General features: G+C 71.7%; 52 protein-coding genes and 1 pseudogene (1 of these 53 running past the window's edge). 19 read left to right on the plus strand and 34 right to left on the minus strand.

The features are described 5' to 3' along the window. Positions 1-270, plus strand: a pseudogene (locus ACFU5F_RS02565) (ATP-dependent helicase); the annotation flags it as partial. A 284-nt stretch (positions 271-554) separates the two neighbouring features. Then, complete coding sequence (locus tag ACFU5F_RS02570) at positions 555-1424, plus strand: alpha/beta fold hydrolase (RefSeq protein WP_383880811.1); 870 nt, start codon at positions 555-557, stop codon at positions 1422-1424. 20 nt (positions 1425-1444) lie between these two features. Here the strand turns inward: ACFU5F_RS02570 and ACFU5F_RS02575 are convergent, their stop codons facing one another. Beyond that, a complete protein-coding gene (locus ACFU5F_RS02575) occupies positions 1445-2350 on the minus strand; it encodes an NYN domain-containing protein (protein ID WP_383881046.1) in 906 nt (301 codons plus the stop codon). 236 nt (positions 2351-2586) lie between these two features. Here ACFU5F_RS02575 and ACFU5F_RS02580 point away from each other — a divergent pair, with 236 nt between their 5' ends. Then, a complete protein-coding gene (locus ACFU5F_RS02580) occupies positions 2587-2739 on the plus strand; it encodes a hypothetical protein (RefSeq protein ID WP_020113966.1) in 153 nt (50 codons plus the stop codon). A gap of 85 nt (positions 2740-2824) precedes the next feature. On the opposite strand, the gene ACFU5F_RS02585 is transcribed toward ACFU5F_RS02580, so the two are convergent. From ACFU5F_RS02585 to ACFU5F_RS02600, 4 genes are all read right to left on the minus strand, one after another. Further along, complete coding sequence (locus tag ACFU5F_RS02585) at positions 2825-3430, minus strand: MarC family protein (RefSeq protein ID WP_383880814.1); 606 nt, start codon at positions 3428-3430, stop codon at positions 2825-2827. Positions 3431-3641: 211 nt separating this feature from the next. Beyond that, positions 3642-4502 (minus strand): PHP domain-containing protein, encoded by an 861-nt coding sequence (locus ACFU5F_RS02590; protein WP_383880815.1) that lies wholly within the window; start codon positions 4500-4502, stop codon positions 3642-3644. Between the two features lie 181 nt (positions 4503-4683). Next, the gene (locus ACFU5F_RS02595) at positions 4684-5325 is read right to left on the minus strand and encodes a DUF6758 family protein (RefSeq protein WP_033525501.1); all 642 of its coding nucleotides are present in this window, start codon (positions 5323-5325) and stop codon (positions 4684-4686) included. Positions 5326-5567: 242 nt separating this feature from the next. After that, positions 5568-6152, minus strand: a complete 585-nt coding sequence (locus ACFU5F_RS02600) for a suppressor of fused domain protein (RefSeq protein WP_383880819.1) — start codon at positions 6150-6152, stop codon at positions 5568-5570. A gap of 588 nt (positions 6153-6740) precedes the next feature. On the opposite strand from ACFU5F_RS02600, the gene ACFU5F_RS02605 reads away from it, so the two are divergent. Both ACFU5F_RS02605 and ACFU5F_RS02610 read left to right on the plus strand, forming a co-directional pair. Continuing rightward, positions 6741-7865, plus strand: coding sequence for a magnesium and cobalt transport protein CorA (locus ACFU5F_RS02605; protein ID WP_059079208.1), 1125 nt, complete (start codon positions 6741-6743; stop codon positions 7863-7865). 46 nt (positions 7866-7911) lie between these two features. After that, positions 7912-8490, plus strand: a complete 579-nt coding sequence (locus tag ACFU5F_RS02610) for a hypothetical protein (RefSeq protein WP_383880823.1) — start codon at positions 7912-7914, stop codon at positions 8488-8490. A 517-nt stretch (positions 8491-9007) separates the two neighbouring features. Here ACFU5F_RS02610 and ACFU5F_RS02615 read toward each other — a convergent pair. Beyond that, the gene (locus ACFU5F_RS02615; protein ID WP_383880825.1) at positions 9008-9766 is read right to left on the minus strand and encodes a hypothetical protein; all 759 of its coding nucleotides are present in this window, start codon (positions 9764-9766) and stop codon (positions 9008-9010) included. Between the two features lie 176 nt (positions 9767-9942). Between ACFU5F_RS02615 and ACFU5F_RS02620 the strand changes: the two genes are divergently transcribed. Genes ACFU5F_RS02620 through ACFU5F_RS02630 form a run of 3 tightly spaced genes read left to right on the plus strand, consistent with a single transcriptional unit; the run spans position 9943 to position 13109 of the window. Beyond that, a complete protein-coding gene (locus ACFU5F_RS02620; protein WP_383880828.1) occupies positions 9943-11247 on the plus strand; it encodes a magnesium transporter MgtE N-terminal domain-containing protein in 1305 nt (434 codons plus the stop codon). Continuing rightward, positions 11237-11932, plus strand: coding sequence for a DUF1003 domain-containing protein (locus tag ACFU5F_RS02625; protein ID WP_383880830.1), 696 nt, complete (start codon positions 11237-11239; stop codon positions 11930-11932). The genes ACFU5F_RS02620 and ACFU5F_RS02625 overlap by 11 nt, the downstream gene beginning before the upstream one ends. Before the next feature lie 43 nt (positions 11933-11975). Further along, a complete protein-coding gene (locus ACFU5F_RS02630) occupies positions 11976-13109 on the plus strand; it encodes an Mrp/NBP35 family ATP-binding protein (protein WP_383880832.1) in 1134 nt (377 codons plus the stop codon). Between the two features lie 165 nt (positions 13110-13274). Here the strand turns inward: ACFU5F_RS02630 and ACFU5F_RS02635 are convergent, their stop codons facing one another. The 5 genes from ACFU5F_RS02635 to sigE form a co-directional block, all read right to left on the minus strand. Beyond that, on the minus strand, positions 13275-13946 hold the full coding sequence (locus tag ACFU5F_RS02635; protein WP_383880834.1) for a hypothetical protein: 672 nt from the start codon (positions 13944-13946) through the stop codon (positions 13275-13277). A gap of 309 nt (positions 13947-14255) precedes the next feature. Continuing rightward, entirely contained in the window at positions 14256-14732 is a 477-nt protein-coding gene (locus tag ACFU5F_RS02640; protein WP_383880836.1) for a sec-independent translocase, read from the minus strand. 234 nt (positions 14733-14966) lie between these two features. Continuing rightward, positions 14967-16643 (minus strand): S1C family serine protease, encoded by a 1677-nt coding sequence (locus ACFU5F_RS02645; RefSeq protein WP_383881049.1) that lies wholly within the window; start codon positions 16641-16643, stop codon positions 14967-14969. A gap of 820 nt (positions 16644-17463) precedes the next feature. Then, on the minus strand, positions 17464-18681 hold the full coding sequence (locus ACFU5F_RS02650; protein WP_383880839.1) for an anti-sigma factor family protein: 1218 nt from the start codon (positions 18679-18681) through the stop codon (positions 17464-17466). Continuing rightward, complete coding sequence (gene sigE, locus ACFU5F_RS02655; protein ID WP_046706113.1) at positions 18678-19379, minus strand: RNA polymerase sigma factor SigE; 702 nt, start codon at positions 19377-19379, stop codon at positions 18678-18680. Before sigE ends, ACFU5F_RS02650 begins: the two co-directional genes overlap by 4 nt. Positions 19380-19649: 270 nt before the next feature. On the opposite strand from sigE, the gene ACFU5F_RS02660 reads away from it, so the two are divergent. Further along, positions 19650-20351 (plus strand): O-methyltransferase, encoded by a 702-nt coding sequence (locus ACFU5F_RS02660; RefSeq protein WP_383881051.1) that lies wholly within the window; start codon positions 19650-19652, stop codon positions 20349-20351. Positions 20352-20465: 114 nt separating this feature from the next. Here the strand turns inward: ACFU5F_RS02660 and ACFU5F_RS02665 are convergent, their stop codons facing one another. Beyond that, positions 20466-20633, minus strand: coding sequence for a DUF3117 domain-containing protein (locus ACFU5F_RS02665; protein WP_003966491.1), 168 nt, complete (start codon positions 20631-20633; stop codon positions 20466-20468). A gap of 376 nt (positions 20634-21009) precedes the next feature. Between ACFU5F_RS02665 and ACFU5F_RS02670 the strand changes: the two genes are divergently transcribed. Further along, complete coding sequence (locus ACFU5F_RS02670) at positions 21010-21801, plus strand: enoyl-CoA hydratase/isomerase family protein (protein ID WP_383880841.1); 792 nt, start codon at positions 21010-21012, stop codon at positions 21799-21801. Between the two features lie 79 nt (positions 21802-21880). Here ACFU5F_RS02670 and ACFU5F_RS02675 read toward each other — a convergent pair whose 3' ends face one another. After that, entirely contained in the window at positions 21881-22471 is a 591-nt protein-coding gene (locus ACFU5F_RS02675) for a DNA-3-methyladenine glycosylase I (RefSeq protein WP_383880843.1), read from the minus strand. Beyond that, a complete protein-coding gene (locus tag ACFU5F_RS02680) occupies positions 22468-22818 on the minus strand; it encodes a DivIVA domain-containing protein (protein ID WP_383880846.1) in 351 nt (116 codons plus the stop codon). Before ACFU5F_RS02680 ends, ACFU5F_RS02675 begins: the two co-directional genes overlap by 4 nt. A 119-nt stretch (positions 22819-22937) precedes the next feature. On the opposite strand from ACFU5F_RS02680, the gene folP reads away from it, so the two are divergent. Further along, positions 22938-23798, plus strand: coding sequence for a dihydropteroate synthase (gene folP, locus ACFU5F_RS02685; protein ID WP_383880849.1), 861 nt, complete (start codon positions 22938-22940; stop codon positions 23796-23798). Between the two features lie 154 nt (positions 23799-23952). Here the strand turns inward: folP and ACFU5F_RS02690 are convergent, their stop codons facing one another. Together ACFU5F_RS02690 and dapE are read right to left on the minus strand one after the other, a co-directional pair. Continuing rightward, positions 23953-24711 (minus strand): TIGR00730 family Rossman fold protein, encoded by a 759-nt coding sequence (locus tag ACFU5F_RS02690; RefSeq protein ID WP_383880851.1) that lies wholly within the window; start codon positions 24709-24711, stop codon positions 23953-23955. Positions 24712-24816: 105 nt separating this feature from the next. Further along, complete coding sequence (gene dapE, locus ACFU5F_RS02695) at positions 24817-25896, minus strand: succinyl-diaminopimelate desuccinylase (RefSeq protein WP_383880854.1); 1080 nt, start codon at positions 25894-25896, stop codon at positions 24817-24819. Between the two features lie 199 nt (positions 25897-26095). Here dapE and ACFU5F_RS02700 point away from each other — a divergent pair, with 199 nt between their 5' ends. Then, positions 26096-27043: a heavy metal transporter gene (locus tag ACFU5F_RS02700; RefSeq protein WP_383880856.1), complete on the plus strand. Its 948-nt coding sequence runs from the start codon at positions 26096-26098 to the stop codon at positions 27041-27043. A gap of 311 nt (positions 27044-27354) precedes the next feature. Further along, complete coding sequence (locus tag ACFU5F_RS02705; RefSeq protein WP_383880859.1) at positions 27355-27768, plus strand: ATP-binding protein; 414 nt, start codon at positions 27355-27357, stop codon at positions 27766-27768. A 93-nt stretch (positions 27769-27861) separates the two neighbouring features. On the opposite strand, the gene ACFU5F_RS02710 is transcribed toward ACFU5F_RS02705, so the two are convergent. Both ACFU5F_RS02710 and fdxA read right to left on the minus strand, forming a co-directional pair. Next, the gene (locus tag ACFU5F_RS02710; RefSeq protein WP_383880861.1) at positions 27862-28962 is read right to left on the minus strand and encodes a bifunctional succinyldiaminopimelate transaminase/glutamate-prephenate aminotransferase; all 1101 of its coding nucleotides are present in this window, start codon (positions 28960-28962) and stop codon (positions 27862-27864) included. A gap of 217 nt (positions 28963-29179) precedes the next feature. Next, positions 29180-29497 carry a ferredoxin gene (gene fdxA, locus ACFU5F_RS02715; protein WP_005480604.1) on the minus strand — a complete coding sequence of 106 codons (318 nt, stop codon included), beginning with the start codon at positions 29495-29497 and terminating at the stop codon, positions 29180-29182. 140 nt (positions 29498-29637) lie between these two features. Here fdxA and ACFU5F_RS02720 point away from each other — a divergent pair, with 140 nt between their 5' ends. Next, the gene (locus ACFU5F_RS02720) at positions 29638-30708 is read left to right on the plus strand and encodes a GNAT family N-acetyltransferase (protein ID WP_383880864.1); all 1071 of its coding nucleotides are present in this window, start codon (positions 29638-29640) and stop codon (positions 30706-30708) included. Continuing rightward, a complete protein-coding gene (locus tag ACFU5F_RS02725) occupies positions 30705-31571 on the plus strand; it encodes a transglutaminase-like domain-containing protein (protein ID WP_383880867.1) in 867 nt (288 codons plus the stop codon). The genes ACFU5F_RS02720 and ACFU5F_RS02725 overlap by 4 nt, the downstream gene beginning before the upstream one ends. 57 nt (positions 31572-31628) lie before the next feature. On the opposite strand, the gene ACFU5F_RS02730 is transcribed toward ACFU5F_RS02725, so the two are convergent. The 8 genes from ACFU5F_RS02730 to ACFU5F_RS02765 all read right to left on the minus strand — a co-directional run bounded on the left by ACFU5F_RS02730 (position 31629) and on the right by ACFU5F_RS02765 (position 39440). Next, entirely contained in the window at positions 31629-32243 is a 615-nt protein-coding gene (locus tag ACFU5F_RS02730) for a response regulator (protein ID WP_383880870.1), read from the minus strand. After that, positions 32240-33430, minus strand: coding sequence for a sensor histidine kinase (locus tag ACFU5F_RS02735; RefSeq protein ID WP_383880872.1), 1191 nt, complete (start codon positions 33428-33430; stop codon positions 32240-32242). The genes ACFU5F_RS02730 and ACFU5F_RS02735 overlap by 4 nt, the downstream gene beginning before the upstream one ends. Further along, positions 33427-34167: an ABC transporter permease gene (locus ACFU5F_RS02740; protein ID WP_383880875.1), complete on the minus strand. Its 741-nt coding sequence runs from the start codon at positions 34165-34167 to the stop codon at positions 33427-33429. Before ACFU5F_RS02740 ends, ACFU5F_RS02735 begins: the two co-directional genes overlap by 4 nt. Then, entirely contained in the window at positions 34164-35117 is a 954-nt protein-coding gene (locus ACFU5F_RS02745) for an ABC transporter ATP-binding protein (RefSeq protein ID WP_383880878.1), read from the minus strand. The genes ACFU5F_RS02740 and ACFU5F_RS02745 overlap by 4 nt, the downstream gene beginning before the upstream one ends. A 163-nt stretch (positions 35118-35280) precedes the next feature. Next, the gene (locus ACFU5F_RS02750; RefSeq protein ID WP_383880881.1) at positions 35281-37365 is read right to left on the minus strand and encodes a hypothetical protein; all 2085 of its coding nucleotides are present in this window, start codon (positions 37363-37365) and stop codon (positions 35281-35283) included. A 249-nt stretch (positions 37366-37614) separates the two neighbouring features. Continuing rightward, positions 37615-38046, minus strand: coding sequence for a DUF6113 family protein (locus ACFU5F_RS02755; protein ID WP_383880884.1), 432 nt, complete (start codon positions 38044-38046; stop codon positions 37615-37617). 64 nt (positions 38047-38110) lie between these two features. Continuing rightward, positions 38111-39082, minus strand: coding sequence for an N-acetyl-1-D-myo-inositol-2-amino-2-deoxy-alpha-D-glucopyranoside deacetylase (mshB, locus tag ACFU5F_RS02760; protein WP_383880886.1), 972 nt, complete (start codon positions 39080-39082; stop codon positions 38111-38113). A 163-nt stretch (positions 39083-39245) separates the two neighbouring features. Beyond that, positions 39246-39440 (minus strand): hypothetical protein, encoded by a 195-nt coding sequence (locus tag ACFU5F_RS02765; RefSeq protein WP_005480627.1) that lies wholly within the window; start codon positions 39438-39440, stop codon positions 39246-39248. Positions 39441-39664: 224 nt separating this feature from the next. Between ACFU5F_RS02765 and ACFU5F_RS02770 the strand changes: the two genes are divergently transcribed. Beyond that, positions 39665-41821, plus strand: a complete 2157-nt coding sequence (locus tag ACFU5F_RS02770; protein WP_383880889.1) for a prolyl oligopeptidase family serine peptidase — start codon at positions 39665-39667, stop codon at positions 41819-41821. Between the two features lie 177 nt (positions 41822-41998). Here the strand turns inward: ACFU5F_RS02770 and ACFU5F_RS02775 are convergent, their stop codons facing one another. Genes ACFU5F_RS02775 through ACFU5F_RS02795 form a run of 5 tightly spaced genes read right to left on the minus strand, consistent with a single transcriptional unit; the run spans position 41999 to position 47685 of the window. Beyond that, positions 41999-43114, minus strand: coding sequence for an ABC transporter ATP-binding protein (locus ACFU5F_RS02775; RefSeq protein ID WP_383880892.1), 1116 nt, complete (start codon positions 43112-43114; stop codon positions 41999-42001). Beyond that, positions 43095-44090 carry an ABC transporter ATP-binding protein gene (locus tag ACFU5F_RS02780; RefSeq protein ID WP_013000908.1) on the minus strand — a complete coding sequence of 332 codons (996 nt, stop codon included), beginning with the start codon at positions 44088-44090 and terminating at the stop codon, positions 43095-43097. The genes ACFU5F_RS02775 and ACFU5F_RS02780 overlap by 20 nt, the downstream gene beginning before the upstream one ends. Positions 44091-44099: 9 nt before the next feature. Then, a complete protein-coding gene (locus ACFU5F_RS02785) occupies positions 44100-45116 on the minus strand; it encodes an ABC transporter permease (RefSeq protein WP_383880895.1) in 1017 nt (338 codons plus the stop codon). After that, a complete protein-coding gene (locus ACFU5F_RS02790) occupies positions 45109-46032 on the minus strand; it encodes an ABC transporter permease (RefSeq protein ID WP_383880897.1) in 924 nt (307 codons plus the stop codon). Before ACFU5F_RS02790 ends, ACFU5F_RS02785 begins: the two co-directional genes overlap by 8 nt. A gap of 6 nt (positions 46033-46038) precedes the next feature. Next, a complete protein-coding gene (locus ACFU5F_RS02795; RefSeq protein WP_383880899.1) occupies positions 46039-47685 on the minus strand; it encodes an ABC transporter substrate-binding protein in 1647 nt (548 codons plus the stop codon). A gap of 436 nt (positions 47686-48121) precedes the next feature. Here ACFU5F_RS02795 and ACFU5F_RS02800 point away from each other — a divergent pair, with 436 nt between their 5' ends. The 3 genes from ACFU5F_RS02800 (at position 48122) to ACFU5F_RS02810 (ending at position 52012) form a co-directional block, all read left to right on the plus strand. Further along, positions 48122-49138: an ABC transporter permease gene (locus ACFU5F_RS02800; RefSeq protein WP_383880902.1), complete on the plus strand. Its 1017-nt coding sequence runs from the start codon at positions 48122-48124 to the stop codon at positions 49136-49138. A 76-nt stretch (positions 49139-49214) separates the two neighbouring features. Further along, positions 49215-51005, plus strand: a complete 1791-nt coding sequence (locus ACFU5F_RS02805; protein ID WP_383880905.1) for an ABC transporter substrate-binding protein — start codon at positions 49215-49217, stop codon at positions 51003-51005. A 23-nt stretch (positions 51006-51028) separates the two neighbouring features. Further along, a complete protein-coding gene (locus ACFU5F_RS02810; RefSeq protein ID WP_383880908.1) occupies positions 51029-52012 on the plus strand; it encodes an ABC transporter permease in 984 nt (327 codons plus the stop codon). A gap of 353 nt (positions 52013-52365) precedes the next feature. Here the strand turns inward: ACFU5F_RS02810 and ACFU5F_RS02815 are convergent, their stop codons facing one another. The 3 genes in view from ACFU5F_RS02815 to ACFU5F_RS02825 are tightly spaced (at most 15 nt apart) and all read right to left on the minus strand, a layout consistent with a single transcriptional unit that may run on beyond the window. After that, entirely contained in the window at positions 52366-53496 is a 1131-nt protein-coding gene (locus tag ACFU5F_RS02815; RefSeq protein WP_383880911.1) for an ABC transporter ATP-binding protein, read from the minus strand. A 14-nt stretch (positions 53497-53510) separates the two neighbouring features. After that, entirely contained in the window at positions 53511-54572 is a 1062-nt protein-coding gene (locus tag ACFU5F_RS02820; protein ID WP_383880913.1) for an ABC transporter ATP-binding protein, read from the minus strand. A 15-nt stretch (positions 54573-54587) separates the two neighbouring features. Continuing rightward, on the minus strand, positions 54588-55408 hold the 3' portion of the coding sequence (locus tag ACFU5F_RS02825) for an ABC transporter permease (protein WP_383880916.1). 157 nt of this gene lie beyond the right edge of the window; the window shows 821 of its 978 coding nt (coding positions 158-978); its start codon lies off the right edge, out of view — the gene reads right to left on this strand; it ends in the stop codon at positions 54588-54590.

The following is a 55408-nucleotide window of genomic DNA, read 5'->3' on the forward strand; positions in this document are numbered from 1 at the left end:
GCCGAGGCCACGGACAGCGCCGCCGAGGCCGCCGTCGACACCGTCGAGGAGCCCAAGCCCCGCCGCCGTACCCGCAAGGCCGCAGCCACCGCCGAGGGGGCGGTTCCGGCCCAGCCGACGGAGGAGCAGGCCACGAAGCCGCGTCGTACGCGTAAGGCCGCGGCTTCGGCTGTCGCCGAGGACGCGGGAGTGGCGGCCGAGGCTCCGGCTCCGCGTCGGCGTACGCGTAAGGCCGCGGCCGCCGCCACTATGGAGGCTGCGGAGGGCTGAGCCGTCCGTTCCGGCGAAGGTCCGGTTCCCTTGCGGGGGCCGGGCCTTCGGCGTTTGCGGAGGTCTCGCCCCCGCCTCCCCTAACGTCCCATCCTTCACAGGGGCTGCGCCCCTTCGACCCCCGGACGTCCGCCCGGTGGGGGCTGGTCCCGCAGGTCCCCGCGCCCCTGGAAAGCAGGGCTGCGCCCACTGCTTTCCAGGGGCGCAACCGTCCGCCGAACCACCCCCTCCGGAACGCCGGGGCAGCGCGAGCTGCTCGGCTCCCGGGCGGTTACGCTCCCCCCATGAGCCGTCCGCCCACCTTCACCCCGCCCGCCGGTGCGCGGGCGTACCGTCTGCGTACTTCTCGTGGGGAGTTCGCCGTGATCGACGCGGGGGCCGCGGTGAAAGGCACCGCGCTGCTCGTGCCGGGGTTCACGGGGAGCAAGGAGGACTTCATCGCGCTGCACGAGCCGTTGGCGGAGGCCGGGTACCGGTCCGTGGCCGTGGACGGGCGCGGGCAGTACGAGAGCCCGGGGGCCGAGGACGACGAAGCCCCGTACGCGCAGGTGGAGTTGGCCATGGATCTGCTCGCCCAGGCGGAGGCCGTGAGCGACGGCACCCCGCTGCACCTCGTCGGCCACTCCCTCGGCGGCCAGATCTCCCGCGCCGCCCTGCTGCTGGACGCCTCCCCCTTCGCCTCGCTCACCCTGATGGCCTCGGGCCCCGCGCAGATCTCGGTCGGGCAGCAGGAGCGCGTGAAGCTGTTGCGGGACGCTCTGGCGGTGATGGACATGGAGCAGGTGTGGGACGCCATCCAGGCGATGGACGCGCCGGAGCCGGAGGAGACCGAGACCGGCGCCCTGGACGAAGGGCTGGACGACCGCGCCGACCTGCGGCGCCGCTGGCTCGCCACCAGCCCCGCCCAACTCGTCGCGACGGGGCGCCAGCTCTGTGTGGAGCCCGACCGCGTCGCCGAACTCGCCGCCGTGGACCTGCCCAAGCACGTCCTGTCCGGCGAACGGGACGACACCTGGCCGATCCCCGTCCTCGACGACATGGCCGTGCGGCTGAACGCCCACCGCACCGTCGTCCGCGACGCCGAGCACTCCCCGAACACCGATCAGCCACGGGCGACGGCGGACGCTCTCATCGGCTTCTGGGACCGCTTCTGAGACCGCGTCGCCCGCTCCTCCTAGTACTGCGCCCGGAGATGCTCCCAGAAGCCGTCCCGCAGCGCGCGGCGCAGGTCGGCCTGGCCCCGCAGCGAGTACTGGAGCAGCCCCTCCGCCTCGACGAGCAGGTCCTGGTCGACGGAGCCGGGGAGGTACGGGTGGCTGTGGAGCAGCTCCTGGAGGGTCTCCCGGCCCCGGGAGGCGAGCCACTTCGCGGCGATCTGGGCGCCGACGAAGCGGACGTCCTCGCGGCTCGGGCGGGCGCCGGTGGGCGCGTCGTACGAGGCGGCGGCCCGGCGTGACACGTACGGCTTGAAGAAGTCGAGGTCGAAGGTGCGCTGACTGTCGACCTCCCAGAGCAACGGCTCGGCCTGGTTGCGGCCCTCCGGCGCCTCGATGCCCCACAGGTGGACCCGCGCCCCGTACCCCTGCGCGGCCTCGACCGCCGAGACCAGGTCCTCGTCACCACCGATCAGGGCCGCGTCGCTGATCGCGCGGTGCCGGGCCAGTGACTCCAGGTCGGTGCGGATGAGGGAGTCGACGCCCTTCTGCTGGTTGTTGGCGTTGAGGTTGCCCAGCCGCACCTTCACGTCCGGCAGCTCGGCGATCGACTGCTGTTCGGCCGTATGGATGCGTCGGCGCGCCCCGTCGTACCAGTAGACCCGCAGCAGCCGGCTGTCCGCGAAGATCGTGCGTGCCTTGTCGATCAGCGCGTCGATGAGCCCCTCCGCGTCGAGGTCGAAGGACCGCCGGTCCTCCGTCCCCGCCGCGAGCCGCCCCACGGCCGCGTACAGGTACCCGGCATCGACGAAGATCGCGTGCGTCGAGGGTGTCTTCGCCACCTCGGCGAGCATGCGGTGCAACAGCTCGTTCGTCCGGTCGATGCGGGCGGCCAGCGCCGTGAGGTCGTCGTTCATCACGTCCATTGTCCCGGCGGTCACGCTGCGAACACAACCGGTCCCAATCAGTCTTCCTGCCTGCCGGTAGACAGGGACCCACACCACTTACCCGCTAGTAATTAGCTTCTCGAAAAATTTCCTTAGCGTAAGGAATGTTTGTAACATGCATACCGTTGAATCCTCATGGAACACGGGCACCGATGACCCGCGAACCACCACCAGTAGTTCTCCTCAGGAGGATGACCGGACGAAGGGAGAAGCCCTTGCGCTTCGAAATCCTGCGACTCGACGATGTCAGCGGTACGCCCGTCGACAGCACTGTCGTGGAAGCCGCCTCCGTCAACCGGATCGTGCAGCAGGCCGCCGCCATCGGGCAGCGCCTCTGGATCCGCCCGGCCGACGTGACCGCCTCGTAACAGGCGGGTCCGTACACACTTCGGAGCCCCGTACGGCATGGATGCCGTACGGGGCTCCGCTGCGCCCGGGGCCGAAAGCGGCGGGCTAGGAGGCCCGGATGACCTGGGTGACCCCGTTGATGATCTGCTGCACGGCGATCGCGGAGAGCATCATGCCCGCGAGCCGGGTCACCAGCACCACACCGCCGTCCTTGATGACCCGGATGATCAGCAGCGAGTACCGCATCGTCAGCCACAGCACGACGTGGATCGCCAGGATCGCCATCCACACCGACACCTGGCCGGCCACGCCGTCCGCCTTCTGCACCGCCAGGATCACCGACACGATCGCGCCGGGACCGGCCAGCAGCGGCATCCCCAGCGGGACGAGGGCGACGTTCACGTCCTTCGTCTGCGTCGGCTCGTCCGTCTTGCCGGTCAGCAGATCGAGCGCGATCAGCAGGAGCAGCAGCCCGCCCGCGATCATCAGCGCCGGCACGGACACATGCAGATAGTCCAGGATCTGGTGGCCGAGCAGCCCGAAGACGGTGATCACGCCTCCGGCCACGCAGACGGCCTGGAACGCCATGCGCTTCTGCGTCCGAGCGGGCCGCCCGGCCGTGAGCCCGAGGAAGATCGGGGTGATCCCGGGGGGATCCATGATCACGAAGAGGGTGAGGAAGAGGGAACCGAAAACGGCGAGATCGAACACAGGGTGCCTTGAGGGAGTGAAGAACGGAGGGGGAGGACGGCGGAGGAAGGACGGCGCGAAGAGGGCAGCCCAGTGTGGTGGCCGACAACCACCGTGGGCAATCGTTTCCGCAGAGGAATCCGCAGGGGACCTCGGGGAGGATTCCGAGGGGGCGCCGATGGGATCCGCGGCGCAGGGCGACAGGACTCGGCAGCGGGGAAGCGGAAGGGCCCTAGCGGGCTCCGCCGGTCCCCGGGACGGGGAACGCACCGGTGGCCCGGCGGGTGATCTCGCCGTACACCTCGGGGTCGGTCGTGTACTCGCCGAGCACGCAGGTCTTGCGGCTGCCGTGGTAGTCCGAGGACCCGGTGGTGAGCAGCCCCAACTCCTTCGCCAGCCCCCGCAGCCGCGCCCGGGTCGCCGGGTCGTGCTCCATGTGGTCGACCTCGATGCCGTCCAGTCCGGCGGCGGCGAGCTCGGCGACGGCGGATTCCGGTACGGTCCGGCCGCGCTTTGCGGCGGCCGGGTGGGCGAAGACCGCGACACCGCCGGCGCCCTTGATCAGCCGGAGCGCCTCGAAGGGATCCGTCTCGTGCTTCTCGACGTGGGCGCGGCCGCCGTCGGCGAGCCACTGCCCGGTGAAGGCGTCGTTCACGGTCGGTACGACGCCGAGTTCCACCAGGGCCGTGGCCACGTGCGGGCGGCCCACGGAACCGCCGGCGGCGATCCTCGCGACCTGCTCCCAGGTCACCGGCACACCCAGCTCGTTCAGCTTGACGATCATCGCGCGGGCCCGCGGTACGCGGTCGTCCCGGACCAGCTCGCGCTCGGCGAGCAGCTCGGGCTCCTCGGGGTCGAACAGGTAGGCCAGCATGTGCATGCTGACGCCGTCGAGGCGGCACGACAGCTCGGCGCCGGTGACCAGCGTGAGCCCCTCCGGCAGCGCGGCGATCGCCTCGGCGTGCCCGCGCGTCGTGTCGTGGTCGGTGAGCGCGACGACGTCGAGCCCGGCCGCGCGCGCCTTCCCCACCAGCTCCGCGGGGCTGTCCGTACCGTCGGAGGCCGTGGAGTGACTGTGCAGATCGATACGCACGACTCGGACTCCAGGCGTGGGGAAACGGAAGCGGACGCTCAAGGATAGCGTTCTTCCGGACCACTCCTGTCATACCCCAACCCGGGAGTCACCCCCTACACGGGCGGACCGGAGGACCGGCCGGAGGTCGGCTCCGGAGGCCGGCCGGAGGAGGGCTCCGGAGCCGGCCGGTCAGGCACCCCTACGGCTCCAGGATGCGCGGCGAGAGCGCTCCGCACGGGAGCAGTTCCACTTCCGCCCCCGCGTCCCGCAGGTCCGTCAGCACCAGCTCGTCGTACATCAGGAGCCCGGTCTGTTCGGGCCATACGATCGCCCACAGCCACAGTCCGAGCGCCTCTCCCGCGAAGACGGCGCGATCGTCCGGCGTACCGGTGACATGCCACAGCGGGGTAGGACGCCCGGCGGCGAGCACCTTCGCCTGGGGTGGTTTCTCGACGCTCAGATACGGCCCGGGGTCGGGGCCGTCGATGCCCGCGTACCGCGCGCCGAGGCCGACGCCCAGCTCCTCCGCGATGAGGACGAGCTCTCCGACGCCGCCGAGCGGGCCGGGACCCGAACAGGCCACGGCGGTGGCACGGCCGCCGCTGCGGTCGTCCCCGGCGAACGCGGCGCCCGTGAACAGCCAGCCCACGGGCAGCGGCCACGGCATCCAGACGGGCACCTTGGCGCGGTGCACCACGACGCTGAGGGCCTCGACGCTGGGCGGGATCACGGGCTGCAGCGGGTGCACCGTGCCGTGCGCGGCGCACTGCCAGGAGTCGGCAAAGAGGCCGGGAGCCCTGACCCGGCCACCACACTTCGGGCAACTGGGTTCGCCCCTCATAGGGCCCAACGGTCCTCCCCGTGCTTCCCCGCGTCAAGGACGATCACCCGACCGGCGTGTGCGCGTCACATTCCGCACACGACCACCGGCCTCCCGGCGGCCGCCGGACCGTCGGGCCGGCCTACGGGATCAACTGCCCACGCACGCAAGGGAAGCGGCGGTTTTCAGCCACCTCCCGAGCCGCGTCCGGTCACATATGGCGTGCCGTCCGTCACACGGGGAAATCGCGCGGGGCGGTTCGGTCAGTCGAGGGGCACGGACCCGCGGACCGGGGCACGGAGATCCGTCCCGCGGGCGAGCCAGCGCTCCTGGAGCGCCTGGGCACCGTGCACCCGCTTCCAGGCCGCCTCGTTGGCGGTCATCGGCAGCAGGGGCAGGAACCGTACGGGGTCGGCGGGCGCGTCGAGTTCGAGGTCCTCGACCAGGCCTCCGGACTCGGCGACGAGCACGGAGGTGAAAGGGGCACCCGGCCAGAGCGGACCGCCCACGTCGAGAGAGGCGCCGGGAGCCACGACCACCCCTTCGACCTGCGGTGACGCGGCGAGCACGGCGAGCGGGCGAAGCACCTTGTCGGTGTCAGCGACGCCGCTGCGCACGGACAGCACGAGTTCGGCACGGGGGCCCTTCACCGGGTCGGCGACGACCGCGGTGGGGTCGGCCATGGGCTGGGCGGACATGCCGAGCGTGGCGTACCGGACGACGTCGCCGTCGGCGAAACGGAGCACCTCGATACGGTCCGTGCCGAGGAAGGTGACCGCGGCGCGCGCGTCCGGTTCGCCCAGCGCGGTGCGCAAACGGGCCTCCACCAACGGAAGAACATCAGCCATGATCCGAGCATAGAACTCGTCAGGAACCGGCAAACGGGCGCCTTGACACCGCAGCCGACTGTTAGTCTGGGCCGCCGGTCGGGACAGCATGCGGGCAGCACGCAGCAGCCTCGCGCTCAGGGCTTCTCACGCCTTCGCGTCCCGAGCCGAAAAGACTGACTCCCCTACGGGGAACCCCGAACGGGGTATGGAACGTCCCTTACGGGGGACCGGCCGGAGGAGGTGGGGCTGCGATGGACCGAAGTCGACCTGGCAGTACCACCCGCTCTTCCGCTCGCCGAGTTCCGTAGCTCCCGCCGTAGCCGTACTTCTCGCTCCGTCGGCTACCACCCTCGTTCCGCGTCGTGCCGCTCGTCGGTCGTCGCGCATCGGAAGAGCACTTCTTTCCCGTCTTGATCCGAATCGCCGATCGGACGTCCCCCGCTCTCACCGGCCGGGCGCCGCCCGATCTGAATCAAGCGAAGCTGTCACCGCGACGGTGCGGTGCTCCCCGCTTTGTGGACGTGCGAAACATCCGAAGTCACAACGTCCCCATTCCGGGTAGTTCCAACCGTCGTCGGCGGCCTTTCGTTGCGAAGGAGCCTGCTCATGTCGATGATCCACAACCTGCGTGCCGCGGTCCGCCCGTCCCGTCCCTCGCGCCTGTCGCTGCGCAAGGACGGCGGCGTGTACGACGCCACGCGTCCGGCGGAGGCGGCGACGGCCGTCGTGGACTGCGCCGTCTACCGCGACGGGGCGCGCGTCGCCTTCGAGCGCAACCTGACCCCGCACGAGGCGATCCGTCAGGTGCGCCGCGACGGCGGCTTCGTCTGGATCGGCCTGCACGAGCCGTCCGAAGCCGAATTCTCCGGTATCGCCGCCGAGTTCGGGCTGCACCCGCTGGCCGTGGAGGACGCGGTGCACGCGCACCAGCGGCCGAAGCTGGAGCGCTACGACGACACCCTGTTCACCGTCTTCAAGACCATTCACTACGTCGAGCACGACGAACTCACCGCCACCAGCGAGGTCGTGGAGTCCGGCGAGGTCATGTGCTTCACCGGGCGGGACTTCTTCATCACCGTGCGGCACGGCGGGCAGGGCTCGCTCAGGGCGCTGCGTCATCGGCTGCAGGACGACCCGGAGTTGCTCGGCAAGGGCCCCTCGGCCGTGCTGCACGCCATCGCCGACCATGTCGTCGACGGATACGTGGCCGTCGCGGACGCCGTGCAGGACGACATCGACGAGGTGGAGACGGAGGTCTTCTCCCCCGGGCGCAAGGGCACGCCCCGGGGCACCGACGCCGGCCGGATCTACCAACTCAAGCGCGAGGTCATGGAGTTCAAGCGCGCGGTGCTGCCGCTGGTGCGGCCCATGCAGCTGCTGAGCGAGCGGCCGATGCGGCTGATCGACCCGGACATCCAGAAGTACTTCCGTGACGTGGCCGACCACCTCGCCCGCGTCCAGGAGCAGGTCGTCGGCTTCGACGAGCTGCTCAACTCGATCCTCCAGGCGAACCTGGCGCAGGCCTCCGTCGCCCAGAACGAGGACATGCGCAAGATCACGTCATGGGCGGCCATCATCGCGGTCCCGACGATGGTGTGCGGCGTCTACGGCATGAACTTCGACTACATGCCGGAGACGCACTGGAAGTTCGGCTATCCGGTGGTCCTCGGCGTGACGGTCGCGCTCTGTCTCGGCATCCACCGCACGCTGAAGCGCAACGGCTGGCTGTAGGCGGCGGGGCCGGTGCATGCGGGGAGGGCCCGGTTAGGCTGCCCCCATGACCTCCGACTCCCCGGCCCCCGGTGCGCCGACCGTCGCCTCACCGACCGGCGACGCGCTGTTCGATCAGGCCCTCGTCGAAGAGGCCACCAAGAAGTCCGGGCTCGTCTGGGTGCGCGCCGGCGGTGCGCAATCCGGCCGGGAGGCGCCGTCGCGCGCGCTGTGGCACGTCTGGCACGAGGGGGCGGCGTGTCTGGTCGGTGACGGGCCCGGTGAGCAGCCGTTCCCGGATCTGGTCGACGGGGGTACGGCCGTGGTGACCGTCCGCAGCAAGGACAAGGGCGGTCGGCTGGTCGCCTGGGCCGCCCGCGTCGTCGAGGCGGCCCCCGGCTCCCCCGCGTGGGAGGCGGCCGTCGCCGAGCTCAAGGGCAAGCGCCTCAACGCCCCCGACGGTGAGGCGATGCCGGCCCGCTGGGCCCGGGAGTGCCGGGTGCTCCGCCTGGAGCCGACGGGAACGACCCTGCCGGCGCCCGGCGGCGACCACGCGCAGCCCCCGGTACCGACCTCCGCGACGACCCGCCGGCCGATCCCGGCGTCGGTACCCCGCCTGCTCCTCGGCCGCCGCGGACGGGGCTGAGACGACGGGCGTGGGCGGCGTCGCGCCGAAGCGCGGTGCGGCCTGAGGTGCGGTGCGGCCTGAGGTGCGGGCCTACGGCCGGAGGCGCGGGTCTGCCGCCGGGGGTTCGGTCTCACGGCCGCCGGTGCGGTCCCATGGCCGGCGGTGCGGGCTCACGGCCGGGCACCTTGGCCGGCCCGGCGGCCCGGGTGGTCCGGCCCCCGGCAGGAGGCAACGGGCTGTCCAGTCGCACGGTGGGACCCGGCCACGGAGCGGTCCGGGTCGTCCGGGCAGAGTCCCCGGAGCACGGAGCACGGAGCACGGCGGGAGGGCGTCCGCCCCGTTGCGGCCTGACGGCTGACCGGGCCGGGCCGGGTCGGGCCGACAGCGGCACCACGTGCTCGACTCCGTGACCTCACCCTCGAGTCGGCAGGTCCGGCCGGCATCGGTGTGCCCAGGGTGCTCTGCTTGCGACCTCAGGAGCCCGGGCCCGCCGTCGGACACCCCCGCCGGCAACCGGAGGCACCCGGCCCCGGACCTACGACGTGGGCAGTTGTCGGCCGTAGTCCACGACCGACTTCTCGTCCGGCTCCTTCAGGGTGAAGTCCTTGCCCCAGTCCGTGAGGAGGATCGTGCCGGCGTCGCCCGCGCGAACGAGGCGCAGGGGGTAGGGGGTGCCCTCCAGGGAGACGTCGAGGGTGCCGCCGGAGCCCTTGTCGCCGGTGATGCGGATCGTGCGGGTGCCGGACTGTTCGTGGTGACCGTCCTTGGACAGCGAGCCGTGCAGGGTGAGCAGGCTGCCGAGGAGGACGTTCTTGTCGGTGAAGCCGCTGAAGCGCTTGTAGGCGGGGTCTCCGGTCGGCACCTTCACGTACATGCCGTCCAGCTTGTCCGCCGCGTCCGTCTCCGACCCGTCGTTCCCGCCGCCGTTCTTCCCCGGGTCCTGGTGGTCCCAGAAGTCCTTGTCGGCCTTGAGGAAGAGGTGTTCGCCGACCTTCAGCAGCCGGAACGTGGACCCCTCTGACGTCACCGAACCCGTGCCGCCGTCCTCCTTCAGGCGCATGTCCAGCTTGTAGGTCTTGCCGCTGGTCACCACCGCACCGGACAGCCGGACCGTGTCCGCCGCCGCGGCCGCCGCCCGGGTCGTGCTCTGGATCTTCGCCGGCTCCAGCCTGCCGACGCCGTTCGTGCCCTCGTCGGGGTCCTCGCCACATCCGGTGAGCCCCAGCCCGCAGGCCACGAGGGTGCAGACGGCGCTCACCAGTGCGGCCCTTCGGGTACGGGGAATCACAGTCACAGGCGATGCACCTCTTCGTGGGGAGTCCAGGCGTACCGCAGAGTACCGGGGCTCCGGGCGCACCCAGGAGCCAGTCCGTCCGCACCGCTCACCAGGGCATATCCGATCGGGACGGGCTAGCCTGAAGCCCTCCTCGGCGGACAATCCCCTCGCGACGGGAAGGAAAGGGGCGGCTCATGGCGGCGGTGGCGCCCCGGATCTTCGTCTCCCACCTCTCCGGCGTCGCCGTGTTCGATCCGAACGGCGATCAGGTGGGCCGCGTCCGCGACCTCGTCGCCATCCTGCGGGTGGGCCGGAAGCCGCCACGGCTGCTCGGTCTGGTCGTCGAACTGTCCACCCGCCGCCGGATCTTCCTGCCCATGACCCGGGTCACCGGCATCGAGTCCGGCCAGGTCATCACCACCGGTGTGCTGAACGTGCGCCGGTTCGAACAGCGCCCCACCGAGCGCCTGGTCGTCGGGGAACTGCTGGACCGCCGGGTGCGGCTCGTGGACACGGGCGAGGAGGTGACGGTGCTCGACATCTCGGTGCAGCAGCTGCCGGCCCGCCGGGACTGGGAGATCGACCGGGTGTTCGTACGGAAGGGCAAGGGCGGAGCCTTCCGGCGGCACAGGGGCGAGACGCTGACCGTGGAGTGGTCGGCGGTCACCGGGTTCTCGCTGGAGGAGCACGGGCAGGGCGCCGAGAACCTGCTCGCGACCTTCGAACAGCTCCGCCCGGCCGACCTCGCGAACGTCCTGCACCACCTCTCCCCCAAACGCCGGGCCGAGGTCGCCGCCGCCCTCGACGACGACCGGCTCGCCGACGTCCTGGAGGAGCTGCCCGAGGACGACCAGATCGAGATCCTCGGCAAGCTCAAGGAGGAGCGCGCCGCCGACGTCCTGGAGGCCATGGACCCGGACGACGCCGCCGACCTCCTGGCCGAACTCCCGGAAGAGGAGCAGGAGCGGCTGCTGACCCTGATGCAGCCGGAGGACGCGGCGGACGTGCGGCGGCTCATGGCGTACGAGGAGAAGACCGCCGGCGGTCTGATGACCACCGAGCCGATCGTGCTGCGCCCGGACGCCACCGTCGCCGACGCGCTCGCGCGGGTCCGCAACGCCGACCTGTCCCCCGCGCTGGCCGCCCAGGTGTACGTGTGCCGACCGCCGGACGAGACCCCGACCGGCAAGTACCTGGGCACGGTCCACTTCCAGCGGCTGCTGCGGGACCCGCCGTACACCCTGGTCAGTTCGATCCTCGACGACGGTCTGCAGCCGCTGGACCCGGAGGCAGCGCTGCGGGCCGTCGCCGGGTTCTTCGCGACGTACGACATGGTCGCGGCGCCCGTGGTGGACGAGAGCGGCTCGCTGCTGGGCGCGGTGACCGTGGACGACGTGCTGGACCACATGCTGCCCGAGGACTGGCGGGAGACGGAGTTCCATCTGCACGAGGACGACTCCATCGGCGTCCCGGAGGAGGGAGCTTCCGATGGCTCCTGAACGGGACGGGCGCGAGGGGCGGCAGGGAGCCCGTGAGGGCCGGCACGCGGGGCGTGAGCGGGCGCACTCGGGCGTGGGCGGACGGGAGCGCACGCCTCCCTCCGGAGGGCTTCAGCGGGAGCGCACGCTCTCCGGGGCCACCGCCCGCCCCCGGACACGTCTCGACCTGCCGCTGCCACGCCGGGCCAAACTGCTGCCCGAGTGGGATCCGGAGGCGTTCGGACGGCTCTCGGAGCGGATCGCGCGCTTCCTGGGCACGGGCACGTTCCTCGTCTGGATGACCGTCGTCATCATCCTGTGGGTGGTGTGGAACGTCTCGGCCCCGCGCGAGCTGCGCTTCGACAACTACCCGTTCATCTTCCTGACGCTGATGCTCTCGCTGCAGGCCTCCTACGCCGCCCCGCTGATCCTGCTCGCGCAGAACCGCCAGGACGACCGCGACCGGGTCAACCTGGAACAGGACCGCAAGCAGAACGAGCGTTCGATTGCCGACACCGAGTACCTGACCAGGGAGATCGCCGCGCTGCGCATCGGTCTCGGCGAGGTCGCCACCCGCGACTGGCTGCGTTCGGAGCTGCACGACCTGGTCAGGGAGCTGCACGAGCACGACGCGGACGGGCCGCGCGGGACCCGGACGGTATTCCCGCCGGAGCACCCGCGCGGACGTGACAAGGGCGACCGCTGACGGGGCTCCCGGGGGCCGCGCGCGTCGCCGTACCATCGTCACTATGGCTACGGAAGACGCGGTGCGCGAGGCACTGTCGACGGTGAACGACCCCGAGATCAACCGTCCCATCACCGAACTGGGGATGGTCAAGTCGGTGGAGATCGGCGCGGACGGAGCGGTCGCGGTCGCCGTGTACCTGACGGTCTCCGGCTGCCCCATGCGCGACACGATCACCCAGCGGGTGACGGACGCGGTCGCGGCGGTCGAGGGCGTCACCGGCGTCACCGTCGAGCTGGACGTCATGAGCGACGAGCAGCGCAAGGAACTGGCGGGTGCCCTGCGCGGCGGCCAGGCGGAGCGGGAGGTCCCGTTCGCCAAGCCGGGCTCCCTCACGCGCGTGTACGCCGTCGCCTCCGGCAAGGGCGGCGTCGGCAAGTCCTCGGTGACGGTGAACCTGGCGGCGGCCATGGCCGCCGACGGCCTCAAGGTCGGTGTCGTCGACGCCGACATCTACGGCCACTCGGTGCCCCGCATGCTGGGTGCCGACGGCAGTCCCACGCAGGTCGAGAACATGATCATGCCGCCGTCCGCGCACGGCGTGAAGGTCATCTCGATCGGTATGTTCACCCCGGGCAACACCCCGGTCGTCTGGCGCGGCCCGATGCTGCACAGGGCGTTGCAGCAGTTCCTCGCGGACGTCTACTGGGGCGACCTGGACGTGCTGCTCCTGGACCTCCCGCCGGGCACGGGCGACATCGCCATCTCGGTGGCCCAGCTGGTCCCCAACGCCGAGATCCTCGTCGTCACCACGCCCCAGCAGGCGGCGGCCGAGGTGGCCGAGCGCGCCGGTTCCATCGCCGTGCAGACCCACCAGAAGATCGTCGGCGTCGTCGAGAACATGGCCGGCCTGCCCTGCCCGCACTGCGACGAGATGGTCGACGTCTTCGGCACCGGCGGCGGTCAGAGCGTCGCCGACGGTCTGACCCGCACCACCGGCGCCACCGTCCCGGTCCTGGGCAGCATCCCGATCGACGTCCGCCTCCGCGAGGGTGGCGACGACGGCCGCCCGGTCGTCCTCTCCGACCCCGACTCCCCCGCGGGCGCGGCCCTGCGGGCCATCGCGGGCAAGCTGGGCGGCCGCCAGAGGGGCCTGTCGGGCATGAGCCTGGGAATCACCCCGAGGAACAAGTTCTAGGCCGGTCCGGGGGCACCGGGCGCCTGTCGAAGCCAGGGGCCGTGTGCTGCTCCCGGGCGCGGGGAGCTGCGCGACAAGCCACAACGCCCCCGCAGCCCCGGACCGCCGAAGCCCCGACGGCGATGAAGGGCACCCCCGCACAACCCGGCGGTGCCCTTCAAAGCCCTACGCGTACTCTTCGATGTCCTTGATCGCGGCGAAGCCGAGCCCGTACGCGCTCATCCCTCTCCCGTACGCCCCCACGTGCACTCCCTGCGAGGTCGACCCGGCGAGCACCCAGCCGAACTCGGACTCGCGGTAGTGGAACGGGGTCGGCACCCCGTCCACGGGCAGGGACAGCGTCGACCAGTCCGGCCCGGCCAGGTCGTCCGCGAGGACCCATGCCGTCTCGGTCTGCTGGTCCAGCCAGTCGTCCCGCCGGGTGTGGTCCAGCTGTCCCGGCCACGTGAAGGACAGCAGCCCGACGCCCGCCAGCCACGCCGCCGAGGAGACCGACGTGGCCTCCAGCACGCCCGTGCCGTCCGCGCTGCGCCGCACGTCGTTCGCGGCGACGGTCACCACGACCGCGAACCGCTCCTTGACCTCGTCGTCCGCCGCGGCGGTGTACTCGTTGCGCACCGAGGGCTCGTCGCCGTGTCCGATCGAACCGTGCTCGACGGCTCCCTCCGCCGACGTACCCACCTGCATCAGCCAACGCGGTCCCGTGAAGGCCTCGTCGAGGCCGTACCAGGGGAAGGGCGCCGGCAGGTAACCATCGACCGTGCGGCGGGCGGAGGGAGCCTGTTGTCCGCCCTCCGCGGCCGACGCCTGCGCGCCTACCCGACTCGTCGTCTCCATGCCGGACGCCTCCTAGCTCTCGACGGACCGGAGCGGCCCGCCCCCCACGGGCGTCGTCGCTCGCTCTCCTTACGGTCCGCACAACAACTGGGCAGCATAGCCACAGCTCTCCGAGCAGCAGGGAAAGCGCCCGGCGCGTAGGACGGCGTACGGGCGGCTTCGGCCCGTCCCGGGGGTGCGCGGCGGTATGAATCGCGTCACGTCGGGGGCGCGCCGGCCACCGGGCGTACGGCGCGGAAGGGCAGGCCGGAGGCGTGCGGGCGCCGGCGGGCAGGTGTTACGGGCGAACGGGGTGGTGGCCCGTACGGCTCAGGTGGCGTCCAGGTCGTACGGAGGGCGCTCGGCCGCCTCGGGCTTCTTCGTCATGTCGATGGTTCCGCCGGACGAGGAGGACGAGGACGACGAGGAGCCGTCCGAGCCGGAGCCGATGGCGGCGGCCGACGAGGTGGACGACGACTCGGACTCGCGGCCGTGCACCGCGTCCGTCAGCTCGGCCATCTCCTTCTTCAGGTCGAAGCCGTTGCGGATCTCCTTCAGCCCCAGCTCGTCGTTGTCCAGCTGCTTGCGGAGGAACGTCTTGGGGTTGAGGTCCTCGAACTCGAAGTCCTTGAACTCCGGTCCGAGTTCGTTGCGGATGTCCGCCTTGGCGCTGTCCGAGAACTCGCGGATCTTGCGGATCGTCCGCGTGACGTCCTGGATCACCTTCGGGAGCTTGTCCGGACCGAAGACGAGCACGGCGAGGACGACGAGCGTCACCACCTCGAGCGCACCTATGTCATTGAACACCTGAAGCTCCTTGCGATGTCCTCGGTCCCGATCCGCGGGCCTCGGCAGGTCTTCCGTGGTCCGGGCCGGATCCACGGTACCCGGCCGCCCCGGGAATCCGGTACCGTCGCACGGCTTCGGACCACGCCCGGGCGACGGGTTTTCCCAGCTGTTTGCCTGGCGGGAGGCCGTACGGCGCTCCCGCCTGTGAGGTTGCTGTCAGGGCGGCCGTCGTCGGGGCCCGCCGGCTGACGGTCAGTCGTCGCCGGACGAGCCGAGAGTGAGCGTCACCTTCCGCTCGTCGCCGTCCCTCAGCAGGGTCAGCTCCAGCCGGTCGCCGGGCCGGTGGGCGCGGACCTTGACGATCAGCTCGTCGCCGGAGTGGACGCGCTGGCCGTCGACCTCGGTGATGACGTCACCCGAGCGGATGCCCGCCCGGTCGGCGGGGCCGCCCGCGGTGACCCCGGCCGCGCCTCCGTCACCCTTGTCGCCGATACGGGCGCCGTCGCCGGAGTAGTCCATGTCGAGGGTGACGCCGATCACCGGGTGGCTCGCCCTGCCCGTGTTGATCAGCTCCTCGGCGACACGCTTGCCCTGGTTGATGGGTATCGCGAAGCCGAGCCCGATGGAACCGGCCTGGCCGCCGTCGGACTCGGAGCCGCCGCCCGCGGACCGGATGGCGCTGTTGATGCCGATCACCCGGCCCTTGCCGTCGAGGAGCGGTCCCCCGGAGTTGCCGGGGTTGATCGGCGCGTCCGTCTGCAGGGCGTCCACGTACGAGACGTCGCTCACGTCGCCGCTCTCGCCGCCGGCCGTGATGGGCCGTTCCTTGGCGCTGATGATGCCGGAGGTGACGGTGTTGGCCAGGTCGAAGGGGGCGCCGATGGCGACCACCGGGTCGCCGACCCGGACCTCCTCGGAGTTGCCGAGGGGCAGCGGCTTGAGGCCGCTGACGCCGGACACCTTGACGACGGCCAGGTCGTAGCCGGTGTCCCGGCCGACGACGGTGGCCTTGGCGGTCTCGCCGCCGCTGAAGGTCACCGATATGTCGCCGTCCGCACCGGCGGGGTCGACGACGTGGTTGTTGGTGAGGATGTGGCCCCGCCTGTCGAGCACGAAGCCGGTGCCGGTGCCCTGCGCGCTCGACCCGCTCACATGCAGGGTCACGACGCTGGGCAGGGCGTCGGCTGCGATACCGGCGACGCTGCCGGGTGCCCGCCCGGTCACGCCGTCGCTGCTCTGCGGCAGTTCGACCGCCCCGACTCCGCCGTTGCGCTCCAGATAGGCGCCCACGGCTCCGCCGACGCCCCCGGCCACGACGGCGATCAGCACGGCCCCGACGAGCAGGCCCCGCCCCCTGCGCCGACGCCGCGTCACGTCGCCCACCGCGGCCCCGTTCTGCTGCAACGACCCCGAGCCCGCCCACGGGTCGTAGTTCCGCCAGGGCCCCTGCGGTTCGGCCGGGAGCGGCCGGGCGGGATCGGCGTAGGCGGCCGGCGCGGGCCGCGCCCCTCCCGCGTACGGCGGCGGCACGGCCTGCGCCGAGTCCACGAAGGCCGGCGGCCCCGGCTGGGAGGGATACGCGTAGGAGGCGCCCGGGGGCGGGGAGGAGCCGGGGTAGGGCGCCGCGGGCGGGGGCGCCTGCGCGTACGAAGCCGTGGACGGGGCCGCCTCGGGTTGCGTGGCCGTACCGGGCCCGGGTGCGTCCGCGTGCGGTGCCGCCGGCGCGGGCGGGGGTGTCGGCGAGGGGGCCGCCTCGTCGGGCGTCGGCACGGGGGCGGGGTGCGCCGGTGGCACCGTCTCGGCGGTCGTCCCGTGTGCCGGGGTCGCCGCGGGGTGCTGGACCGGCGGAGCGGGCGCCCAGGGGCCGGGCTCGCCGTACGGAGGCGTGCTGTAGGGATCGGGGGCGTGCAGCGGCTCGGGGCGCGCCATGGACGTTCCAGGGGCGTTCACGGCCCCGGCTCCGCCCGGCTCGTCCGGCACCCGGGCGGCGGCCACAGCGGCGGCGACCGGGCTGCCGGCGCGGGGGGCCGAGGCGCTGTCGGCAGCGGCGGACCCGGAGTCGGGGGACGGACCGCGCGGCTCGCCCGCCGGGCCGCTTCCGCTCACGGCAGCCGGTCGCTCCAACTCGAAGTCGCCGTCCGGGTCGTGCCCCTGGCCGGAGGTCGAGGAGGAGCGGGACCGGAACGCGGCCCCGGCCGCCGGGCGGGCCAGTTCGAAGTCGGAGCCGGAGCGGGAGTCCGTCCGGGTGCCGTCCGCGCCGGGATCGGTCACCGTCACCGGCCGCTCCAGTGCGAAGTCACCGTCGGTGTTCTGCTCACGGACCGCGTCCGCGGACACCCCGCCGGACGCCGGATGTCCGGACGGCGCGGCCGCTTCGGCGGCCTCGGCCGGCCCGTCGGACCGCACGGTCCTGCCGGTCCCCGCGGTTCCGTCAGCCCCCACCGATCCACCGGCCCCCACCACTTGGGTGGTCCCCGTGGCGCCGGCCGGACCCGGGAGCCCGTCGTGCCCCTCGGTTCCGATGTGGTCCCCCGCCGTGTCGGCCCCAGGGCCGTGCGCTCGGGGGCGGCTCCACCACTTCGCCTTCGTGGGCTTCCCCTCGTTCATGTTCTCCCCACACCTAGGGCCCGTCCCAAGGACCGGCCCGCCGCCCACCGTTCACCGAGCGCCGCGGGCCGGGAACGGCCCGAGCGGACACGGCCCACTCCGGATTCAATCAGGTTCGGGGGCCGGTGCGCAGAACTCGGGGTCAGCGAAGGACAGGAGAGATGGGTGTGGGAGACGAGACGGTGTCGGGGGCCGTCAGCAGGCCCGGTGCCCTCAGCTCGGGCGCCTGGGACCAGTCGGTCAGCTGCAGCTCCAGCGGCGGTACGGCGGTGAGCGTGCCTATGAGTGGGGACACGGCGGCCGCGTCGACCGGCCCGGGCGCCGTCAGCGGGTGTACGGCTCCACGGTCCTGGATGACCGGAGCGGGCACTCCGGGCAGCAGGGGTGCGGAGATCTCCGTCGGAGCGACGGGTGCCTCGCCCAGGGAGGGCCGGCCCTGCCCGAGCAGCGGCACGACGGTTCCCCGGCGGCGCTGCGACTCGGAGGTGGGAGTCGTGCCCGCGGTCTGCGTCCGCAGCGGGGTGACATTGCTGCCCGAGCCGGGACCGCTGCGGGCGTCGGCCGTCTCGACGGGCGTCACGTTGGTCACACCGCCGAGTGCGATCGCGGCCAGCGACACCGCGCCGGCGGCCACGAAGGCGAACCGCATGCCGCGTGAGGCCGAACGCTCGGACTCCGGCCGGCCCACGGAGTGGATCCGAAAACCGCGCTCGCCCGTGCCCCGGGGGTCGTCGGCGGCCGTGTCCTCGCGGTCCGCCCGGCCGTCCGTGCCCCCGACCCCTCCGTCGGAGAGGCCGCGTCCGCCGCCCGGGAAGCCACGGTCGCCCGGCATCCCGCGGTCGCCGCCGAGGAAGCCCCGCCCGCTCAGGAAGCCGCGGTCACCGAGGAACCCACGACTGCCGGTCAGGCCCCGGCCACCCAGCACTCCACGACCCTCCGACGGCGTCAGCGCGCCGCCGTGCGGTCCCGACGGGACATACCCGAAGGACTCGCCGCCGGTTCCGAAGACGCCGAAGCCGGCGAAGTCACGGGAGTCGGACGGGTCGGGCAGCCCCGGCCGGCCGGCCGCGCCGCCGAGTCTTCCTCCGAAGCCACCGGACAGCGGCGAGCCGCTGTCACCGTCGCCCGCCGGGAGCATCTGGAGCCGGGCCAGAAAACTCTCGGAAGGAGGTGGCGGGGCGGCCTCCGCGAAGACGTTCTTCAGGCGGCGCTGCTCGTCCGCCTCCGTCTTGCACTTCCCGCAGGTGGCGAGATGTGCCAGGACGCGGTCACGCGCCTCATGACCGAGCTCTCCGTCGACGAGTGCGGAGAGACGGTCTCCCAGGTGCTGCTCGGCAGGCGTAGGACGGGATCCACTCACGCGGTCGCGCCCCCTCCTCCCAGCACGGGCACCCGCGGCACCGTGAAGCCGCGGCGCTGCTCGGCCCGGGCCTCCGGGGAGCGGTGCGCCAGGGCCTTGCGGAGCTGGGAGCGGCCGCGGTGGATGCGCGAGCGGACCGTGCCGAGCTTGACGCCCAGGGTCGCGGCGATCTCCTCGTACGAGAGCCCCTCGATGTCGCACAGGACGACGGCGGCGCGGAACTCGGGCGCCAGGGTGTCGAGGGCCTGCTGGACGTCGGCGTCGAAGTGCGCGTCGTTGAAGATCTGCTGCGGGGTGGGCTCACGGCTGGGCAGGCGCTCGGCGGCGTCGTCGCCGAGGGCGTCGAAGCGGATGCGCTGCTTGCGCCGGACCATGTCCAGGAACAGGTTGGTGGTGATGCGGTGCAGCCAGCCCTCGAAGGTGCCGGGCGTGTACGTCGACAGGGAGCGGAAGACGCGGACGAAGACCTCCTGCGTGAGGTCCTCGGCGTCGTGCTGGTTACCGGTCAGACGGTAGGCGAGCCGGTAGACGCGGCCGCTGTGGGTGCTGACGATCTCCTCCCAGGTGGGCGGAGTCCACGCCTGCGCGTGCGCGTCCGTGGTGAAGGTCGCGGTCTGTGCGACGGCGGCGTGGCTGTGGTCAGCGGTGTCGTTCACGGATTTCGGCTTGCCCGCCGATCCGAGAAAGCGCCGTAGCACTCCTCCCCGATCCACAGGCGCGGCCGCACCTCCCCTGTCGGCTCTGGTGGTGTCCAGTGGAGCCCCTACCATAGCCACCTCGCCCGTTAGCTCCGGATAAGCGGTTTTATAGGAAATTGATGTGCGCCGATGTGGCACATTCGGCTGATGCGGCCCATATGACTCGGTCAGCACCTGCCCCGAAGCCCTCGCCCGCTCGTCGGACCGATCCACCCCGTGCCCCCCGTCGCGGCCCCCGTCACTGACTCATCCCTTTAAACGACCGGTCCCATCAGGAGGTTCCCGACGGCAACGGATACAGTCACGCCCAGGCAACCACGGGGACATAAGGAGAGGGTCATTACCGGCAACCGGCTGACGAGCTGGGCGTTCGCCGACGCCTTTGTCGCCGAGGAGGAGGCGCTGCGCTGGGCCCGCGACCGGGCCCGCGAGGCCGGCCTGCGCTCGGTGTCGCCCGGCACGGGCGCCGCGCTGCGGGTGCTCGCCGCCACCGTGGACGCGAAGGCGGTGGCGGAGATCGGGACCGGGACCGGTGTCTCCGGGATCCATCTGCTGCACGGTATGCGGCCGGACGGGGTGCTGACCACCGTGGATCCGGAGCCTGACCACCAGCAGTTCGCCCGGCAGGCGTTCCGCGCGGCCGGTTTCGCCAGCAACCGCGCGCGCTTCATCCCGGGCCACGCCCTGGACGTGCTGCCGCGGCTCGCGGACGCGGGGTACGACCTGGTCTTCTGTGACGGCGACCGGCTGGAGTGCCTCGACTACCTCGCTGAATCGTTGCGGCTTCTCAGACCCGGCGGCCTCGTCGCCTTCGAGGGTGTCTTCGCCAGCGGCCGCACCGTGGACTCGAACCCGCAGCCGACCGAGGTCATACGGCTGCGGGAGCTGCTGCGCACCGTCCGGGAGAGCTCCGAACTCGTGCCGTCCCTGCTCCCGGTGGGCGACGGCCTGCTGTGCGCGGTCAAGCGCTGAGGGGCCCCTCCCGGGCCCGGCCCGGCCCCCGCGGCGCCCCCGGCGCGACAGTGCCCCGGCACCGCCGGGTGCGGCGGTGCCGGGGCAACTGAAAGGGTATGGTCGCTACGCGCGTCAGCCGACGACCTTCTTGAGGGCGTCGCCGAGGGCGTCCGCCTCGTCCGGGGTCAGCTCGACGACGAGACGACCTCCGCCTTCGAGCGGAACTCGCATGACGATGCCCCGCCCCTCCTTGGTCACCTCGAGCGGGCCATCGCCCGTCCGCGGCTTCATGGCCGCCATGCTCGTACCCCTTCCTGAAACCAGCTCATCGCCTAAGCCGACGGCCCGGGAGGGCAGGCGCGGGCCCACCTGGGGACACGCGACACCGGCATCGAACACATTGCTTCCAGGCCATTATCCCGCATCTCATGACCCGATGACCAACATCGGTCGGCATCGCTTGGGCAACGCGCGCGAGCAAAACCACCCAATTCGGCGGTGTGACTGCGATACTGCGCCACCGCACGGTCCCGGGCCGGTGCTCGGCCATTGGTGATTCTTTGACGCAGGTCACACGTCCGGCCCCCGCCGGCCCCCGTGATCTCCGCCATGCTGTGCTGTGACGAGGGCGTACTCACCGGTACGCCGCCTGCCGCGACACCGGAGGGGAACCGCCATGGCCGACACCGTGCTCTACGAGGTGCGCGACGGACTCGCGACGATCACGCTGAACCGCCCCGAGGCGATGAACGCGCTGAACATCGCGACGAAGGTCGCGCTCCGCGAGGCCGTGGAGGCGGCCGCCGGGGACGGGGCGGTGCGGGCGGTGCTGCTGACCGCCGCCGGTGAGCGGGCGTTCTGCGTGGGCCAGGACCTCAAGGAGCACATCGGGCTGCTGGTCGAGGGCTCGGGGGAGGTCATGAGCACGGTCAGGGAGCACTACAACCCGGTGGTGAAGGCCCTCACCGAGATGCCGAAGCCGGTGGTGGCCGGGGTGAACGGGGTGGCCGCCGGCGCCGGCCTGGGGTTCGCGCTCGCGGCGGACTACCGCGTGGTCGCCGAGACGGCCTCCTTCAACACCTCCTTCGCCGGGGTCGCGCTCACCGCCGACTCCGGGGTCTCCTGGACCCTGCCCCGGGTGATCGGCCCCGGTCGCGCCGCCGATCTGCTGCTCTTCCCGCGCAGCATCAAGGCGCAGGAGGCGTACGAACTGGGGATCGCGAACAAGCTCGTTCCGGTGTCCTCGCTGCACACCGCCGCCGAGCAGGTGGCGCGGATGCTGGCCGAGGGGCCGACGGTGGCGTACGCGGCGATCAAGGAGGCGATGGCGTACGGGTTCTCCCACTCGCTGGCCGAGGCTCTGGAGAAGGAGGACGAGCTCCAGACCCGGGCCGGGGCCTCGGAGGACCACCAGATCGCGGTGCGGGCGTTCGTGAACAAGGAGGAGCCCAAGTACCTGGGGCGGTGACGGTTCGCGGGGAACCGTCGGTTCGGTGCGGCTGACCGCCCCCACGCGTCGGGGCCGTGTGTGTCACGGCCCCCGCGCCTCACCGAGGGGTGCTCCTGGCCACGCAGGTCTCCAGGTGGTCGTCGACCAGGCCGCACGCCTGCATCAGGGCGTATGCCGTCGTCGGGCCCACGAACCGGATGCCGCGTTTCTTCAGGGCCTTGGACAGGGCCGTGGACTCGGGGGTGACCGCCGGGACGTCCGCGAGGGTGCGGGGGACCGGGCGGTCCGCCGGGTCCGGGGCGTGGGACCAGATCAGCTCGTCCAGCTCGCCGGGGGCCCAGGTGGACAGCTCGCGGGCGTTGGCGACGGTCGCCTCGATCTTGGCGCGGTTGCGGATGATGCCGGGGTCGCCGAGGAGACGCTCCTGGTCGGCTTCGGTGAACACGGCGACCGAGGCGATCTTGAAGTCGGCGAAGGCGGAGCGGAAGCCCTCGCGACGGCGCAGGATGGTGATCCAGGAGAGGCCGGACTGGAACGCCTCCAGGCAGAGGCGTTCGTACAGCGCGTCGTCGCCGTGGACCGGACGGCCCCACTCCTCGTCGTGGTAGGCGATGTAGTCCTCGGTGGACAGGGCCCAGGGGCAGCGCGGCGCGCCGTCGGGGCCGGCCAGGGCGGTGCCGTCGGTCACGGGCGGTCGCCCTCCTCCGGCTTGCGCAGCGAGGTCACGGACGGCGTGTGGGCACCGGCGAGGGCGGACTCCAGGTCGGCGATCCGGGCGTCCCGCTCGGCCAGCTCGGCGCTGAGGCGGCCGAGGGCGTCGTCCACGTCCGCCATGCGGTAACCGCGGACGGCGAGCGGGAAGCGGAGCGCCTCGACGTCCGCGCGGTTGACCGGACGGTCCGCCGGCAGCGGGTCATGGAGCCGCTCGCCCTCGGCCTCCGGCAGCACCGCGTTGTCGCCGCCGCCCACGACGGCGAGCGTCACCGCGGCGACCACCACGGCGAGCGCGACGACCAGGAACAAGAACATGAACATCGCTGGGTCCCCTCGACTGTGTTCGGCTCCGATCGTGCCATGCGAGTCTGACAGTTAAGGTCGCAGGCGGTTGCGCAAGGCCGCCGATCGGCGGGACGTACTGGGAGAGGGCACAGCGGATGCTCAGGCTGGGCAAGCGGGAATTCGGCCCCCACGAGCCGGTGATCATGGCGATCGTGAACCGGACCCCGGACTCGTTCTACGACCAGGGGGCCACCTTCCGGGACGAGCCGGCGCTCGCGCGCGTGGAGCAGGCGGTCGCCGAGGGTGCGGCCATCATCGACATCGGCGGGGTGAAGGCCGGGCCCGGGGAGGACGTGAGCGCGGCGGAGGAGGCGCGGCGGACCGTGGGGTTCGTCGCGGAGGTGCGGCGACGGTTCCCCGAGGTCGTCATCAGCGTCGACACCTGGCGGCACGACGTCGGTGAGGCCGTGTGCGAGGCCGGGGCGGATCTGCTCAACGACGCGTGGGGCGGGGTCGATCCCCGGCTCGCGGAGGTGGCGGGGCGGTACCGGGTGGGGCTGGTGTGTACGCACGCGGGCGGGGCCCAGCCTCGTACGCGGCCGCACCGGGTCGAGTACGACGACGTGATGGCCGACATCCTCCGGGTGACCGTGGGGCTGGCGGAGCGGGCGGTGGCGCTGGGGGTGCCCCGGGAGTCGGTGATGATCGATCCGGGGCACGACTTCGGGAAGAACACGCGGCACGGCCTGGAGGCGACCCGGCGGCTCGGGGAGATGGTCGCGACGGGGTGGCCGGTGCTGGTGTCGTTGTCCAACAAGGACTTCGTGGGCGAGACCCTGGACCGGCCGGTGAAGGAGCGGGTGGTGGGGACGCTGGCCACCACCGCCGTCTCCGCCTGGCTGGGGGCCCAGGTGTACCGGGTGCATGAAGTGGCGGAGACCCGGCAGGTGGTGGACATGGTGGCTTCCCTCGCGGGGCACCGGGTGCCCGCGGTGGCGCGGCGGGGGCTGGCCTAGGGGTCTTCGCCCTCGCCGCCCCTGCCCGTCCCGTCCCTCAGGGGGCCTGCGTGCGTCCTTCGGCCCCGCGTCAGGAATCGGCGCTCCGCCCCGGACCCCGTTCGCGCGGTTCCCCGCGCCCCCGAAAAGCGGGGGCGCGGGTGGTCTGCGGGAGTTATCTGCCCGCTTCCTTCGAGACCAGGGCCACCGCCTCGTCCACGTCGTCCGTGACGTGGAAGAGGGTCAGGTCCTTCTCCGCCGCCTTGCCCTGGGCGATGAGGGTGTTCGTGAGCCAGTCGACGAGGCCGCACCAGTAGGACTCGCCGAACAGGACGATGGGGAAGCGGGTGACCTTCTGGGTCTGGACGAGGGTGAGGGCCTCGAAGAGTTCGTCGAGGGTACCGAGGCCGCCGGGGAGGACCACGAAGCCCTGGGCGTACTTGACGAACATCATCTTCCGGACGAAGAAGTAGCGGAAGTTGAGGCCGATGTCGACGTAGGGGTTGAGGCCCTGCTCGAAGGGCAGCTCGATGCCGAGACCGACGGAGGTGCCGCCCGCTTCGAGGGCGCCCTTGTTGGCCGCCTCCATCGCACCCGGACCACCGCCGGTGATGACGGCGAAGCCGGCCTCCACCAGGCCGCGGCCGAGCCGCACGCCCGCCTCGTACTCCGGTGAGTCGGCCGGTGTGCGGGCGGAGCCGAAGACGCTGATCGCGGGCGGGAGTTCGGCCAGTGTGCCGAAGCCCTCGATGAACTCGGACTGGATGCGCAGGACCCGCCAGGGATCCGTGTGGACCCAGTCCGAGGGGCCGCCCGCGTCCAGCAGCCGCTGGTCCGTGGTGCTCGCCTGGACCTGGCCCCGCCTGCGCAGCACCGGCCCCAGCCGCTGCTCCGTGGGTGGCTGCTCCTTGCCCTCGGGGTTGCCGGTCGCCATGTCCGCTCCCTCCGCCGTGCTGGTGGTTCACCTCAGCGTAGATCCATACGGGTTACGGACGGGGGACGTGAGCGTGTCCGCCCGCGATCCGCCGCCCGGGGCGCCTCACGCCGTCAGCCAGGACCTCAGACGCTCCTCGCCCGCCAGGATCAGCGCCGGGTCCACGCGCTCGTCGCGGCGGTGCGCCAAGTGCGGGTTCCCGGGGCCGTAGTTGACGGCGGGGACGCCGAGCGCGCTGAAGCGGGAGACGTCCGTCCAGCCGTACTTGGGCTGGGCCGTGCCGCCGACCGCGTCGATGAAGGCCGCGGCCGCCGGGTGGGACAGGCCCGGCAGCGCGCCGGGGCTGTGGTCGTCGACGGTGAACTCCTCGACCCCGCAGTCGGCGAAGACCTCGCGGACGTGGGCGATGGCCTCCTCCTCGCTGCGGTCGGGCGCGTAGCGGAAGTTGACGGTCACCACGCACGCGTCGGGGATGACGTTGCCGGCGACGCCGCCGGAGATGCCGACCGCGTTGAGGCCCTCGCGGTACTCCAGACCGTCGATGACCGGGTACCGCGGCTCGTAGGACGCCAGCTTCGCCAGGATCGGGGAGGCGGCGTGGATGGCGTTGGAGCCCATCCAGCCGCGGGCGGAGTGGGCACGCTCTCCGCCGGTCTTCAGCAGGACCCGGAGCGTGCCCTGGCAGCCGCCCTCGACCTCCCCGTTCGTGGGCTCCAGGAGGACCGCGAAGTCGCCCTCCAGCCACTCGGGGTGGGCCTCGGAGACGTGCTTCAGGCCGTTCAGGTCGGCGGCGACCTCCTCGTTGTCGTAGAAGACGAAGGTCAGGTCGCGGTTGGGGGCCGGGACCGTGGCCGCGATGCGCAGCTGGACCGCGACGCCGGACTTCATGTCGCAGGTGCCGCAGCCCCACAGGACGCCGTCCTCGTCGAGGCGGGAGGGGACGTTGTCCGCGATGGGGACCGTGTCGATGTGGCCGGCCAGGATCACGCGCTCCGCGCGGCCCAGGTTCGTCCGGGCGACGACGTTGTTGCCGTACCGGTCGACCGTCAGGTGCGGCAGGGCACGCAGGGCGGTCTCGATCGCGTCCGCGAGGGGCTTCTCGGTGCCGCTCTCGGAGGGGAAGTCGACGAGCAGCGCGGTGAGCCGCGCGGCGTCCAGCGTGAGGTCAATGGGGGTCTCGGCCATGTCCCCGACCCTAACGCGCCGCCGGGGCGGTGCCGCCCGGCCGGGCGGAACGGTCACCGGCGCCCCGCTGTTCACATCACTGTTCACAAGACCTGCACAAGCACCATTACCGTCCAGTACCTTGGACCGCGTGTCGGAGCCGTACCCCTTCCCCCCAGGTCCTCGTCCCCGCCGTCGCGGCCGTCGCGTGCTGCAGTTCATGGCGGCCTTCGTCGTGCTCGCCGCGATCGGGGCGTATCTCACCGTGCAGTACCTGACCGGAGGGAACGGCACACCGCGGTGTGTGGTCGTGTCCGGCAAGGACGACGGGCAGTCGTACGACTTCACGCCCGAGCAGGCGGCGAACGCCGCGACGATCTCGGCGGTCGGCACCTCGCGCGAGCTGCCCGAGCGGGCCGTGACGATAGCCCTGGCGACCGCTCTGCAGGAGTCGGGCCTGCGCAACATCGCGCACGGCGACCGGGACTCCCTCGGTCTCTTCCAGCAGCGGCCCTCGCAGGGCTGGGGCACCGAGCAGCAGATCCAGGACCCGGTGTACGCGGCGGGCGAGTTCTACGAGCACCTCGTCAAGGTCGCCGACTACGAGCGGCTGCCGCTGACGGTCGCCGCGCAGAAGGTGCAGCGCAGCGGCTACCCGGAGGCGTACGCCAAGCACGAGCCCGACGCCACGCTGCTCGCCGCCGCGCTGACCGGGCGGTCGGCGGCATCGCTGACCTGTGAGGGGCGCCGGCAGACGGCCGGCACGGCAACCGGCACCGGCGTCGCGGGCGGACCGGACGTGGTGCGCGGCGCGCTCGCGCGGGACTTCGGGGAGGACGCGTTCGAGTCCGCGGCGGCGGTGGTCGGCTCCGAGGGCGGCGCCTCCGCCCAGGCGAGCCCGTCGCCGAGTCCGAGCGTCTCCCCCGCCGCCGGGACGGTCACCATCCCCCTCACGGACGCCGGTGACGCCGAGCAGGTCCGCCGGCGCGGCTGGGAGCTGGCGCACTGGGCCGTGGCCAACTCCTCCCGTCTGGGCGTCGAGCGCGTCGCGTTCGCGGGCCGGGAGTGGGTCGCCGAGGGGCGGGCCGGTGCGTGGCGCAAGGTCCGTGGCTCGACCGGCGACGCGGCGGGCTCCGCCGCCGAGGTCCGAATCGTCACTGGACAGTAGCCCGCGCGCCTCACCCGCGCGGGGGACGCGCGGTGCGCGGTGTGGACGAGGTGCGCGGATTCCCGGCCGCTCACCCCCGCACCCCGGGATGCGTTGGGGCCACAGGGCCGTAAGGATTCGGCAGACGGTCGGACCGGGTGGCGTTTGTCCGACTGCATCCACATTTGATCATGTGACACATTGCGAACTCTTTACGTCGGGTCGCCGCAACCTTCAGCGGCTTCGAGCGGTAGTCACTGCGTCCCGCCCGGAACGGTCAACTCCCGGGCACGGACGGACACTTCAACGTTCTCTTCCGTCAAAGGAGCACCATGTCCCTCCCCCTGACCCGCCGGATCGCCCGTGCCGCGCTGCTGACCGCAGCGGGAGCGGCCTCCGTGGTCGGTGCGGCCGGCTCCGCGAGTGCGGCGCCCGAACTCCCGGCCACCCCGAACCTCGGCGGTCTGTCCGCCGTGGACGGGGCCAACGCCGGTACCACCGTGGACGGCGCGACGCAGAACGTCACCGGGGTCGCGAGCGACACCGGCACCAAGGCGTCCAAGCAGACCGTCCCGACCGTGAGCAAGACCGGCGGGAAGGCCGTCAAGACGACGACGCCCGTCGCGCAGAAGGCCGCCGGGGAGGCTGCCGGGTCCGCCGGCACCGTTCTGGGGGACACGACGAAGACCGCGACCAAGGGCGGACTGCCGACGGGGCAGCTCCCGGCGCAGAGCCCGCTCGGCTGACGCCCGGTCCGACCGCCGCGAAGGGGCCCGGGTTCTTCCCCGGGCCCCTTCGGGCGTTCCGCGACCCTGGGCGGTCGCGCGGTGGCAGGAGTGCTACGCCTTGGCCAGGCGCTCCACGGCCGCCGCGACGCGTTCGTCCGTCGCCGTGAAGGCCGCACGGACGTGGTGGTCGCCCGCCGTGCCGTAGAAGTCGCCGGGGGCCACGAGGATGCCGAGGTCGGCCAGGTGGGCCACGGTCGTCCAGCACGACTCGCCCCGGGTCGCCCAGAGGTACAGGCTCGCCTCGCTGTGCTCGATGCGGAAGCCGTGCGCCTCCAGCGCCTCGCGCAGGGCCTGGCGACGGGCCGCGTAGCGGGCGCGCTGCTCCTGGACGTGCGCGTCGTCCCCGAGGGCGGCGACGGCGGCGGCCTGGGTGGGCGCCGAGGTCATCATGCCGCCGTGCTTGCGGATCTGCAGGAGCGGCCCGAGGACGGCCGGGTCACCGGCGAGGAAGGCCGCGCGGTAGCCCGCCAGGTTGGAGCGCTTGGAGAGGGAGTGGACGGCGACGATGCCCTCGTACGAGCCACCGTTGACGTCCGGGTGGAGGACCGAGACCGGATCGGCCTCCCAGCCCAGCTCCAGGTAGCACTCGTCGGAGAAGACCAGGACGCCGTGCTCACGGGCCCAGGCGACGATCCGGGTCAGCTCGGCCTTGGAGAGGACCCTGCCGGTGGGGTTGGACGGCGAGTTCAGCCAGAGGAGCTTGAGGCCCGCCGGGTCCAGGGACGTCGGGTCGTCGTAGACCTCGTGGTCGGCGCGGGCCAGGCGGGCGCCCACCTCGTACGTCGGGTAGGCCAGGCGCGGGTACGCGACGCGGTCGCCGGGGCCGAGGCCCAGCTGGGTGGGGAGCCAGGCGACGAGCTCCTTGGAGCCGACGATCGGCAGGACGTGGTGGTGGGTGACGTCACGGGCGCCGAGGCGGCGCTCCAGCCAGCCCGTGATCGCGTCGCGCAGCTCGACGGTGCCCCAGACGGTCGGATAGCCCGGCGAGTCCGCCGCGGCGACCAGCGCCTTCTGGATCAGCTCGGGCACCGGGTCGACCGGCGTCCCGACGGAGAGGTCGACGATGCCACCGGGGTGAGCGGCGGCCGTCGCCTTGTAGGGCTCCAGCCTGTCCCAGGGGAACGTCGGAAGGCGGTCGCTGACTGCGGACACGGGATCTGGCTCACTTTCTCGTACGGTCTCGTCCGTACGTTCCCGAGCGGGGGGACGCCGAGCGGGGGACGGGCGCGTGCGTACCGCCGCGCGCGTACCGCTCGAACGGCGAACGCCTCGGTCCCGTACGGCGATCATGGCGATCGGGCCGTACGGGACCGAGGCGGCGCGGATGCGGGGCCGCCGGGGCGTCACCCCGGGGTCCGCGGCGTCGCTCTCAGGCCTGCGGCGGGAGTGCGGCGACGAAGGGGTGGTCGCGCTCGATCAGGCCGAGCTTGCTGGCACCACCGGGCGAGCCGAGCTCGTCGAAGAACTCGACGTTCGCCTTGTAGTAGTCCTTCCACTCCTCCGGGGTGTCGTCCTCGTAGAAGATCGCCTCGACCGGGCACACCGGCTCGCAGGCACCGCAGTCGACGCATTCATCCGGGTGGATGTAGAGGGACCGCTGGCCCTCGTAGATGCAGTCGACCGGGCACTCCTCGATGCACGCCTTGTCCTTGACGTCGACACAAGGCTGCGCGATGACGTAGGTCACGCTGTCGTTCCTCCTCGGTAGGGCGCCGGCGGGCCTCCTCAGGCTCCGCCGCCTGGCGCGCGGGAGCGCGGCGTCGTCGATGCCCGCACCTAGTATCTCCGTTCCTGGGCATGATCCGAACAGGAGGGGTGGACGGACCTGTGGAATTCTCTGCCGGTGGACGTCTCGTGATCCGTGTCTCCGCCGCTGACGTGGGCAAACGCGTATCGGTGCGGCGTGTCGACGACGATCCCGCCGGGGGCGGGAAATTCACCGACACGGTGGGTGTTCTCACATCATGGGACGACGGCGCACTGCTGATCACCCGGCGGGACGGTGAGCGGGTCCGGATCGAGGAGTCCTCGCTGGTGGCCGGGAAGGTGGTCCCCGCCGCCCCCGCCCGCCGGCGCGGCCCCGCCGCCTCCTTCGGGGAACTGGCGCGGGTCGCGGCGCGGTCCTGGCAGCCGGTCGAGCGGGAGCCGCTCGGTGAGTGGGAGCTGCGGGCCGCCGCGGGATTCACCCGGCGCGCCAATTCGGTCCTGCCCCTCGGCGACCCCGGAATGCCCCTGGACGAGGCGCTGACGGCCGTACGCCGCTGGTACGCCGCCCGGGGGCTGCCCGCCTTCATCCAGCTGGCCACGGGCGCCGAGGGCACCCACGAGAGGCTCTGCGCCGAGGTGGCGGACCGCGGCTGGGTCAGTGCCGTCACCGCCGAGGTGTGGACCGGCGCGCTCGCGCCGGTCGCGGACCCGGAGGCGGGCGGGGTGGAGCTGTCCCGGAGCGCGGACGAGGCCTGGCTCGGCCGCTACCAGCGCAAGGGCCTCGGCGAGGTCGCGCTGAAGGTGCTCGGGAGCGGGCCCTCGGTGTGGTTCGCGACCGTGCCGGGGGCGGAGGGCGCGGGGCCCGCGGCCATCGGACGGTGTGTCGTGGACGGGCGGTGGGCCGGGTTCTCCGCCGTCGAGGTCGATCCCGCCCAGCGCCGGCGGGGTCTCGCGACGAGGGTGATGGCGGCGCTGGCGCTGCGGGCCCTGGACGAGGGCGCCTCGGCGGGATGGCTGCAGGTGGAGACGGACAACGCGGGGGCGCGGGCGCTCTACGCCGGGATGGGGTTCGCGGCGCATCACTCGTACCACCACTACCGGGAGCCGGAACCGGAGGACACCGGACCCGGTGGCGCTACGGGTGCCCGTACCGGCACCGGCTTCGGCTCCGCGCCGGACGGATCGCCGTGAGCGGGCACCGGCCGGCCGCGCCGCGTCCTCCGGAGCCGGAGCGGGCCGACGAGGTACGGCGGCGGTTCGCCGAGGAGGCACGGGCCGAGCGGCCCGACCTGGCCCTGCTGTGCCTGCTGGTGGGAGCGGCGGGCGACGGGGCGCTCGACGAGGCGGGGCTCGACGCCGCCGGGATCGAACTCGACCGGCTGGCCGGGCTGATGCCGTACCGGCCCGGTGCACCCCGCGCGTGGGCGGAGGCGACGGCCGCACTGCTCGGGGAGCGCCACGGGTTCCGGGGCTCGCCCGGCGACTACCAGCGGCTGGAGTCGTCGCTGCTGCACCAGGTGCTCGAACGGCGGCGCGGGCTGCCGATCCTGCTGTCGGTGGTGTGGATGGAGGTGGCCCGGCGGGCGGGTGCACCGGTCCACGGGGTCGCGCTGCCGGGGCACTTCGTGGTGGGGTTCGGGCCGCCCGAGGAGCAGGTGCTCGCCGACCCGTTCGACGGGGGGCGGGTGCTGACCGGCAACGACGCGAAGCTGCTGGTCGCGGGGGCGACCGGGGCGCCGCTGGATGCCGGGATGCTGACACCGGCCGACCCGCTGGAGGTGGTGGTCCGGGTCCTCAACAACGTGCGCGCGTGGGCGGCGGCCCGGCCCGAGCGGACGGATGTCGCGTTGTGGGCGCTGGAGTTGTCGCTGGCGATGCCCTCGCATCCGGCGCGGCTGCGGTACGAGTGGGCGCGGCTGCTCGTGCAGCGGGGGGAGTACGTGCGGGGCGCCGCCGCGCTGGAGGAGTACGCCGAGGTGGTGGGCGGCGTGGACGAGGGCGCCGCGGAGAAGGTGCGCAGGCAGGCGGGGGCGGCCCGGGCGCTGCTGAACTGAGGGCGCCCGAGGGTCGTGGGGTGGTCGACACCGGGTTCTCCGCGCCCGCCCCGGCGGTCACAGCCAGCCCTTCTCCCGCGCCGTGCGGACCGCCTCCGTCCTGTTGCGCACCGCCAGCTTGTGGATCGCCGTCGACAGGTAGTTGCGGACCGTGCCCGGGGAGAGGTGCAGGGCCTCGGCGAGCTCCGCGTTCGTGGAGCCGTCGGCCGCCGCGCGCAGGACCTCGCGTTCCCGGTCCGTCAGCGGGTTCGCTCCCCCGGCCAGGGCCGCCGCCGCCAGCGTCGGGTCGATCACCCGCTCGCCCGCCAGGACCCGGCGTACCGCGTCCGCGAGCTGGGCGGCGGGGGCGTCCTTGACCAGGAAGGCGTCGGCGCCGGCTTCCATGGCGCTGCGCAGGTACCCGGGGCGGCCGAAGGTGGTGAGGACGACGAGTCGCACCGCCGGAAGGGCCCGGTGCAGCTCGGCGGCGGCCTCGATGCCCGTCGCGCCCGGCATCTCGATGTCGAGCAGGGCCACGTCGACGGCGTGGGCGCGGGCGGCGGCCAGGACCTCGTCGCCGCGGGCCACCTGGGCCACGACCTCGATGTCGTCCTCCAGGCCCAGCAGGGCCGCCAGGGCCTCGCGGACCATGGACTGGTCCTCGGCGAGCAGGACCTTGATCGTGCGCGTCATGCGCGGGATCCTACGTCCGGGTCCCGGGGCATGGCGGGGGCCCTGGCGACCAGGCGGAAGCCGTGCCGGGAGCGGCCCGCCTCCAGGGTGCCGCCCACCTTCTCCAGCCGTTCGGCGAGGCCCGCGAGACCGCTGCCGGGGCTGTCCCCGGGGGCGCCGGCCGGGCCTTTGGGAGCGCCTGCTCCGTCGTCGTCCACGGTGAGTTCGAGGATCGGGCCGTCGAGGGTCTGGCGGCGGACGAGGTCCACCGTGCAGCGCCGGGCGCCGCTGTGCCGTACGACGTTGGTGACGGCCTCGCGCAGCGCCCAGGCGAGGGCGGACTCGCTGTCCTCGGAGGCGTCGGTGAGGGGGGAACCGGGGTCGGCGAGCAGGTCGGCGGCGATACCGGCCGCCGTCAACGCGTCCCGGGCGCCCGCGAGTTCCGCGCCGAGACGGGGGCGCCGGTAGCCGGTGACGGCCTCGCGGACGTCGACCAGGGCCTGACGGCTGACCTGTTCGATGTCGGCGACCTGCTGGGCGGCCTTGTCGGGGTGGCCGGGGAGCATCCGGCCCGCCAGCTCGCTCTTGAGCGTGATCAGCGAGAGGGAGTGACCGAGGAGGTCGTGCAGATCGCGGGCGAGCCGCAGCCGCTCCTCGTTCGCGGCCAGCTGGGCGACGGTGGCCCTGGCCTCGCGGAGTTCCTGCGTGGTCCGGATCAGTTCGCGGACCCCGGTCATCGAGAAGCCGCCGAGGAGGGCCGGCAGGAGCAGGGAGGCGAGATAGGCCTCCCCGCCCGGCAGGGCGAGGGCGATGGCCGTGAGCAGGGCCGACACCGCCGGGATCGTGAAGCGGGCGAGCCGCGGCGGGAGGGCGGCGCCGGAGGCGACCGACACGTAGACGAAGAGGACGAGCCACTCGCGGCCGAGGCTGAGGGACAGCAGCGCGGACTGGGCGGCGAGGACGGCGAGCGCGCCGAGCACCGCCCGGGTGGTGTCCCGGCGGCCGGTGCGGAAGATCAGCAGGAAGTACCAGGCGACGAAGGCCACCAGGCCGATCCAGCCGAGGACGACGACGCCGTCGCTGTGGCCCCCGTGCAGCAGGTCGCTGACGGGGGCGCTCAGATAGGCGAGCCAGATCCCGGTCCACAGGAACTTGACGCTCCGCTGTCTGAGGTTCTGCGGGCGCTGCCCGATGCCGACGCCGCTCACGCCTTCCGCGTGTCCTTCCGGTAGAGCCAGGCCGCGCCGCCCGCGAACAGGGCGAAGTAGACGGCCAGGAGGGCGACGTCCCCGGCGTGCGGGGCCCGGCTCTGTTCGACGGCCTGCCCCAGGGCGGCGTACGCGTGCGTCGGCACCCACTTCGCGATCTCCTGCAGCCACTCGGGGAACGTCGTCGTCGGCATCCACAGGCCGCCCAGCATCGACAGGCCGAAGTAGACGATCATCGTGATCGGGCGGACCGCGTCCCCGGTGGCGAGGTAGCCGATGGCGACGCCGAGCGCGGCGAAGACGAGGCTGCCGGCCCAGATCGCCCCGGTGAGGGCGAGCCACTGCCAGGCGTCCAGGCGTACGCCCTTCACGGTGGCGGCGACCAGGAAGACGATCACGATGGACGGCAGGCTGACCGCGGCCGCGCCGGCGGTCTTGGCGAACACGTAGCCGCGCCCCGGCAGCGGGGTGAGCCGCAGCTGCCGTACCCAGCCGCCCTCGCGTTCCTTGGCGATGCGCTCGCTGTTGCCCATCAGGACGGCCGTCAGGGCCCCGAAGGAGGCCATGGAGACCATCATGTAGGTCGGCAGGGTCAGACCGGTGTCGCCGAGCTTCTCGGTGCTGCTCGCGTTGCCGGCGATGAGCAGGAACAGCAGCGAGGGATAGAGCACCGAGAAGAACATGGACCTGCGGTTGCGCAGGGCCCGGGTCAGTTCCAGCTTGATCAGGCTGTTCACTTCGGCTTCGCCTCCTCGGCGGCGGTGATCGCGACGAAGGCCTGCTCCAGGCCGAGGCCGGTGACTTCGAGGTTGCGGGGGAAGACGCCGAGGCCGTAGAGGGCGTGGACGGTCGCGTCGGCGTCGGCGGACTGGATGCGGACGGTACGGCCGGACCCCTCGGCCGAGCCGTTGTGGGAGACGGTGATCGTGGTGAGGAAGGGCAGGGCCCGCAGCGCGGACTCGTCGGCCCCGCCGTCGGGCAGGTCGAAGGAGATCCTGCGGGCTCCGGCCCTGGCCTTGATCTCGACGGCGGTGCCGTCGGCCAGCAGGCGGCCCCGGTGCAGGACGAGCACACGGTCGGCGATGGCGTCGGCCTCTTCGAGGTAGTGGGTGGCGAACAGGACGGTGCGGCCCTGGTCGGCCTGTTCACGCATGGTGGCCCAGAAGGCCTGGCGGGCGGTGACGTCCATGCCGGTCGTGGGCTCGTCCAGGACGATGAGGTCGCTGTCGCCGGCCGTGGCGAGGGCGAAGCGGACGCGCTGGGCCTGGCCGCCGGAGAGCTTGTGGACCTTGCGGTCGGCGATCTGGGTGATGCCGGAGCGGGCGAGGACGTCGGAGACCGGGTACGGCCTCGGGTGCAGGTCGCAGGCGAGCCGGACCAGTTCGGCGACGGTCACCTCGTCCATGAGGCCGCCGCTCTGCAGCATGGCGCCCACGCGTCCGGCGACGATCGCCTCGCGCGGGGTCGTGCCGAAGACGCCGATCGTGCCGCTGTCGGCGTTCCTCAGGCCGAGCAGCAGGTCCAGGGTGGTGGACTTGCCGGCGCCGTTCGGGCCCAGCAGGGCCACGGTCTCCCCCGGGTGCAGGGCGAGCGTGAGGCCGTCCACGGCCCGTACGTCGCCGAACGCCTTCGTCACCCTGTCGAATTCCACCACCGTGGTGTCGGTGGCCCTCGTCGTGGTCGTCATGGACCCCATCGTCGGCGGGAGAGGGGTGCGTCCGGCAGTGTCGGCGGTCCTGACCCCTGCATGACAGAAGTCATACCGGAGAGGGTGAGGGGGCGGCACCGGCGTACGACGAGGGGGCACCCGGCGTGGGCCGGGTGCCCCCTGTGCGTCGCGCTCGAAGCCGCTAGCTCGGGTTCGTCTCGATGGTGGCCGTGCGGTTCGTCGTGCTCTTCAGGGCCTGGCGGAGGGCGCTGTAGACGTCCTCCACGGTGACCGGCGTCTTCTCGCCGGTGCCCCGGGTGATGAGGACGCCGTCGAAGGTGCCGCCGTAGAGCTCCTTGAGCGCCTTCTCGTCGTAGGAGTCGACGAGCTTGCCGTCGACGGCCTTGACGGTGAGGAACTTCCACAGGGAGTTCTGCGGGCTGAGCAGGACGGCGTGCGCGGCGTCCGTCTGGACGGTGACGCTGGCCGACATGGCCGGCTGTGCGAACTCCTTCATGAACCGGTCGACCTCCGCCTTGCCCACGGAGGGCTCCTTCTCCGTGGTCGGCAGCTGCACCGGTGTGGTGCTGCCGGTCTCGACCTGGGTGCGGTAGGCCTCCTCGACGGCGGTGGTGGACTCGCCGACGGCGATGCCCTTGCCCGCCTTGCCGTAGACGGGGACGGCCTTGCCGGCCTGGTACTTGACGGTGCCGTCGCTCGCCGAACCGGCGCCGCCCGCCGCGCGCTCCAGCGCGGCCCGCAGCTTCTCCTCGTCGACCGGCATGACCGGGGAGACGACCCGCTGCTGGCCGAAGAGTGAGCCGATCACCGAGACGGGGTTGTAGTCGCTGACTGCGGCGGCGCTGACCGTGGCCTGCTTGTCGAACTGGAGTCCGGCCTGGTCGGGCGTGAGGGAGACGGTCTCGCCGTCGACCGAGAGCTTCAGCGGCTGGGTGGTGCGCTTGCCGAAGGCCGCGTCGAGCTTGTTGACGGCCTCGTCGCGGGTGCCGCCGCCGATGTCGACGCCGAGGACGGTGGTGCCCTTGGGGACGTCGGAGTGGTTCATCAGCAGACCGGCGCCGTAGACACCGCCGCCGAGGACGACCACACCGCCGACGAGCAGCCCGAGCTTGCTGCGACCCTTCTTCTTGGCCGGCTTGGCGGGCTTGGTGTTCTTCGCGTTCTTCGCCGGTCCGGTCTTCTGCTGCGGGCCGGGGTCGGGCAGTTTCGGCGGGGTGTGCCGCACCGCGCCGTCGGGTCCGCCCGCACCGAACGGCGTGCCCTGGGTGCCGGGCGGCACGACCGGGATGCCGCTGGTCAGGGTGTGCCCGGAGGGGTTGTCGACGACGGGGCCGGAGCCGCCGTAGCCCGGCTCGGGGGCCTGGCGCTGGGGGGTGAGGACCGCGGTGTCGTCGCTGATGCCGCCGCCGGGGCGGGCGTAGGCGTCGGCGGCACCGGGCGAGGAGAAGTCGGCGTCGGGGCCGCCGAAGGGGTTGCCCTGGTAGCCGGGGCCACCGGGACCGCCCTGGAGGGGCGGCGGGCCGAGCGGGCTGTCGCCGGTGACGGGGCCGCCGGTGGGGCCCGCCGGGCCGGAGCGGCCGTCGGGACCGCCGGGACCGCCGGGAAAGCCGCCGTTGTCGGAGAAGTACGGCAGGTCGTCGCGTTCGGGCTTGGTGCCGGCCAGCGCGGCCGAGACGTCGAAGGAGCCGGTGCCGCCGCCGTGGCCGGGAGCGACGGGCTGGCCGCCGGTGGCCCCGGGCAGGCCGGCGCCGTTGGTCCCGCCGGGCCTGGGGCCGGCGGTCGCGCCGGGGCGCGGGCCGGCGGGGTTGCCGGACAGCGGACCGGTGCCGCCCGTGCCGCCGGGGCGGGCGCCCGCGGCGGGGCCTGTCGGCGCGGAGACGCCCTGGCCGCCGAGCGTGCCGACGGAGAACCCGGCGCCGTTGGTGCCGCCGGTGCTCGTGCCCTTGGCCGGGGTGGCGCCCTTGCGCGGCGCGAACCAGTCGCTGGTGGGCTTGTCGTCGCCCGGCGCGGCGGGTTCCGGCGCGGGCGCCGGGGTGTCCGTGAACACGGGCATGGCGGTGGTGCCGGTGGTCTCCGACTCGGACCCGGTGTCGTCCGCGGCGCCCTCGCCGTCGGCGACCGGCTTGCGGACGACGACCGGCGGGATCGGGCGCGAGCCGGGGATGTTGATCCGGACCCGTGTGGTCAGCGTGGTTTCGGTCCTGGGTCCGTCCGGGCGCTCGCCGGCGGCCGACCGGGCCGCCTCGGCACCGGCCTCGGTGGCCATGGGCGTGCCGTACGGCGGTGTCCCCGACGGGTACGCGGTGCTGCCGCGCCCATTGGCCCCGGAGGACGAAGTGTCAGTTTCACGACTCAAGGCAGGTTCTCCCGGTTTGCTCCGCCGCCCGTCACGACCTCAACTCAGCGGGCAGCTCGGCGGCGCGCACCACCATACTGGCCACTTCCGGCGCGTATCCCACGACCGTGTGGGAAACCCACACCGGACCCGCACCCCCGTACCGCGGCGAAGCGGTGGTCACTTCCCAAGTCGGGCGTCGGGCCCGGTCGGTTGCCGCCCCCATCCAAGGGTGGCGCACATCACAGCAACGGCCATGCCGCCGAGCAGGAAGAGGTAGGAGCCGACTCCCACGCCGAACAGGAAGTCGCCCTCCGGCCGGGTGGACGTCAGCAGGACGACGGAGATCATCCAGCCGGCGGCCGGCGCAACGGCCCCCGCCCGGCTCCCCGTCGCCCGTGAGCCGCCCAGGAAGACCCCGGCCGCACCCAGCAGCGCGAGCAGCAATCCGCCGGGGAACCAGGCCGCTTGGAGCAGCCCGCCGGCCACCCCGACCACCGCTCCCAGCAGAAGGAGCCCCAGGTGGGCGGCGGCGCGCGCCGGCGCGGGGAAGGTCAACGGCTGGGCGAGCGCGCTGCCTTCCCCGCCCGTCGGCCGGTCCGTCCGCTTCATCGCAGGACCGCCCCTCGGTGGCCGTGCGCGCACACGACGTGTCTGTCATACCCATGCGTACGCATCACAGGGCCGTTCCGTTCTGCCGTTCCTCGAAAGAAATACCGGGAATCCCCTCGAACAAGTCGCTCTCCCGGCCTCCCCCTTCGCGTCTGCCGCGTACCAACTCGTAGTACTCGGTGGTCAGCAGGGGCTGGGCGAGCGCGTTGGAGAGCGCGAAGTACGGTTCGGCGACCTCGATCTGGGTGGCGTGCGCGCGCATCGCGGCGGCCTTCGCCGCCGCGAAACCGGTGCCGTCGATCTCGGTGGTGACGAGGTGGTCGTCCACCACGCCGGGCACGTCGGTGACGCTCGCGGCCTGCCGGAACGGCAGCCGTCCGGGCTCGGCGAGGTCGCGGCGGAGCCGGTCGAAGCCCTCCAGGACCACTCCGCGCGGCACCCGGTTCCAGTAGACCTTGCCGATCTCCCAGGGTTCCCCGAGGTCGGGGCGGAACGCCGGGTCGGCGGCCAGGTCGGCGGCGCGCATGGCGACGCGGTGGGCCTGGATGTGGTCGGGGTGGCCGTATCCGCCGTCGGGGTCGTAGGTGACGAGGACCTGGGGGCGGACCTCGCGGATCACGCGGACCAGGTGGGCGGCGGCCTCGTCGACGTCGGCGGACCAGAAGGCGCCGGGGCGCTCGTTCTGTGCGACGCCCATCATCCCGGAGTCGCGGTAGCGGCCGGGGCCGCCGAGGAAGCGGTGGTCGGTGACGCCGAGTTCCTTCATGGCCCTGGCCAGTTCGTCCACCCGGTACGGGCCCAGCGTGTCGTCACGGTCGGGCGCGAGGTGCGCGAGAGAGGGCGGGATGACCTCGCCCTCCTCACCGAGGGTGCAGGTCACCAGCGTCACCCGGGCTCCCTCGGCCGCGTACCTGGCCATGGTCGCGCCGTTGTTGATCGACTCGTCGTCCGGGTGCGCGTGCACCAGGAGCAGTCGGTGACCGACGCGGGAGAGGGGTTCCTCCGGCCGGGGGCCGGAGGAGGGCAGATCCGTCATGGGCCCACCCTACGAGGCGCCCGGACCGGGCCTGTGCCGGGCGCGGTCGGCCGCGCGTTCTCGGCACGGCGGCGGTCGGCCGCGAGGTTTCGTACGAGAACGGTCGGCCGCGAGGTTCCGGGGGCCCTGGACGGGCCCGGGCGGAGCCCGGCGGCCGGATGCGTCAGAACTTGATACTGCCGATCATGCCCGCGATGTTGGTCGTCAGCTCGCTGATCGTCGGCGCGATGGTCGAGGACGCGAGGTAGAAGCCGAGCAGGATGCAGATGATCGCGTGTGGTGCCTTCAGCCCTGACTTCTTGATCAGGATGAAGACGATGATCGCCAGCAGCACCACCGCCGAAATCGAGAGTGCCACGGCGGCTCACCTCCAAAAGTTCCCTGGGACCTGGGGAGCGAAGCAGTTGTCGAGGGCTGACGGCGGAGCCGTCGTCAACCGGTGACGTGGGTGACGCAGTTGTGAATCCGTACAGCGGCCAGCAGGTTCATACCCACCCAGCGGTAGTGATCATAACTATCCATACGCGCGCATCGATCGGCGCACGGCCGCACAAGGGGGCGCATGGCCAATATGGTCGGAACATGACGACCCAGCCCGAGTCCTTTCCCCGCCGACACGCCCGGACACAGCGTTTCACCCTCGGCGCGCCGCGGGCGTTCTCCATCGCCCCGGACGGTTCCCGTGTCGTGTTTCTGCGGTCCCCGTCCGGTACCGAGCGGGCCCACAAGCTGTGGGTTCTGGACCTCCCGGGCGGCGGCGAACGCGTCGCGGCCGACCCGGGCACCCTCCTCGCCGGCTCCGCGGAGGAGTTGTCGGCCGAGGAACGCGCCCGTCGTGAGCGGCTGCGCGAGGGCGGCGCCGGGATCGTCGGCTACGCCACCGACGCGGCGGTGGAGTTGGCCTCCTTCGCCTTGTCGGGGCGGCTTTTCGTGGCCGAGCTGCGGGCCGGCACGGCGCGTGAACTGACCGTTCCCGGCCCGGTGATCGACCCCCGTCCCTCCCCCGACGGCCGGTACGTCGCGTATGCCGCCCGGGGTGGCCTGCGGGTCGTCGGCGTGGAGGGCGGCGACGACGTGGCGCTCACCGAGGAGGAGTCGGAGAACGTCACCCACGGCCTGGCGGAGTTCATCGCGGCCGAGGAGATGGGCCGTTCGCGCGGCTTCTGGTGGTCGCCCGAGTCGGACCGCCTGCTGGTGGCGCGCGTGGACGACACGCCGGTGCGCCGCTGGTGGATCTCGGACCCCGCGCAGCCGGAACGGGACCCGCAGCGGGTGGCGTATCCGGCCGCCGGGACCGCCAACGCGGACGTACGCCTGTTCGTGATCGACCTCTCCGGGACCCGCACGGAGGTCGTGTGGGACCGGGTGCGCTACCCGTATCTGGCGCATGTGCACTGGTCAGCGGCGGGTGCCCCGCTGATCCTGGTGCAGGCGCGCGACCAGCGCAGCCAGTTGTTCCTGGCCGTCGACCCGGACACGGGGGCGACCCGGATGGTGCACGCCGACGAAGATCCACATTGGCTTGATCTTTTCCCCGGGGTGCCGTCGTGGAGTCCGTCGGGACAGCTCGTGCGTGTCGCGGACGAGGGCGGCGCGCGGGTGCTGGCGGTCGGCGAACGGCCGCTGACAGGGCCGCAGTTGCACGTCCGCGCGGTGCTCGACGTGGCCGACGCCGACGTCCTGGTCTCCGCGTCGGCCGGCGCGTCGGCGGCCGATCCGGAGACCGGGGAGATCCACGTCTACCGCGTGAACGAGCTGGGGACGGAACGCGTCTCGCAGGAGCCCGGCGTGCACTCCGCCGTGCGCGCCGGGGGCGTCACCGTGCTGGTCTCGGCCGTTCCGGATCGGGCGGGCGCCCATGTCCAGGTACTGCGGGACGGCGACCGAAGGGAGATGGGGGTCCCCCCGGCCGGAGGCTCGGGGAAGGTGGCGACCGTGGCGTCCTACGCGGAAGACCCCGGTATGTCCCCGCGCATGCGCCTCACACAGGGGGGCGCACGCCGCGTACCGTGCGCCCTGCTTATGCCGAGGGACTACGACGGGGTCACCCCCCTGCCGGTGCTCATGGACCCCTACGGCGGTCCGCACGGCCCCCGGGTGCTCGCCGCCCACAACGCGCACCTCACCTCGCAGTGGTTCGCCGACCAGGGGTTCGCGGTGGTGGTGGCCGACGGACGCGGTACCCCCGGCCGCTCCCCCGCCTGGGAGAAGGCGATCGACGGCGACTTCACGCTCTCCCTCGACGACCAGGTGGACGCGCTGCACGACCTGGCGGACTCGCATCCGCTGGACCTGTCGCGGGTGGCGATCCGCGGCTGGTCCTACGGCGGCTGGCTGGCGGCCCTCGCGGTGCTGCGCCGCCCGGACGTGTTCCACGCGGGGATCGCGGGCGCCCCGGTCACCGACTGGCGGCTGTACGACACGCACTACACCGAGCGGTACCTGGGCGATCCGACGGCGGACGCCGCCGCGTACGCGAGGAGTTCACTCATCACCGGCGAGGCGCTCTCCGCGCCCGCCGAGCCGCACCGCCCGCTGATGATCGTGCACGGCACCGCCGACGACAACGTGGTCTTCGCCCATGCCCTGCGCCTGTCCTCCGCGCTCCTCGCGGCCGGCCGCCCCCATGAGGTCCTGCCGCTCTCCGGGGTCACCCACATCACCCCCCAGGAGCAGGTCGCGGAGAACCTGCTGCTGCTCCAGGTCGACTTCCTGAGGCGTTCGCTGGGACCGGCGTAGGCACGAGACGGCCGGGCCGGCGGCCGGGCACGGCAACGGGCCGGGGCTACATGGCGAGCCCCGGCCCGTTTACGGCACCCGCACGGCCGTACGCGTAGTAGATTCCCGCGTCCGTATATCGGAACGGGGTCGGTGAAGTTGCCTGCGTGTTAACGCGGTTGGTGTCGATTTGTAGGCTTATTCCGTCCCATTCACATGATGGTCCGGCGATTCCCGCGTCGTTCTCTCCGTCGGCCCCTCCGCCGGTTCCTCCGGCGGAACCACCTGCTTCTCCTCGGCGAAGTGGCAGGCGGAGTCATGGGCCGCCGGGCCGCTGGTGAGCCGGAACTCGGCGGGGACCGCGAGCAGCGGCACCTCCAGCGCGCACCGCTCCTGCGCCTTCCAGCAGCGGGTGCGGAACCGGCACCCGGACGGGATGTTCGTCGGCGAGGGCACGTCGCCGAAGAGGATGATCCGCTCCCGGTGCTCACGGGCCTCGGGGTCCGGGACGGGTACGGCCGACAGCAGCGCCTGCGTGTAGGGATGCGTCGGGTGGTCGTAGATCTCGGCGTCGCGGCCGATCTCGACGATCCGCCCGAGGTACATCACGCCGACCCGGTCGGAGATGTGCCGCACGATCGACAGGTCGTGCGCGATGAAGACGTAGCTCAGGCCGAACTCGCCCTGGAGCCGGTCCAGCAGGTTGATGACCTGGGCCTGGACGGAGACGTCGAGGGCGGAGACGGGTTCGTCGGCGACGATCACCTCGGGGCGCAGCGCCAGCCCGCGGGCGATGCCGATGCGCTGACGCTGGCCGCCGGAGAACTGGTGCGGGTAGCGGTTGATGTACTCGGGGTTGAGGCCGACCACGTCGAGGAGTTCCTGCACCCGGCGCCGGCGGTCGCCCTTGGGCGCGACCTCGGGATGGATGTCGTAGGGCTCCCCGATGATGTCGCCCACGGTCATCCGGGGGTTGAGGGAGGTGTACGGGTCCTGGAAGACCATCTGGATGTTGCGGCGGACGGTCTTGAGGGCCTTGCCGGACAGCTTGGTGACGTCCTCACCCTTGTAGCGGATCGAGCCGGCGGTCGGCCGTTCCAGGTGGACCAGCATCTTGGCGACCGTGGACTTGCCGCAGCCGGACTCGCCGACGATGCCGAGGGTCTCGCCCCGGCCGAGGGCGAAGTCGACGCCGTCCACGGCCTTCACGGCGCCGACCTGCTTCTTGAAGAGGATGCCCTCGGTGAGCGGATAGTGCTTGACCAGGCCGCTGACCTCCAGGATCGGTTCGGCCTCAGCCGTGGTGGTGGTCATCGAGGCACTCCCTCCAGAAGTGGCAGGCGCTCGTCCGGATCCCGTCCGCCGGCTCCACGTCGTACAGCGGGGGGACGTCGGTGCGGCACACGTCGCGGGCCATCGGGCAGCGGGGGTTGAAGGCGCAGCCGGGCGGGATGTTCATCAGGTTGGGCGGCAGACCCTTGATCGCGTACAGCTCCTGGCCCTTCTGGTCCAGGCGCGGGATGGAGTCGAGCAGTCCCCGGGTGTACGGGTGGGCCGGGGCCTTGTAGATGTCGTGGACCGGGGCGGACTCCACGATGCGGCCCGCGTACATCACGGCGATGCGGTCGGCGACGTCCGCGACGACGCCGAGGTCGTGGGTGATGAGGACGAGGCCCATCCGCAGTTCCCGCTGCAGTTCGGCCAGCAGGTCCATGACCTGGGCCTGGACGGTGACGTCCAGCGCGGTCGTGGGCTCGTCGGCGATGATCAGCGCGGGTTCGAGGGCCAGCGCCATCGCAATCATGATGCGCTGACGCATACCGCCCGAGAACTGGTGCGGGTAGTCCCGTACGCGTTCTTTGGCGGCCGGGATGCGGACCCGGTCCATCAGCTCCACGGCCCTGGCGCGGGCGTCCTTCTTCGACATGCCCCGGTGGACGACGAACATCTCGCCGAGCTGGTCGCCGACGGACAGGACGGGGTTGAGGGAGGACAGGGCGTCCTGGAAGATCATCGCCATCTCGGCGCCCCGGATCTTCCGGCGCTCGTCCTCCTTGAGCTTCAACAGGTCCTGGCCCTTGAAGAGGATCTCACCGCCGGTGATGCGCCCCGGCGGCATGTCGAGGATGCCCATGATCGCCTGGGCGGTGACCGACTTCCCGGAGCCGGACTCGCCGAGGACGGCCAGCGTCTGCCCCTCGTCCACCCCGTAGTCGACCCCGTTGACCGCCTTGGCGACCCCGTCCCGCGTCCGGAACTCCACGTGCAGATCACGCACTTCGAGCAGCATGACGGCGGTTCACCTCAGCTTCGGGTCGAGGGCGTCGCGGACCGCGTCGCCGAGCATGATGAACGCCAGGACGGTGATCGCCAGCGCTCCCGAGGGCCACAGCAGCGCGTGCGGGGCGTTGCGGATGTACGGGGAGGCGGCGGAGATGTCGATGCCCCAGGAGACGCTCGGCGGCTTCAGGCCGACGCCCAGGTAGGAGAGCGTCGCCTCCAGGGCGATGTAGGTGCCCAGCGCGATGGTGGCCACGACGATGACCGGGGCGACCGCGTTCGGGGTGATGTGCCGCAGCAGCATGCGGGAGTTGGAGGCGCCGAGGGCGCGGGCGGCCTGGACGTAGTCGTTCTGTTTGGCGGTGATGACCGAGCCGCGGGCGATGCGGGAGATCTGCGGCCAGCCCAGCAGCACCATGAAGCCGATCACCGGCCAGATGGAGTTGCTGGTGACCACGGAGAGCAGCACCAGGCCGCCGAGCACCACCGGGATCGCGAAGAAGACGTCGGTGATCCGGGACAGGAACGAGTCCGGGTGGCCGCCGATGAACCCGGCGAGCCCGCCGAGCACCGACCCGAGCAGCGCGACACCGAGCGTGGCGCAGACGCCGACGGAGATGGAGATCCGCGCCCCGTAGACGGTCCGGGTGTACACGTCACAGCCCTGGCCGTCGTACCCGAACGGATGTCCGGGCTGCGCTCCCTCCTGGGCTTTGGAGAGGTCGCACTTGAGCGGGTTGCCGGAGGCGATCAGTGACGGCCACAGCGAGATGACGACCAGGAAGAGGATCACCAGCGCCGAGATGATGAAGACGGGGTTGCGGCGCAGGTCGCGCCAGGCGTCGGACCACAGGCTGCGGGCCTTGTCGTCCGGGCCGCCGCCGGCCGGACCGTCGCCCAGTCGCTTCTCCAGGGTCTCCCCCTCGGTGGTGGCCAGGTCCATCGTGCCGTCCTGCCCCGTCGCGGCGATCGCCCCGCCCTCGGGAGCGCGCTGGCCGCCCGACACGTGGGGCTCCTCGGGCAGCGGCTCAGGCATAGCGGATCCTCGGGTCGAGTACGGCGTAGAGGAGGTCGACGAGCAGGTTGGCGAGCAGGAACACCAGGACGAGGACGGTCACGAAGCCGACGACGGTCTGGGTGTTCTGGCGGAGGATGCCCTGGTAGAGCTGGTAGCCGACGCCGTGGATGTTGAAGATCCGCTCGGTGACGATCGCGCCGCCCATGAGGGCGCCGATGTCGGTGCCGATGAAGGTGACCACGGGGATCAGGGAGTTCCGCAGCAGGTGTTTGCGGATCACCCGGTGCCGCGGCAGTCCCTTGGCGACGGCGGTACGGACGTAGTCGGCGCGGGCGTTCTCCGCGATGGACGTCCGGGTCAGCCGGGTGACGTACGCCAGGGAGACCGAGGCGAGGACCAGCCCGGGAACGATCAGCTCGTCGAAGGGGGCGTCGGAGGAGACCGACGGACTGATCCAGCCCCACTCCACCCCGAGCAGCAGTTGCAGCAGCAGACCGGTGACGAAGGTGGGGACGGAGATCACGACCAGGGTGACCACCAGCGCCCCGGTGTCGACGGGCCGCCCGCGGCGCAGGCCCGTGACGACACCGAGGGTGACACCGATGACGATCTCGAAGAGGATCGCGACGATCGTCAGCCGGATGGTGACCGGGAAGGCGGAGGCCATCAGCTCGGTGACCTCCTGCCCGTTGAACGCGGTGCCGAAGTCGCCGGTGAAGACGTTCCCCATGTAGGTCAGGTACTGCTGCCACACGGGCATGTCGAGGCCGAACTCGCGGCGCAGTTGGGCGGCCGTCGCCGGATCGCACTCCCGGTCGCCGCAGAGGCCCGCGATGGGGTCGCCCATCACGTTCACCATGAGGAAGATCAGGAGGGTGGCGCCCACGAAGACCGGGATCATCTGGAGCAGGCGCCGGACGACGTACCGTCCCACGGAGGATCAGCCGACCTTGATCTGGTCGTACACCGGCACGCTGAACGGGTTCAGGGACACGTCGGACAGCCGCGCCGAGTAGCCCGCGCTGCCGTTCTGGTACCAGAGCGGGATGGCGGCCATGTTGTCCCGGACGACCTCCTCGGCCTTCTGGAACGTCTCCACCGCCTTTGTCGTGTCGGACTCGGCGTTGGCCTGGTCGACGAGCTTGTCGAAGTCGGCGTTGGACCACTTGCCGTCGTTGGAGGAGGCGTTGGTGTAGTAGAGCGGCTGCAGGAAGTTCTGGATGAGCGGGTAGTCCATCTGCCAGCCCGCGCGGAACGGGCCGCTCATCTTCCGCTGGGTGATCTGGTTGCGGTAGTCGGCGAAGGTGCCGACCGGGTTGCCGACGCACGCCTTGTCGTTGTCGAGGGCGTTGTTGATGGAGTTGCAGACGGCGTCGACCCACTGCTTGTGGGAGCCGGTGTCGGCGTTGTACGTGATCTTGACCTGGCCGCCGGGAAGGCCGCCGCCCTCCTTGATCAGCTTCTTGGCCGCGTCCGCGTCGTACTCGCAGGCGTCGCCGCACAGTCCCTTCTTGTAGCCGCCCTCCTCGCCGAGGACCGGGGAGGTCCAGTCGGTGGCGGGGGTGCGGGTCTTCTGGAAGATGGTGTCGGTGATCTGGTCGCGGTCGATCGCCCGGGACAGCCCCTGACGAACCTTCTCCGAGCCCTCCTTGTTCCAGTCCGCGTCGTAGAACGGGAAGGACAGGGTCTGGATGATGCCGGCCGGGGTGTTGATGTACCGGTCGCCGAGGTCGGCCTGGACGTTCTTCAGCTGGGCGGCGGGGACGTCGTCGACGAGGTCGAGGTTGCCCGCCATCAGGTCGGTGTAGGCGGTGTTGTTGTCGGTGTAGACCTTCAGGTCCACACCGCCGTTCTGGGCCTTGTCCTCGCCGGGGTAGTCGTCCCACTTCCGCACCGACAGCTGGGAGCCCTTGGTGTACGAGTCGACGGCGTACGGGCCGTTGCCGACGGGCTTGGCGAGCCAGGCGTCGTGGTCGGTGAAGAACGACTGCGGCAGCGGGGCGTAGGCGTTGTACCCGAGGGTGTCGGGGAAGGTCGAGAACTTCTGGGTGAGCTGGACGGTGAAGGTGTTGTCGCCGGTGACCTTCAGCCCGGAAAGCGTGTCGGCGGTCTGCTTGCTGCCGTCGTCGGGGTGCGTCTTGTCGTAGCCCTGGATGTACTCGAAGAAGTACGCGTTCTTCTGGTTGTTCTTCAGGCTCGCCCCGTAGTTCCAGGCGTCCACGAAGGACTTGGCGGTCACCTTCTCGCCGTTGCTGAAGGTCCAGCCGTCCTTGACCGTGACGGTGAAGGTCTGCGAGTCGGTCGTCTCGATCTTCTCGGCGAGCATGTCCTTCGCCTCGCCGGTCTTCGGGTCGTACCGCTTCAGCCCGCGGAAGATCATGTCGAGCACCTTGCCGCCCTGCACCTCGTTGGTGTTGGCCGGCTCCAGCGGGTTCTGCGGGTCGCCCCACGAGGAGCTGAGCACGGCGCCGGAGTCGCCGCTGCCGCTGCTGCCGCCGCTGTCGTCGTCCCCGCCCCCGCAGGCGGTCGCGGCGAGAGCCACCGCCGCCGCGCCGGCGATCCATCGAGCGTGCGTGGCTCCGCGCATGGGTGCCTCCTCGTCCTACGTGCGCGATCTTCTTGTTACCGGACAATATCGACGCGTTTTGCGTATACCGCACATTCGGGGAGCCGTATGGGTGCGTTGTCGGGTGCGGGTCCGGTGGGGCTGGTCGCGCGGTGCCCTGCGGGCCTGAAAAGAGCAGGGGCTGCGCCCCGTGCTTTTCAGGCCCGCAGGGCCTGGTCTTCCAGGGGCACAGGGCCTGTGTCTGTCAGGGGCGCGGGGGACCGCGCGAGAAGCCCCACCGGAACCGCACTCGCCGACGTACCGCGGACACCCACCCCCTCCCGCGCCTGAGAACCCCGAAGAGCCGGTAAGAGAACGGTTCGCCCCCGTAAGAGCGCGTTCGGCAATCCCCCTCCCCTTGGTCAAAGCCCCCACGAACGCATTGACCCGCCCCCGCGGCCGGTTGAAGGGTCACCTCATGGGGACCTCGCCCGCATCCACGACGGACACGCCCTTCGAGGCGCCGCCCACCGCCCCGCCCCGCCCCGCCGGAGGCCACGGCACCAGCTCACCCGGCCGTATCGCCTGGCGCCGTTTCCGCCGGGACCGCGCCGGGGTCGTGTCGGCGTACGTCGTCGTCCTGTTCTTCGCCGCCGCGATCGCCGCCCCCCTGATCGCGAAGCTCTACGGCAAGAACCCGTACACCACGTACGGCCAGAACCAGCCCGGCCTGCTGAACCAGTTCGGCTTCCCGGTCGCACCGAACGGCGGGGTCAGCGGCGACTTCTGGTTCGGCATCGAGCCGCAGCTCGGCCGGGACGTCTTCGCCCTCCTCCTCTACGGCATCCGCAACTCGCTGCTGATCGCCACGGTGACGACCCTGCTCGTCACCGGGCTCGGCATCGTGGTCGGCGTGACGGCCGGCTATCTCGGCGGCCGCGTCGACAACGTCGTGGGCCGGATCGTGGACATCCTGCTGGCCTTCCCCTCCACCCTCTTCTTCATCGCCATGTGGCCGGTGCTGATCTCGATCCTGGTCGCGCCCGACGAGAACACCCCGACCTGGCTGACGGTCGTGAGCCTGATCTCGGTGATGACCGCGTTCGGCTGGGCCCCCATCGCCCGGCTGCTGCGCGGCGAGGTACTGGCCCTGCGCGAGCGGGAGTTCGTGGAGGCGGCCAAGGTCACCGGCGCCTCGGCGGCCCGGATCGTCTTCCGGGAACTGCTCCCCAACCTGTGGACCCCGGTCCTCATCCAGGCGACGCTCGCGCTGCCCATGTACGTCACCACGGAGGCGGCCCTCGCCTTCCTCGGCGTCGGCCTCAGCGACCCCACCCCCGACTGGGGCGTGATGATCCAGCGCGGCGCGCAGGTCTACCAGAGCGACATCACGTACATGCTCTTCCCCGGCCTCTCGATGGTGATCTTCGTGATCGCCTTCAACCTCCTCGGCGACTCGGTCCGCGACGCGCTGGACCCGAAGACCAGACGCTGAACGCCTCACCAAGGCCCCCTCCCCCGAAGGCCCCCGCCACGGGCGGCCCCTCTTCACTGATTCAGGCAGGACGCCCATGTCGATCTCCCGCAGAAACTTCGTCATCGCAAGCTCGGTCGCGACGGCCGGCGGCGCCCTCGTTCTCAGCGCGTGCAGCAGCGGAGGCGGGGGCGGTCCGGCGAGCGGCGGCGCGGCCTCCGGCTCCGCCGCCACGTACGCCAAGGTCACCGTGGGCACCGCGGCGGACTCCACCGGCCCCGCGCCCGAGGTCCCGGGCGCGCGCAAGGGCGGCACGATCCGCCCGATCGGCCCGGACGACTTCTCCCACCTGGACCCGCAGCGGATCTACTTCGCCTGGAACTCCACGGTCGCGAACCTCTACGTCCGCTGTCTCACCGGCTACCGGATCGCCGCGAACGGTTCGATGAAGCTCGTCGGCGACCTCGCCACCGACACGGGCACCATGACGGACGGCGGAAAGACCTGGACGTTCACTCTCAAGGACGGCCTGAAATGGGAGGACGGCAGCGAGCTGACCGTCGACGACGTCCGCCACGGCATCGAACGCGGCTTCGCGAGCTTCACCACCGAGGGCGCGACCTACGTCCAGACCTGGCTGACCGGCTCGAACGACTTCCGGTCGGTCTACAAGGGCCCGTACGGCGGCAAGCACCTGTCCTCCGTCGTCACGGACACCGCGAGGAAGACCATCACCTTCCATCTGAAGACGGCCCGGCCCGACCTCAACTGGGCGCTGGCGATGCACTCCTACGGTGCGGTGCCGGTCGCGCACGACAGCAAGGAGAAGTACGACAAGGACCCCGTCTCCTGCGGCCCGTACCGCATCAGGCAGCACTCCGTGGACAAGTCCATGACCCTGGTGCGCAACACCCACTGGGACCCGGCGACGGACCCGATCCGCAACGCCTACCCGGACTCCGTCGTCTTCGAGTTCGGCCCCGAGGCCCTGCCGGCCACCGACCGGCTGATCGCCGACTCGGGGACCGACCGGTACGCGGTCATGGCCTACAGCGGGGTGCCGGCCGAGCGCATCCAGAAGGTGATCAGCGACTCCGCCCTGGAGTCCCGCACCATCGACGGCCTGCTGACCGGCCTGTACTACTACGCCATCAACTGCCGCCGCATCAAGGACGTCCGGGTCCGTCAGGCCCTGAACCACGCCTGGCCGCTTGAGCAGATCCGCTCCATCTACGGCGGTCCCTCGGCCGGCGACTACGCGACCACCATCCTCAGCCCGGACATCGCGGGCCGGGTGAAGTTCGACGTCTACGGGAAGCTGAAGAACCCGCGCGGTGACACGGCGAAGGCGAAGGCGCTGCTGAAGGAGGCCGGCAAGCTCGGCCAGAAGATCGTCTACACCTACCCGCAGGGCGGCAACGACGCCTACGAGAAGACCAAGGTCGTCATCGCCAACGCGCTGAAGCAGGCGGGCTTCGACCCGGTCGTCAAGCCGGTGGAGTCGACGAGCTACTACGACCAGGTCGGCCAGATCGACAACCAGTTCGATGTGATGTGGTACGGCTGGTCACCGGACTGGCCCGCCGCCTACACGCTCATCCAGCCTCTCTTCGACGGCACCACCATCGCGGACAACGCCCCCAACGTCTCCCAGCTGAACGTGGGCTGGGTCAACGCGGCCATCAAGAAGGACGCGACCATCACCGACACCACGAAGGAGAACGCGGCCTGGGCGGCACTGGACAAGTCGATCATGGCGAGGGAGGCGCCGATCATCCCGGAGACCTACCAGCGGCGCTACTACCTGTACGGCTCCAAGGTGGGCGGCGCCCAGTTCGACCCGCTGTTCTCGGCGTTCCTCCTCCACAAGCTGTACGCCAAGGCCTGATCCGGACCGGGACCCGAACCACCATGCTCCGCTTCGTCGCACGCAGGACACTGAGCGCGCTGCTGATCCTCCTGATCATCAGCGCGATCACCTTCCTCCTCTTCTACGTCGCCCCGCGCGACCCCGCCCGCGCCGCCTGCGGCAAGCTGTGCACCCCGCAGACGCTCGCCCTGGTCCGGCACAACCTCGGCATCGCCGATCCGCTGCCCGTCCAGTACTGGCACTGGCTGGCCGGGGTGTTCGCCGGCCGGGACTACGCCGGGCTCGGCCACTGCCCGGCACCCTGCCTGGGCTACTCCTTCACCAACCACGAGCCGGTCCTCGGCCTGATCACCGACCGCTTCCCCACCACGCTGTCGCTCGCGCTCGGCAGCACGGTCGTGTTCGTCGTCTTCGGCGTGGGCACCGGCATGATCGCGGCGGTGGCGCAGGGCCGTGCCCTGGACAAGATCGCCTCCTCGGCGTCCCTGGTGGGCTCCTCGCTCCAGATCTACATCGTCGGGGTCGTGGCCATGTACTACCTCTCCGACCAGTGGGGCCTGCTGCCCCGCCCCTCGGACGCGGTCGGCTTCACCCAGGACCCGTCGGCCTGGTTCAAGGGGCTCCTCCTCCCCTGGCTGGTCCTCGCGATCATCTTCACCGCCAACTACACCCGGATGACCCGCTCCCAGCTCGTGGAGACCCTCGCCGAGGACTACGTCCGCACGGCCCGCGCCAAGGGCCTGTCCCGGTCCACGGTCTTCTTCCGTTACGCCTGGCGCGGCGCCATGGGCCCCATCGTCACCATCCTGGGCCTCGACATCGGCTACCTCCTCGGCGGCGCCATCATCACCGAGGAGACCTTCGGCCTCCACGGCATCGGCGCCCTCTCCATCAAGGCGGTCCGCGACAACGACCTCCCCCTGCTCCTCGGTGTGGTCCTGGTGGCGGCGGCCGCGATCGTGGTCGCGAACATCGTGGTGGACGCGGTGTACGCGCTGATCGATCCCCGGGTGCGATTGGCGTAGGGCCCGGGGGGCGTCAGCCCGACTCTCCCGCTTGAGGTCGAAGTGGATCCGGTTCTTCGCGGACGTGCCCCCCGGGCACCCGGACGAACAGCAACTGCGGCCCGCCGGCCGGGTCCGCGATCAGTGCCGCCGGATCACCGGGCTTGTCGATCGAGAGGCCGAAGAGAACGCGTACGGGAGGGAGCCGGGGGCCACGCCGAAGAAAGCAGTGGGCCGGACAGGCTTCCTGTCCGGCCCACTGCTTTCCCTACGGCCCGTGTCCTGGGTGCGCGGAGCACGTTCGCTCCGTGCGCCCAGGACGCGGACACCACGCCTTCCGGGAGTCGCGCCGCCGTTTCGACGCGCCCCGCGGGTCAGTCCTTGCTGATCTTCGCCCCGGCGTCCGCGTCCTTCTCCAGCGCCTTCAGCGCCGGGTCCAGCACGACGTCCTCGTCCCGTGCCTCCGTCGTGGGGTCCTCCGGGAAGTGGCAGGCCGTGAGGTGACCGGCCTTGTTTCCGGAGAGCTGCACCAGCGGCGGCTCCTCGGAGGCGCACTTGTCCTGCGCCTTCCAGCACCGGGTACGGAACCGGCATCCGGACGGCGGGTGGATCGGCGACGGCACGTCACCGGCGAGACGGATCCGCTCCCGGTCCTCCTCCTCGACCGAGACCTCGGGCACCGCCGAGAGCAGGGCGTGGGTGTACGGGTGCCGCGGCCGGTTGTAGATCGAGTCCCGGTCACCGACCTCGACCACCTTGCCGAGGTACATGACCGCCACGCGCTGGGAGAAGTGCCGGACGATCGCCAGGTCGTGGGCGATGAAGAGGAAGGCGATGCCCAGCTCGTCCTGGACCTTCTGCAGCAGGTTCACGACCTGCGCCTGGATGGAGACGTCCAGCGCGGAGACCGGCTCGTCCGCCACGATCAGCTTCGGGTTCAGGGCCAGCGCGCGGGCCACACCGATGCGCTGGCGCTGACCGCCGGAGAACTCGTGCGGGAAGCGGTTGTAGTGCTCCGGGTTGAGGCCGACGAGCTCGAGCAGCTCACGGACCTTCTTCTCCCGGCCGCCCTGCGGCTCGATCCCATTGACCTCCATCGGCGACTTGATGATGGTGCCGACGGTCTGCCGGGGGTTCAGCGAGGAGTACGGGTCCTGGAAGATCATCTGGATCTCGGACCGCACCGGGGCAAGCCGCTTGCGCGAGGCGTGGGTGATGTCCCGGCCCGCGTAGGTGATCTTGCCGGCGGTCGGCTCCAGCAGCCGGGTGATCAGCCGGCCGGTGGTCGACTTGCCGCAGCCGGACTCACCGACCAGACCGACGCTCTCGCCGACCCCGACGGTCAGGTCCACTCCGTCGACGGCCTGGACGGCCCCGACCTTGCGCTTGATCGGGAACCCGCCGTAGATCGGGAAGTGCTTCGTCAGTCCCGACACTTCGAGCAGCGTCTCGGTCGAGGTGCCGGCGGAGCCCTGCTGTGTGGGGAGGGTGAGGTTGTCGCTCATGATCTCGGTTCTCCCTAGCGCAGCCGGGGCTGGATCTTGTCGATGAAGATGGTCTGCTTCTGCTCCGCCGTCAGGTGGCACGCGGAGGCGCGTCCCTCGCCCAGCGGGGGCCGCACGTCGGTGCACAGGGTGCCCTGGACCTCGCCGGTGTAGGCGCACCGGGGGTGGAAGGGGCAGCCCGAGGGCGGGTTGAGCAGCGAGGGCGGAGAGCCGGGGATCGGCGTCAGCATCTCGTGGATGTCGCCGTCGAGGCGCGGCATGGAACTCAGCAGGCCCCATGTGTAGGGGTGCTTGGGCGTACGCAGCACTTCCTTGACGCTGCCACGCTCCACGGCGCGGCCCGCGTACATCACCAGCAGGTCGTCGGCCATGTTCGAGATGACGCCGAGGTCGTGGGTGATGAAGATGATCGCGGTGCCGAACTCCTGCTGGAGGTCCTTGAGCAGGTCCAGGATCTGCGCCTGCACGGTCACGTCGAGCGCCGTCGTCGGCTCGTCGGCGATCAGCAGGTCGGGGTCGCACATCAGCGCCATGGCGATCATCGCGCGCTGGCGCATACCGCCGGAGAACTGGTGCGGGTAGTCGTCGAAGCGCACCTTGGGCTGCGGGATGCCGACCTTCTCCAGCATCTGGACGGCCCGGTCCTTGGCCTCCTTCTTGGAGGCGCCGCGGTGCTTCATGAACGGCTCGGACAGCTGCCGGCCCACCGTGTAGTACGGCGAGAGAGCCGTCAGCGGGTCCTGGAAGATCATCGCCATCTTGTTGCCGCGGAGAGCTTCGAGCTCCTTCTCCGTGGCGGTGACGAGTTCCTTGCCGTCGAAGACGATCTCGCCGTCCACGGTGGTGGTCCGGGGGCTGTGCAGACCCAGGATGGTCAGGTTGGTGACGGACTTGCCGGAGCCCGATTCGCCGACGATGCCCAGGGTCTTGCCGCGCTCGACGTCGAACGAGAGGCCGTCGACAGCCTTGACGATGCCGTCCTCGGTGGAGAACTGCACCCGCAGGTCACGGACCGAGAGGAAGCTCTCGGGCCCGGTCGGGGCCGGGGAGTCCTCGGTCTTGGTCAGTGTGGTCACGGTGGTTCGTTCTTCCTAGGAGAGCCGGACGCGCGGGTCGACCCACGCGTACACGATGTCGACGAGGATGTTCAGGAGCAGGATGAAGAAGGCTCCGAACAGCATGACGCCCATCGTCAGCGGGAGGTCCTTGTTGACGGCGCCGTCCACGGCGAGGCGGCCGATGCCCTGGAGCGAGAAGGTGAGCTCGGTGACCACACCGCCGCCCAGCAGGGCGCTGATGTCGATGCCGAGGACGGTCACGATCGGGATGAGCGAGCCGCGCCAGGCGTAGCGGAAGAACACGTACTTCTTGGACATGCCCTTGGCCCGGGCGGTACGCACGTGCTCCTCGGCGAGCTGCTCGATCATCGAGGCGCGCGCCATACGCGTGTACTGCGCGGTGAAGATGGTGGCCATCACGACCATGGGGATGGAGAGGCCGACGAGCCAGCCGACCGGGTTTTCGGTGAACGGCACGTACTTCGGGTCTTCCATCCAGCCGGTGCTGTACACCAGGATCGTCAGCGCGATCGGGCCGAGGAAGTAGATCTGGAACGAGCTGAGCACCATGGACGTGCCGGTGGCGAGCTTGTCGACGGTCGATCCGCGCTTGTAGGCGGAGATCATGCCGGCGCCGAGGCCGATGATCAGGAAGACGACGATGGCGCCGACGGTCAGCGACAGGGTGAGCGGGAACCGGTCCATGATCGTGTCCCAGACGAAGTCGCCCGAGTAGAAGGACTGTCCGAGGCACGGCGCCGGGCAGTGGCCGTCGGGGAAGTCACGGCCGACCACGATGCCGGACATGAAGTCCCAGAACTGCTTGAAGACCGGTTCGTTGAGACCCAGCGCCT

Origin of the sequence: Streptomyces sp. NPDC057438, from assembly GCF_042802995.1 — a bacterium.
Classification (GTDB): domain Bacteria; phylum Actinomycetota; class Actinomycetes; order Streptomycetales; family Streptomycetaceae; genus Streptomyces.

Coding starts and splice junctions, on each gene's coding strand:
- folP (WP_383880849.1), top strand. CDS start 22,938: ATGCTCAGGCTGGGCAAGCGGGAATTCGGCCCCCACGAGCCGGTGATC.
- ACFU5F_RS02680 (WP_383880846.1), bottom strand. CDS start 22,818: ATGTTCATGTTCTTGTTCCTGGTCGTCGCGCTCGCCGTGGTGGTCGCC.
- ACFU5F_RS02805 (WP_383880905.1), top strand. CDS start 49,215: ATGTCGATCTCCCGCAGAAACTTCGTCATCGCAAGCTCGGTCGCGACG.
- ACFU5F_RS02745 (WP_383880878.1), bottom strand. CDS start 35,117: ATGACGACCACGACGAGGGCCACCGACACCACGGTGGTGGAATTCGAC.
- ACFU5F_RS02730 (WP_383880870.1), bottom strand. CDS start 32,243: ATGACGCGCACGATCAAGGTCCTGCTCGCCGAGGACCAGTCCATGGTC.
- ACFU5F_RS02770 (WP_383880889.1), top strand. CDS start 39,665: ATGACGACCCAGCCCGAGTCCTTTCCCCGCCGACACGCCCGGACACAG.
- ACFU5F_RS02635 (WP_383880834.1), bottom strand. CDS start 13,946: ATGGAGACGACGAGTCGGGTAGGCGCGCAGGCGTCGGCCGCGGAGGGC.
- ACFU5F_RS02575 (WP_383881046.1), bottom strand. CDS start 2,350: ATGGACGTGATGAACGACGACCTCACGGCGCTGGCCGCCCGCATCGAC.
- ACFU5F_RS02755 (WP_383880884.1), bottom strand. CDS start 38,046: ATGAAGCGGACGGACCGGCCGACGGGCGGGGAAGGCAGCGCGCTCGCC.
- ACFU5F_RS02610 (WP_383880823.1), top strand. CDS start 7,912: ATGACCTCCGACTCCCCGGCCCCCGGTGCGCCGACCGTCGCCTCACCG.
- ACFU5F_RS02665 (WP_003966491.1), bottom strand. CDS start 20,633: ATGGCGGCCATGAAGCCGCGGACGGGCGATGGCCCGCTCGAGGTGACC.
- ACFU5F_RS02645 (WP_383881049.1), bottom strand. CDS start 16,643: ATGGCGCGCCCCGAGCCGCTGCACGCCCCCGATCCCTACAGCACGCCT.
- ACFU5F_RS02750 (WP_383880881.1), bottom strand. CDS start 37,365: ATGGCCACCGAGGCCGGTGCCGAGGCGGCCCGGTCGGCCGCCGGCGAG.
- ACFU5F_RS02570 (WP_383880811.1), top strand. CDS start 555: ATGAGCCGTCCGCCCACCTTCACCCCGCCCGCCGGTGCGCGGGCGTAC.
- ACFU5F_RS02785 (WP_383880895.1), bottom strand. CDS start 45,116: ATGCCTGAGCCGCTGCCCGAGGAGCCCCACGTGTCGGGCGGCCAGCGC.
- ACFU5F_RS02705 (WP_383880859.1), top strand. CDS start 27,355: ATGTCCCTCCCCCTGACCCGCCGGATCGCCCGTGCCGCGCTGCTGACC.
- ACFU5F_RS02625 (WP_383880830.1), top strand. CDS start 11,237: ATGGCTCCTGAACGGGACGGGCGCGAGGGGCGGCAGGGAGCCCGTGAG.
- ACFU5F_RS02595 (WP_033525501.1), bottom strand. CDS start 5,325: ATGAGGGGCGAACCCAGTTGCCCGAAGTGTGGTGGCCGGGTCAGGGCT.
- ACFU5F_RS02775 (WP_383880892.1), bottom strand. CDS start 43,114: ATGACCACCACCACGGCTGAGGCCGAACCGATCCTGGAGGTCAGCGGC.
- ACFU5F_RS02620 (WP_383880828.1), top strand. CDS start 9,943: ATGGCGGCGGTGGCGCCCCGGATCTTCGTCTCCCACCTCTCCGGCGTC.
- dapE (WP_383880854.1), bottom strand. CDS start 25,896: ATGGCCGAGACCCCCATTGACCTCACGCTGGACGCCGCGCGGCTCACC.
- mshB (WP_383880886.1), bottom strand. CDS start 39,082: ATGACGGATCTGCCCTCCTCCGGCCCCCGGCCGGAGGAACCCCTCTCC.
- ACFU5F_RS02810 (WP_383880908.1), top strand. CDS start 51,029: ATGCTCCGCTTCGTCGCACGCAGGACACTGAGCGCGCTGCTGATCCTC.
- ACFU5F_RS02800 (WP_383880902.1), top strand. CDS start 48,122: ATGGGGACCTCGCCCGCATCCACGACGGACACGCCCTTCGAGGCGCCG.
- ACFU5F_RS02780 (WP_013000908.1), bottom strand. CDS start 44,090: ATGCTGCTCGAAGTGCGTGATCTGCACGTGGAGTTCCGGACGCGGGAC.
- ACFU5F_RS02815 (WP_383880911.1), bottom strand. CDS start 53,496: ATGAGCGACAACCTCACCCTCCCCACACAGCAGGGCTCCGCCGGCACC.
- ACFU5F_RS02795 (WP_383880899.1), bottom strand. CDS start 47,685: ATGCGCGGAGCCACGCACGCTCGATGGATCGCCGGCGCGGCGGCGGTG.
- ACFU5F_RS02670 (WP_383880841.1), top strand. CDS start 21,010: ATGGCCGACACCGTGCTCTACGAGGTGCGCGACGGACTCGCGACGATC.
- ACFU5F_RS02630 (WP_383880832.1), top strand. CDS start 11,976: ATGGCTACGGAAGACGCGGTGCGCGAGGCACTGTCGACGGTGAACGAC.
- ACFU5F_RS02600 (WP_383880819.1), bottom strand. CDS start 6,152: ATGGCTGATGTTCTTCCGTTGGTGGAGGCCCGTTTGCGCACCGCGCTG.
- ACFU5F_RS02605 (WP_059079208.1), top strand. CDS start 6,741: ATGTCGATGATCCACAACCTGCGTGCCGCGGTCCGCCCGTCCCGTCCC.
- ACFU5F_RS02700 (WP_383880856.1), top strand. CDS start 26,096: ATGGCGGCCTTCGTCGTGCTCGCCGCGATCGGGGCGTATCTCACCGTG.
- ACFU5F_RS02690 (WP_383880851.1), bottom strand. CDS start 24,711: ATGGCGACCGGCAACCCCGAGGGCAAGGAGCAGCCACCCACGGAGCAG.